The 57671-nt window shown below is 35.5% G+C and carries 56 protein-coding genes and 2 pseudogenes (1 of these 58 running past the window's edge); 44 read left to right on the forward strand and 14 right to left on the reverse strand.

The annotated features are described in order from the left end of the window. The 3 genes in view from JOD29_RS04210 to rbsB are tightly spaced (at most 12 nt apart) and all read left to right on the forward strand, a layout consistent with a single transcriptional unit that may run on beyond the window. A protein-coding gene (locus JOD29_RS04210; RefSeq protein WP_124763078.1) for a sugar ABC transporter ATP-binding protein crosses the window boundary here: on the forward strand, nt 1–169 show its 3' end. 1328 nt of this gene lie to the left of the window's left edge; 169 of the gene's 1497 nt are visible here — the last part of the coding sequence; the start codon falls outside the window, past its left edge; the stop codon is at nt 167–169. Further along, on the forward strand, nt 156–1097 hold the full coding sequence (gene rbsC, locus JOD29_RS04215; RefSeq protein ID WP_124763076.1) for a ribose ABC transporter permease: 942 nt from the start codon (nt 156–158) through the stop codon (nt 1095–1097). The genes JOD29_RS04210 and rbsC overlap by 14 nt, the downstream gene beginning before the upstream one ends. Nucleotides 1098–1109: 12 nt before the next feature. Next, nucleotides 1110–2027, forward strand: a complete 918-nt coding sequence (rbsB, locus tag JOD29_RS04220) for a ribose ABC transporter substrate-binding protein RbsB (RefSeq protein ID WP_124763074.1) — start codon at nt 1110–1112, stop codon at nt 2025–2027. 99 nt (nt 2028–2126) lie between these two features. Here the strand turns inward: rbsB and JOD29_RS04225 are convergent, their stop codons facing one another. Then, nucleotides 2127–2573: a DoxX family protein gene (locus JOD29_RS04225; RefSeq protein ID WP_420844542.1), complete on the reverse strand. Its 447-nt coding sequence runs from the start codon at nt 2571–2573 to the stop codon at nt 2127–2129. Nucleotides 2574–2668: 95 nt separating this feature from the next. On the opposite strand from JOD29_RS04225, the gene JOD29_RS04230 reads away from it, so the two are divergent. The 7 genes from JOD29_RS04230 to JOD29_RS04260 all read left to right on the forward strand — a co-directional run bounded on the left by JOD29_RS04230 (nt 2669) and on the right by JOD29_RS04260 (nt 11088). After that, nucleotides 2669–3298 carry an HD domain-containing protein gene (locus JOD29_RS04230; protein WP_239585557.1) on the forward strand — a complete coding sequence of 210 codons (630 nt, stop codon included), beginning with the start codon at nt 2669–2671 and terminating at the stop codon, nt 3296–3298. A gap of 66 nt (nt 3299–3364) precedes the next feature. Then, on the forward strand, nt 3365–4318 hold the full coding sequence (locus JOD29_RS04235; RefSeq protein ID WP_124763070.1) for an aldo/keto reductase: 954 nt from the start codon (nt 3365–3367) through the stop codon (nt 4316–4318). 400 nt (nt 4319–4718) lie between these two features. Continuing rightward, the gene (locus tag JOD29_RS04240) at nt 4719–5702 is read left to right on the forward strand and encodes a ring-cleaving dioxygenase (protein WP_124763068.1); all 984 of its coding nucleotides are present in this window, start codon (nt 4719–4721) and stop codon (nt 5700–5702) included. Nucleotides 5703–6419: 717 nt separating this feature from the next. After that, nucleotides 6420–7031: a flavin reductase family protein gene (locus JOD29_RS04245; protein ID WP_124763066.1), complete on the forward strand. Its 612-nt coding sequence runs from the start codon at nt 6420–6422 to the stop codon at nt 7029–7031. A gap of 187 nt (nt 7032–7218) precedes the next feature. After that, on the forward strand, nt 7219–7788 hold the full coding sequence (locus JOD29_RS04250; RefSeq protein ID WP_158610517.1) for an SRPBCC family protein: 570 nt from the start codon (nt 7219–7221) through the stop codon (nt 7786–7788). Between the two features lie 282 nt (nt 7789–8070). Further along, nucleotides 8071–9960: an ABC-F family ATP-binding cassette domain-containing protein gene (locus JOD29_RS04255; RefSeq protein ID WP_124763062.1), complete on the forward strand. Its 1890-nt coding sequence runs from the start codon at nt 8071–8073 to the stop codon at nt 9958–9960. Between the two features lie 12 nt (nt 9961–9972). Beyond that, nucleotides 9973–11088, forward strand: coding sequence for a conserved virulence factor C family protein (locus JOD29_RS04260; protein WP_124763060.1), 1116 nt, complete (start codon nt 9973–9975; stop codon nt 11086–11088). A 442-nt stretch (nt 11089–11530) separates the two neighbouring features. On the opposite strand, the gene JOD29_RS04265 is transcribed toward JOD29_RS04260, so the two are convergent. After that, nucleotides 11531–12427 (reverse strand): DMT family transporter, encoded by an 897-nt coding sequence (locus tag JOD29_RS04265; RefSeq protein ID WP_124763058.1) that lies wholly within the window; start codon nt 12425–12427, stop codon nt 11531–11533. Nucleotides 12428–12646: 219 nt separating this feature from the next. After that, nucleotides 12647–13048 (reverse strand): glucosamine 6-phosphate synthetase, encoded by a 402-nt coding sequence (locus JOD29_RS04270; RefSeq protein ID WP_124763056.1) that lies wholly within the window; start codon nt 13046–13048, stop codon nt 12647–12649. A gap of 233 nt (nt 13049–13281) precedes the next feature. On the opposite strand from JOD29_RS04270, the gene JOD29_RS04275 reads away from it, so the two are divergent. Next, on the forward strand, nt 13282–15354 hold the full coding sequence (locus tag JOD29_RS04275) for a DNA topoisomerase (RefSeq protein ID WP_124763054.1): 2073 nt from the start codon (nt 13282–13284) through the stop codon (nt 15352–15354). A gap of 103 nt (nt 15355–15457) precedes the next feature. Further along, nucleotides 15458–15925 carry a hypothetical protein gene (locus JOD29_RS04280; protein WP_124763052.1) on the forward strand — a complete coding sequence of 156 codons (468 nt, stop codon included), beginning with the start codon at nt 15458–15460 and terminating at the stop codon, nt 15923–15925. A gap of 468 nt (nt 15926–16393) precedes the next feature. Here the strand turns inward: JOD29_RS04280 and JOD29_RS04285 are convergent, their stop codons facing one another. Continuing rightward, complete coding sequence (locus JOD29_RS04285) at nt 16394–16717, reverse strand: hypothetical protein (protein ID WP_338088281.1); 324 nt, start codon at nt 16715–16717, stop codon at nt 16394–16396. A 216-nt stretch (nt 16718–16933) separates the two neighbouring features. Between JOD29_RS04285 and JOD29_RS04290 the strand changes: the two genes are divergently transcribed. The 11 genes from JOD29_RS04290 to pdxA all read left to right on the forward strand — a co-directional run bounded on the left by JOD29_RS04290 (nt 16934) and on the right by pdxA (nt 28550). Further along, nucleotides 16934–17626 (forward strand): hypothetical protein, encoded by a 693-nt coding sequence (locus JOD29_RS04290; protein ID WP_124763048.1) that lies wholly within the window; start codon nt 16934–16936, stop codon nt 17624–17626. A 156-nt stretch (nt 17627–17782) separates the two neighbouring features. Beyond that, complete coding sequence (locus tag JOD29_RS04295; RefSeq protein WP_124763046.1) at nt 17783–18079, forward strand: hypothetical protein; 297 nt, start codon at nt 17783–17785, stop codon at nt 18077–18079. Between the two features lie 36 nt (nt 18080–18115). Further along, complete coding sequence (locus tag JOD29_RS04300; RefSeq protein WP_239585559.1) at nt 18116–18451, forward strand: hypothetical protein; 336 nt, start codon at nt 18116–18118, stop codon at nt 18449–18451. Further along, nucleotides 18444–22262: a multicopper oxidase domain-containing protein gene (locus tag JOD29_RS04305; RefSeq protein ID WP_124763044.1), complete on the forward strand. Its 3819-nt coding sequence runs from the start codon at nt 18444–18446 to the stop codon at nt 22260–22262. Before JOD29_RS04300 ends, JOD29_RS04305 begins: the two co-directional genes overlap by 8 nt. Beyond that, nucleotides 22228–23100 carry an LSm family protein gene (locus tag JOD29_RS04310; RefSeq protein WP_205101631.1) on the forward strand — a complete coding sequence of 291 codons (873 nt, stop codon included), beginning with the start codon at nt 22228–22230 and terminating at the stop codon, nt 23098–23100. Before JOD29_RS04305 ends, JOD29_RS04310 begins: the two co-directional genes overlap by 35 nt. A gap of 369 nt (nt 23101–23469) precedes the next feature. Next, entirely contained in the window at nt 23470–24834 is a 1365-nt protein-coding gene (locus tag JOD29_RS04315; RefSeq protein WP_124763040.1) for an aspartate kinase, read from the forward strand. Between the two features lie 211 nt (nt 24835–25045). Beyond that, nucleotides 25046–25570 carry a tubby C-terminal domain-like protein gene (locus tag JOD29_RS04320; protein WP_124763038.1) on the forward strand — a complete coding sequence of 175 codons (525 nt, stop codon included), beginning with the start codon at nt 25046–25048 and terminating at the stop codon, nt 25568–25570. Between the two features lie 14 nt (nt 25571–25584). Further along, nucleotides 25585–25818 carry a thymidylate synthase gene (locus JOD29_RS04325; protein ID WP_124763036.1) on the forward strand — a complete coding sequence of 78 codons (234 nt, stop codon included), beginning with the start codon at nt 25585–25587 and terminating at the stop codon, nt 25816–25818. A gap of 76 nt (nt 25819–25894) precedes the next feature. Further along, nucleotides 25895–26122, forward strand: coding sequence for a hypothetical protein (locus JOD29_RS04330; RefSeq protein WP_124763034.1), 228 nt, complete (start codon nt 25895–25897; stop codon nt 26120–26122). Between the two features lie 135 nt (nt 26123–26257). Beyond that, the gene (locus tag JOD29_RS04335; protein WP_124763032.1) at nt 26258–27559 is read left to right on the forward strand and encodes a four-carbon acid sugar kinase family protein; all 1302 of its coding nucleotides are present in this window, start codon (nt 26258–26260) and stop codon (nt 27557–27559) included. Next, nucleotides 27552–28550, forward strand: a complete 999-nt coding sequence (gene pdxA / locus JOD29_RS04340) for a 4-hydroxythreonine-4-phosphate dehydrogenase PdxA (RefSeq protein WP_124763030.1) — start codon at nt 27552–27554, stop codon at nt 28548–28550. The genes JOD29_RS04335 and pdxA overlap by 8 nt, the downstream gene beginning before the upstream one ends. 195 nt (nt 28551–28745) lie before the next feature. Here pdxA and JOD29_RS04345 read toward each other — a convergent pair whose 3' ends face one another. From JOD29_RS04345 to JOD29_RS04355, 3 genes are read right to left on the reverse strand one after another with little or no spacing between them, the layout of a single operon-like run. Continuing rightward, entirely contained in the window at nt 28746–30023 is a 1278-nt protein-coding gene (locus JOD29_RS04345; RefSeq protein ID WP_124763028.1) for a TRAP transporter large permease, read from the reverse strand. Next, nucleotides 30020–30502: a TRAP transporter small permease gene (locus tag JOD29_RS04350; protein ID WP_124763026.1), complete on the reverse strand. Its 483-nt coding sequence runs from the start codon at nt 30500–30502 to the stop codon at nt 30020–30022. The genes JOD29_RS04345 and JOD29_RS04350 overlap by 4 nt, the downstream gene beginning before the upstream one ends. Before the next feature lie 37 nt (nt 30503–30539). Beyond that, nucleotides 30540–31571, reverse strand: a complete 1032-nt coding sequence (locus tag JOD29_RS04355) for a TRAP transporter substrate-binding protein (RefSeq protein WP_124763024.1) — start codon at nt 31569–31571, stop codon at nt 30540–30542. A 463-nt stretch (nt 31572–32034) separates the two neighbouring features. On the opposite strand from JOD29_RS04355, the gene JOD29_RS04360 reads away from it, so the two are divergent. The 7 genes from JOD29_RS04360 to JOD29_RS04390 all read left to right on the forward strand — a co-directional run bounded on the left by JOD29_RS04360 (nt 32035) and on the right by JOD29_RS04390 (nt 37669). After that, a complete protein-coding gene (locus JOD29_RS04360) occupies nt 32035–32814 on the forward strand; it encodes a DeoR/GlpR family DNA-binding transcription regulator (RefSeq protein WP_124763022.1) in 780 nt (259 codons plus the stop codon). 152 nt (nt 32815–32966) lie between these two features. Beyond that, a complete protein-coding gene (locus JOD29_RS04365; RefSeq protein WP_124763020.1) occupies nt 32967–33968 on the forward strand; it encodes a dihydroxyacetone kinase subunit DhaK in 1002 nt (333 codons plus the stop codon). Continuing rightward, nucleotides 33968–34660, forward strand: coding sequence for a dihydroxyacetone kinase subunit DhaL (dhaL, locus tag JOD29_RS04370; protein ID WP_124763018.1), 693 nt, complete (start codon nt 33968–33970; stop codon nt 34658–34660). Before JOD29_RS04365 ends, dhaL begins: the two co-directional genes overlap by 1 nt. After that, nucleotides 34653–35447, forward strand: coding sequence for a triose-phosphate isomerase (locus JOD29_RS04375; protein ID WP_124763016.1), 795 nt, complete (start codon nt 34653–34655; stop codon nt 35445–35447). The genes dhaL and JOD29_RS04375 overlap by 8 nt, the downstream gene beginning before the upstream one ends. Continuing rightward, complete coding sequence (locus JOD29_RS04380) at nt 35444–36244, forward strand: sugar phosphate isomerase/epimerase family protein (protein WP_124763014.1); 801 nt, start codon at nt 35444–35446, stop codon at nt 36242–36244. The genes JOD29_RS04375 and JOD29_RS04380 overlap by 4 nt, the downstream gene beginning before the upstream one ends. 18 nt (nt 36245–36262) lie before the next feature. After that, a complete protein-coding gene (locus JOD29_RS04385; RefSeq protein ID WP_124763012.1) occupies nt 36263–37108 on the forward strand; it encodes a phosphogluconate dehydrogenase C-terminal domain-containing protein in 846 nt (281 codons plus the stop codon). 102 nt (nt 37109–37210) lie between these two features. Beyond that, on the forward strand, nt 37211–37669 hold the full coding sequence (locus JOD29_RS04390; RefSeq protein WP_124763010.1) for an RpiB/LacA/LacB family sugar-phosphate isomerase: 459 nt from the start codon (nt 37211–37213) through the stop codon (nt 37667–37669). A 139-nt stretch (nt 37670–37808) separates the two neighbouring features. Here JOD29_RS04390 and JOD29_RS04395 read toward each other — a convergent pair whose 3' ends face one another. The 3 genes from JOD29_RS04395 to JOD29_RS04405 form a co-directional block, all read right to left on the reverse strand. After that, nucleotides 37809–38330: an ECF transporter S component gene (locus JOD29_RS04395; RefSeq protein WP_124763008.1), complete on the reverse strand. Its 522-nt coding sequence runs from the start codon at nt 38328–38330 to the stop codon at nt 37809–37811. A gap of 64 nt (nt 38331–38394) precedes the next feature. Then, nucleotides 38395–39006, reverse strand: a complete 612-nt coding sequence (locus tag JOD29_RS04400) for a uridine kinase family protein (RefSeq protein ID WP_158610516.1) — start codon at nt 39004–39006, stop codon at nt 38395–38397. A gap of 49 nt (nt 39007–39055) precedes the next feature. Continuing rightward, nucleotides 39056–39694 carry a GntR family transcriptional regulator gene (locus tag JOD29_RS04405; RefSeq protein WP_124763004.1) on the reverse strand — a complete coding sequence of 213 codons (639 nt, stop codon included), beginning with the start codon at nt 39692–39694 and terminating at the stop codon, nt 39056–39058. A gap of 203 nt (nt 39695–39897) precedes the next feature. Between JOD29_RS04405 and JOD29_RS04410 the strand changes: the two genes are divergently transcribed. The 8 genes from JOD29_RS04410 (at nt 39898) to JOD29_RS04445 (ending at nt 49395) form a co-directional block, all read left to right on the forward strand. Then, a complete protein-coding gene (locus tag JOD29_RS04410) occupies nt 39898–41343 on the forward strand; it encodes an aldehyde dehydrogenase family protein (protein ID WP_124763002.1) in 1446 nt (481 codons plus the stop codon). 35 nt (nt 41344–41378) lie between these two features. Continuing rightward, nucleotides 41379–42143 (forward strand): SDR family NAD(P)-dependent oxidoreductase, encoded by a 765-nt coding sequence (locus JOD29_RS04415; protein WP_124763000.1) that lies wholly within the window; start codon nt 41379–41381, stop codon nt 42141–42143. Nucleotides 42144–42285: 142 nt separating this feature from the next. After that, the gene (locus JOD29_RS04420) at nt 42286–43344 is read left to right on the forward strand and encodes a tartrate dehydrogenase (RefSeq protein ID WP_124762998.1); all 1059 of its coding nucleotides are present in this window, start codon (nt 42286–42288) and stop codon (nt 43342–43344) included. Continuing rightward, nucleotides 43341–44606, forward strand: a complete 1266-nt coding sequence (locus JOD29_RS04425; RefSeq protein WP_124762996.1) for a nickel pincer cofactor-dependent isomerase, group 22 — start codon at nt 43341–43343, stop codon at nt 44604–44606. Before JOD29_RS04420 ends, JOD29_RS04425 begins: the two co-directional genes overlap by 4 nt. Before the next feature lie 24 nt (nt 44607–44630). After that, nucleotides 44631–46067: an aldehyde dehydrogenase family protein gene (locus JOD29_RS04430; RefSeq protein WP_124762994.1), complete on the forward strand. Its 1437-nt coding sequence runs from the start codon at nt 44631–44633 to the stop codon at nt 46065–46067. A 16-nt stretch (nt 46068–46083) separates the two neighbouring features. Next, nucleotides 46084–47292 carry a hydroxyacid-oxoacid transhydrogenase gene (locus JOD29_RS04435; RefSeq protein ID WP_124762992.1) on the forward strand — a complete coding sequence of 403 codons (1209 nt, stop codon included), beginning with the start codon at nt 46084–46086 and terminating at the stop codon, nt 47290–47292. 100 nt (nt 47293–47392) lie between these two features. After that, nucleotides 47393–48379 carry a 2-hydroxyacid dehydrogenase gene (locus JOD29_RS04440; protein ID WP_124762990.1) on the forward strand — a complete coding sequence of 329 codons (987 nt, stop codon included), beginning with the start codon at nt 47393–47395 and terminating at the stop codon, nt 48377–48379. A gap of 206 nt (nt 48380–48585) precedes the next feature. Further along, nucleotides 48586–49395, forward strand: a complete 810-nt coding sequence (locus JOD29_RS04445; RefSeq protein ID WP_124762988.1) for an N-acetylmuramoyl-L-alanine amidase family protein — start codon at nt 48586–48588, stop codon at nt 49393–49395. 212 nt (nt 49396–49607) lie between these two features. Here the strand turns inward: JOD29_RS04445 and JOD29_RS04450 are convergent, their stop codons facing one another. From JOD29_RS04450 to JOD29_RS04460, 3 genes are all read right to left on the reverse strand, one after another. Beyond that, nucleotides 49608–50213 (reverse strand): cupin domain-containing protein, encoded by a 606-nt coding sequence (locus JOD29_RS04450; protein WP_124762986.1) that lies wholly within the window; start codon nt 50211–50213, stop codon nt 49608–49610. A gap of 133 nt (nt 50214–50346) precedes the next feature. Next, nucleotides 50347–50610 (reverse strand): spore coat protein, encoded by a 264-nt coding sequence (locus JOD29_RS04455; RefSeq protein ID WP_124762984.1) that lies wholly within the window; start codon nt 50608–50610, stop codon nt 50347–50349. An 11-nt stretch (nt 50611–50621) separates the two neighbouring features. Next, nucleotides 50622–50810 (reverse strand): hypothetical protein, encoded by a 189-nt coding sequence (locus tag JOD29_RS04460; protein WP_124762982.1) that lies wholly within the window; start codon nt 50808–50810, stop codon nt 50622–50624. 187 nt (nt 50811–50997) lie between these two features. Between JOD29_RS04460 and JOD29_RS04465 the strand changes: the two genes are divergently transcribed. Together JOD29_RS04465 and JOD29_RS04470 are read left to right on the forward strand one after the other, a co-directional pair. Then, on the forward strand, nt 50998–51429 hold the full coding sequence (locus tag JOD29_RS04465; RefSeq protein ID WP_124762980.1) for a BrxA/BrxB family bacilliredoxin: 432 nt from the start codon (nt 50998–51000) through the stop codon (nt 51427–51429). After that, a complete protein-coding gene (locus JOD29_RS04470) occupies nt 51417–52202 on the forward strand; it encodes a class I SAM-dependent methyltransferase (protein WP_124762978.1) in 786 nt (261 codons plus the stop codon). Before JOD29_RS04465 ends, JOD29_RS04470 begins: the two co-directional genes overlap by 13 nt. Before the next feature lie 215 nt (nt 52203–52417). Here JOD29_RS04470 and JOD29_RS04475 read toward each other — a convergent pair whose 3' ends face one another. After that, complete coding sequence (locus JOD29_RS04475; protein ID WP_124762976.1) at nt 52418–53245, reverse strand: EcsC family protein; 828 nt, start codon at nt 53243–53245, stop codon at nt 52418–52420. A gap of 785 nt (nt 53246–54030) precedes the next feature. Here JOD29_RS04475 and JOD29_RS04480 point away from each other — a divergent pair. The 4 genes and pseudogenes from JOD29_RS04480 to thyA form a co-directional block, all read left to right on the forward strand. After that, nucleotides 54031–54624, forward strand: a complete 594-nt coding sequence (locus tag JOD29_RS04480) for a YpjP family protein (protein WP_124762974.1) — start codon at nt 54031–54033, stop codon at nt 54622–54624. A gap of 330 nt (nt 54625–54954) precedes the next feature. Beyond that, nucleotides 54955–56163: a GGDEF domain-containing protein gene (locus JOD29_RS04485; RefSeq protein ID WP_124762972.1), complete on the forward strand. Its 1209-nt coding sequence runs from the start codon at nt 54955–54957 to the stop codon at nt 56161–56163. A gap of 70 nt (nt 56164–56233) precedes the next feature. Further along, nucleotides 56234–56899: pseudogene (locus JOD29_RS04490) on the forward strand (thymidylate synthase); the annotation flags it as partial. A 386-nt stretch (nt 56900–57285) separates the two neighbouring features. After that, nucleotides 57286–57582 (forward strand): annotated as a pseudogene (thyA, locus tag JOD29_RS04495) (thymidylate synthase); the annotation flags it as partial. Between the last annotated feature and the right edge of the window lie 89 nt (nt 57583–57671).

Consider the following 57671-nt stretch of genomic DNA (forward strand, 5'->3'; position numbering starts at 1 on the left):
TGTCGCGATTCTTATGATCTCTTCGGAACTACCTGAAGTAATTGGAGTAGCAGATCGTGTCATTGTCATGCAAGAAGGAAAGCTAACAGGTGAAGTCATGAAAGAAGAAATGACACAAGAAATCATTATGCACTATGCAACAGGAGGGGAAAAAGTTGGTCAATTATAAAAATAAAGAGTTGTTAACGAAACTTGGACCACTTTTCGGTTTATTACTACTAATTATTATCGTTTCAATCTTAAATCCTAATTTCTTATCGATTGCTAATATATTTAACGTTCTAAGACAAGTTTCAATTAGTGCAATTATTGCACTTGGAATGACGTTTGTTATTTTAACAGGTGGAATTGATTTATCAGTCGGGTCAACGCTTGCACTTACTGGGGCTGTTGCAGCAAGCTTACTTGCAGGTGGTACTGACCCATTTGTAGCTATGGGAATAGCACTAGTACTTGGTTTATTTTTAGGAGCAGTTAATGGAGTAATCATTACAAAAGGGAAAGTTGCACCCTTCATTGCAACTCTTGCAACTATGACAATTTATCGTGGATTAACTTTAGTTTTTACAGATGGTAAACCAATTTCTAATTTAGGTGATCACTACACATTCCAATTATTTGGTAAAGGATACTTCTTAGGCTTCCCAGTACCAGTTGTAACAATGGTTATTTCATTTTTTGTTTTATACTTTATTTTACAAAAAACAACATTCGGTCGTCGTGTGTATGCAGTAGGTGGGAACGAAGAAGCAGCAAAATTATCGGGTATCAATGCTGATCGTGTGAAAATTGCAGTATATGCAATTACTGGTTTCTTAGCAGCATTATCAGCTTTAATTCTTACATCTCGTTTAAATTCGGCACAACCAACAGCAGGGGAATCTTATGAATTAGATGCCATCGCTGCCGTAGTTTTAGGTGGTACAAGCTTAAATGGTGGTAAAGGGTGGATTTTCGGTACATTAATCGGTGCACTGATTATCGGTGTTTTGAATAACGGTATGAATTTAATCGGAGTATCTTCTTTCTGGCAACAGGTTGTGAAAGGGATAGTTATTTTACTTGCGGTTTTATTAGACCGTAAAAAAACTGCATAAGGAGTGCAAAACATGAAAAAGTTAACGATGTTGATTGTTGCAACGATTTTCACAGTAATTTTGTCTGCTTGTTCAATGGAGTCACCTTTTTTACAAAATGAAGAAGGGTCAACAGGCAAAGATACATTAAAAATTGGATTCTCTATTTCTACTTTAAATAACCCATTCTTTGTTACGTTAAGTGAAGGTGCTAAAGCAAATGCAACTGAATTAGGTTCTGAAATTGTCATTGTCGATGCTCAAGATGATGCATCTAAACAAGCATCAGACGTCGAAGATTTAATCCAACAAGGTGTAGATTTAATCTTAATTAATCCAGTGGACTCTGCTGCAGTTGGTTCAGCGGTACAATCAGCAAACTCAGCAGGTATTCCTGTCATTACAGTTGACCGCTCTGCAGATCATGGGGAAGTTGTTTCTCATATTGCTTCTGATAATGTTGCTGGTGGTGCATTAGCTGGGGATTATTTACTTGAATTAGCAGGTGAGGGGGCGAAAGTTGCCATGCTAGAAGGGGTTGCAGGTTCTTCTGCAGCGCGTGACCGTGGAGACGGATTCCTTTCTGCTGTTGAAGGTAAAGTTGACCTTGTTTCAAGTTTAACAGCAAACTTTGACCGAGGTGAAGGGTTAACAGTAATGGAAAATATGTTACAAGCTAATCCTGAAATTAAAGCAGTATTTGCACAAAATGATGAAATGGCTTTAGGTGCTTTAGAAGCAATTAAAGCGTCTGGAAAAGACATCATCGTTATTGGATTTGACGCAACTGATGATGCACTTGCGAAAATTAAAGAAGGAAAAATGGCTGCATCTGTTGCACAAAAACCAGAAGAAATTGGTAAAGCGGCCATTGAAACAGCTGTTAATTACTTAAACGGAGAAACGGTACAAGAATTCGTACCGGTTGACCTTGAATTAGTAAAGCAATAATGTGAATAAATTTAGTGAACTGCACCTCCTTTGTTAGACACAATTAACGATGGTGGTGCAGTTTTTTTCGATTTTTGGTTGCTTGTACCACTATTGATGTTATGAATATTTCTTTTTCTTTTTACTTTGTCCAAGGAAGTTGTCCAATGCCATCATTTTGCTTCCTCCAAATAATAAATAGAGGGACATAGCTAATAAGGCTAAATTAAATTCATAGCCATTGATAAATCCAAGTTCAAACCGTACTTTCACAATGGCACCAATCATAATAATTGCTAATAGTGCTGCAATAAAACGCGTTGAAAATCCAATAATTAGGAAGAAGCCACCAATTAATTCTACTCCAGCGACACCGAAAGCTACATATTCAGCATAAGGAATTCCATAGTCCTCAAACCTGCCGATGGTTTCCTGAATACCTTCCTTAAATTTATCGAAGCCATGAATAGTAAAAATTGCCCCTAATATCATTCGGATAAAAAGTGTGCCGAAATCATTTTGTTTCAGTGTAGATCCCCCTTCGAATTTCTTTTTAATACATATTATTTCTGCTAGTCCACAGATAACACTATAATTGATAAGAGGGCATAAAATTATTACAAATTTTGTAATAGAAAAAATGAAACTAAAAGATAGGATGATTGAAAGTGATAGAAAATGTTAAAGAAGCTGTGAAAAATATATATAATCAGTTTGATGCTAGTCATGATTTTCAACATATTGAACGAGTATTACAGAATGCCGAAACAATTCTAGCAACAGAACAATTAGCTGATGCTGAGTTAGTGCGACTTGCTGTATTATTACATGACGTTAGCGATAAAAAATATACGGATAGTAAAGATACCGAGAACCAATTAATTAATACGCTTCCAATAGACGATGAAAAGAAAGAACATATTCGTGAAATTATAGCAAGTGTCTCATTTAATGGCGGGAATGAACTTCCAGCTAAAACAATCGAAGCAAAAATCGTTCGTGATGCAGATCGTTTAGATGCAATTGGAGCAGTTGGTATTGCACGTACATTTGCTTTTGGGGGAGCAAAGGGAAGAAAGCTTTATGATGACGAAGAAGAGGCGCGTACTGCCATGTCAGAGGAAGAGTACCGAACAAAATCAACGGCTTCTGTCACACATTTCTATGAGAAGCTATTATTGTTAAAAGACTTAATGGTAACTGAAAAAGGGAAACAAATGGCTGAAGAGAGACACCAATTTATGTTAAGCTTTTTAAAGCAGTTAAAAAATGAAAGGGAAGGAAGAGCCTGATATACAGGTCTTTTAGGATTATTCTTAATTTGGAATAGAGATAAAAATTATGAAGGTGGATGAAAAATGAGATATGTTCAATTAAAAAATGACAAGATCCCGCCAATTGCATTAGGAACCTGGTCGTGGGGAAACGGAGTAAATGGTGGAGACGCTGTTTTTGGTAATAACCTTACAGATATGGAACTTAAGCCAGTTTTTGATGCGGCTATAAGTACCGGATTAAATCTATGGGACACTGCAGCGGTTTATGGAATGGGTGCTTCTGAAACGATATTAGGGAATTTTATAAAAAATCAAAACAATGTATTAATCTCTACAAAATTTACACCCGGTCGTCATGATGATATGGAAAAAACTCTTACCGAGAGCTTAAATCGATTGGGTGTTGAGCACACAGACATTTATTGGATTCATAATCCGAAAGATGTACAAAAATGGACAACTGAAATTGTCCCACTTATGAAAAGTGGTAGAGTAAAACATGTGGGTGTCTCCAATCATAACTTAGAAGAGATAAAGTTAGCTACTTCTATCCTAGAAAGTGAAGGTTTACAACTGTCAGCCGTACAAAACCACTACAGTTTAATTTATCGAGAATCTGAAGAAGCTGGGATTATTGATTGGTGCAATCAAAATAATGTTTTATTCTTTTCTTATATGGTATTAGAGCAAGGTGCTTTAACAGGAAAATATAATGCTAAAAATCCTTTTAAAGAAGGGACAAGAAGAGGCGACGCATTTCATTCGGAAGTTCTTCTTAAGTTAACTCCACTAATAGGGACGATGGAAAAGATAGGTAAAGAATATGAGGTTGATCCTGCACAAATTGCAATTGCTTGGGCCATCGCCAAAGGAACAGTTCCAATTATTGGAGTAACGAAGTCAAAACATATCGAAGAAGCGATTGCAGCTATAGATATTGAATTAACTGATCAGGAAATGAAGGAATTAGAGACGGCCGCAAAGGAAACCGGTGTTGGAATAAGAGGGGCTTGGGAAAAAAGTATGAAAATTTAAAGAAAAAGGCATGCGATCCAGGAAATGAAACTAGAGAGGGTTTCATAGTTTCGCGTGGTTAGCTTTTCTTTCAGGAATGTCGTTCATAAGCTTGATGAACGGCATTTCACTAAACTATGCAAATAAAGTCAGTTTACTTGTATTGAAACTGGTATGTTGTAGGCTTTCTATGTAAATACTAATAAGGTGTTCCAGTTTAGGGGAAAAGTATTGACTGTGAGATTTAGACATGTTATTATTATCTCGAATTAAAGATAACTTAATTCTAAAGAAATTTAGTATAAGTCATGAAGTATAAAAATAACGTATTTAACTAAAATGAAGATAGCTCTTAACTATCTATTTTTTTAAATAATATATCTCGAATTCGAAATATAAAGAGAAAATGGAGGAAAACAATATGAATCACTTAAAAGGGATCCACCACGTAACAGCCATTACAAGTAGTGCAGAAAAAAATTATGAGTTTTTCACATATGTATTAGGTATGCGTTTAGTTAAAAAAACAGTAAACCAAGACGATATTCAAACTTATCATTTATTCTTCGCAGACGATAAAGGATCAGCTGGAACAGATATGACATTCTTTGATTTCCCAGGTATTCCAAAAGGAACTCATGGAACAAACGAAATATACAAAACAGCATTCCGTGTGCCTACAGATGCAGCATTAGAATATTGGGTGAAACGTTTTGACAAATATGAAGTAAAACATACAGGTATTAAAGAAGTTTTTGGTAAGAAGACAATTTCATTTGTTGATTTTGATGACCAACAATATATGTTAGTTTCTGATGAATTTAATGAAGGCGTTGCTTCAGGTACGCCATGGCAAAATGGTCCTGTACCTTTAGAATTTGCTATTACAGGATTAGGTCCAATTCATATCCGCATCGCACAATTTGATTATTTTAAAGAAGTGTTAGAAAAAGTAATGCTAATGCGAGAAATTGCAAAAGAAGATTCACTGCACTTATTCGAAGTAGGTGAGGGTGGTAATGGAGCGCAAGTGATTGTAGAACATAATACCGTTTTACCAAATGGGCGCCAAGGCTTTGGTACAGTACATCATGCAGCATTCCGTGTAGAAGATACAAAAGTGTTATATGAATGGATTGAGCGTATGCAAAGTTTTGGTTTTGGTACGTCAGGTTATGTAGATCGCTTCTTCTTCGAATCACTATATGCACGTGTTGCACCTGGTATTTTATTCGAATGGGCTACTGATGGCCCTGGATTTATGGGTGACGAACCATATGAAACAGTGGGTGAAATTTTATCCTTACCTCCTTTCTTAGAGCCTAAACGCGAACAAATCGAAAAACTAGTACGACCAATTGATACAGTGAGAAGTACACTGACAATTGAGAAAGAGTACTTATAAAAATCATAAATGGACTCCATTCATATTGTTGAATAGAGTCCATTTTTATAGAGATTTATTTAACTCACTTATAGATATTTAACATAGCAAATAATTTCGATTGTGGTACAAGTTAAACATTTAATGAAGAAAATAGTATCGATTTGTGTTAGCAACTGAAAGAGCACTTTAATACCAATTGAAGAACTAGGAATGGGTGCTTTTATTGGTGAAATAACAGAATAAATTTCCACTAACTTCTGGAAAATTGCCACTTTTCATTGATTTCAGTTATATAAGGGGAAAAAATTCTGCTATTTATTAATTAATAAATAAATGTGATTATTAAAATAAGGGAAGATTGTTCCGTTAATGTATGTTGCGGGTGCTTTTATAGGCGAAATAAGGGAAGAAATTTCCGCTAACTTCATAAAAAGTGATAAATTTCATTGATATCGGTAACATAAGGGAAAAAACTTCCTTTATTCTGAAGGAAATATCCGGATTTTTGAATTTAAGGGAAGATTGTTCCGTTAATGATCGTTGACGCTACATTTAAAGTGATGTAATGGAATAATTCTCCTTTATATTTAAGGGAAGATTGTTATCTTTTCGGAAAATAATAGTTTATATAAAAAATTTAGTGGCAATTTTATCTTGTTTTTAGTCTTTAAAAATACTAAAGTTCTTAAGAGAAGGAAAATTTATGTAGAAGAATAGATTAAAGAGGTGAAATAAATGCTTTCAATCAATCCAAAAGACAATTCAGAAAGAGAAAATTATAAACTATTAATTGGAACGATTATTCCAAGACCAATAGCTTTCGTCACAACAAAATCAGATAATGGTATAGTCAACGCTGCACCATTTAGTTTTTTTAATATCGTTTCGTCTAACCCACCGATGTTATCTGTTTCGGTACAAAGAAAAGGTGGTCAACTTAAAGACACGGCAAGAAATATATATGAGAATCATGAGTTCGTGGTTCATATTGTAGATACTGAAAATGTAGAAAAAATTAATGAAACTGCCGCATCACTACCACCAACTGAGAGTGAATTAGAATTAGCTAAACTAACTCAAGTGGAAAGTGAAATGGTTAGCGTGCCAGGAGTTAAAGAGGCAAAAGTCCGTTTTGAATGTAAATTAGTACATGCGACTTCCCTTGGAGGCCAGGAAGATCAGCCAGGTTGTGATTTGTTTGTTGGAGAAATTGTTCAATACCATATTGACGAAAAGATTTATGATGGTAAGTATATAAGTCCAACAGAGTTAGATGCTATCAGTCGTTTAGCTGGAAACGATTATGCAAAAATCGGTGAAATTTTTACTATGCAACGACCAAAATAACTATTTAATAATAAGTGAAATTTCAAGGTGTCTCAATAAGTGAGACACCTTTTGTTGTTTTACCGAATTTAACTATTTAATGGTGAATCATATTTTAAAATTTTAAAGTAATTGGATTGATTTTAAGCAAATGTACACTATAAGGAGAAGGTGAAGTTTTTATAATAACTAATAAGGAATGGTTATCATGGGAAAATCCCAAAATGCAATGTTGATTATATTACGAACATTTGATGAACCGCCAGAAAAATTATTTGAAGCTTGGATTAATCCAGATATTATGAAAAAATGGTTTTTTACATCAGAATTAACGAATATATATACGAGTAGCGAGCCTAAAGTTGGTGGTGCTTTTGAAATACTCGATTTTCACGATGAAGAAGACTATTACGTATTAGGTAAGTATAAAGAAATCGACCCACCAAAAAAATTACGATTTACCTTTAAAATGCCTCATATTAATGAAGCAGAGGATGTTATTGAAATACAAATAAAGCCATATGAATCAGGTTGTAAAATGACTTTTATACAGGAAATCAAGATCCCTACAGAGGTAGGATTGACAGAGGAAGAAATCGAAACGAAACTAAAAGAGTATCATGATCAAACCGAAGAAGGTTGGGGTTATATTTTTGATAAATTAAGCAAAGTACTTAAAACAATGAGAGAAGTAAGTTTTTATGAAAAAATGTTAGGACAAGCTGATTTAAGTAATGATTATTTTAACAGGGATTCTAATCATGAAAGGAACTTTTAGCGTAACAAATCGAAAATATATCAGTCTTCCATAAATTTGGAGGGCTTTTTATTTTGCAATATTCGCCATAACTACGATACTATAATTCCTATTTATTTCTAAAAGTTAAAAGTAGTATCTCTGTATTTTGTTCATAGGAGTCAATGAATTCTGTTTAATGCTTTATTTTACATATTCCTTTATAATAAGATTTATATATAACGTTGATATTATTGATGCTGTAAATTTTTAAGCGTTAATTTACACGTAAAACAATAGTTAACTGAAAGAGAAGGATAATATATGAGTCATTTAATCGTATCAAATTTAACGAAAACTGTGGGAGATAAAACTCTCTTTAAAAATATCGAATTTACTATATATGAAGGTGAACGTGCTGGGTTAATCGGCATTAATGGTACAGGGAAATCTACTTTATTATCGATTTTAGCAGGTATACAAGAAGCTGATTCAATCGAATTGGATCACCCAAATAAATATCGTGTGGCTTACTTACCACAAGAGCCACAATTTAATGAAGGAGAAACTGTATTACAAGCAGTATTCTCTGGTAATTCTCCAATTTTACAATTGAACCGAGAATACGAAGAAACTGTTACGCAGCTATCAAAAAATCCTGAATCAGAAGAATTACAAAATAAATTATTTAGACTACAACAACAAATGGACAATGAGAAGGCTTGGGATGTCAACGCACTAGCAAAACAATCACTTACAAAACTGGGGATTGATATGTATGATGCGATTGTTTCAAGCCTATCAGGTGGACAACAAAAAAGGGTGGCTCTTGCAAAAGTACTAATTGAACCTGCAGATCTTTATTTGTTAGATGAACCTACGAACCATTTAGATGTTCAATCAACTGAGTGGTTACAAGAGATGGTCACACGTTTAAAAGGTGCAGTTATTTTCATCACCCATGACCGTTATTTTTTAGATGAAATATCCACACATATTTATGAACTTGCTAATCAAACCCTGTATCGTCATACAGGTAATTATGCAGACTATTTGGAAGCACGTGCTATTCGCGAGGAAATGCGTGCTGCAACACAAGATAAATTACGAAATCGTTATCGTTCAGAATTGAAATGGATTCGTCGAGGAGCAAAAGCCCGCACAACGAAACAAAAGGCTAGAATTCAACGTTTCGAGCAATTAGATGATCAAATTGATCGTAACACCGATGATGCGAATTTAGAATTATCTTTGGCAACGACAAGACTAGGAAAAAAAGTTATTGAAGGTGAACATCTATCAAAAACTTTTGCTGACCGTGTAATCCTTGAAGATTTTAACTTTTTACTACAACAAGGAGATCGTATTGGTATTATTGGGGCCAATGGTTATGGCAAATCAACCTTGTTAAATATCATTGCTGGAGAAATACAGCCTGATGAGGGTGAAGTAATTGTAGGTTCAACGGTTAAACTGGCACATTTCAAACAAGTGTTGCCAAAAATGAATGAGAACGAACGAATGATTGAGTATATTCGAGAAGCATCAAATGATATTACGGATGCGGAGGGTGTACGATATTCTGCTGCTCAAATGCTAGAAAGATTTTTATTCCCATTACATACCCATGGAACTCCCATTGGAAAGTTATCAGGTGGAGAAAGAAAACGTCTGCATTTATTACGATTATTAATGGAACAGCCAAATGTTCTTTTACTAGATGAGCCTACAAATGATTTAGATATTGAAACACTTGGTGTACTAGAGGACTTTATTGAACACTTCCCAGGTGTCGTCATGACCATATCCCATGACCGTTTCTTCCTAGACCGAATCGCAAAAAAACTTTGGATTTTAGATGGACAAGGAAATGTAAATGAAAGTTTAGATATCTATAGTGACTATTTAGAAAAGCAAGCACTTGCCCAAAAAATAGAAGCAAAAGAGGAAAAAGTTGAAAAACAACCAAAGCTTCAAAAAACAAAAAACGAAAAGAAAAGGCTAACGTTTAAAGAACAAAAAGAATGGGAAACAATTGGTGACCAAATTGCTAAAGTGGAAGAGGACATTATGACTACAGAGGAGGAAATTTCCACTGCTGGTTCTGACTTTACAAAACTTCAGCAATTAACAGTCAAACTAGATGAGTTAAATACGGAGTATGAACGTTTAATTGAAAGATGGTCTTACTTAGAAGAAATTGTAAAAGGATAGGAGGAACTGATCATGAAAATTGTTACAATCGAACCAACTCCAAGCCCAAACTCAATGAAAGTTGTGATTGATGAGGAATTACCTTTTGGTAAAAGTTTTAATTATACAAAAGACAATCTAGATGAAGCACCGGAAGAAATTAAAGCCATTTTACATATTGAAGGAGTAAAAGGGGTTTATCATGTTGCAGACTTTTTAGCAATTGAACGAAATGCAAAATTCAGTTGGGAAAATATTTTATCAAATGTACGTACTGCATTAGGCGAAAAAGGCGATGTTATTGGCAAAGAAGAGCAACAAGTAGTGGACCATTATGGTGAAGTCTTTGTTCACGTCCAAATGTTTAGAGGGATCCCACTGCAAGTTAAAGTATTTGATTCATCTTCTGAACACCGTATTTCAACAGGAGAGCGTTTCGTGCAAGCCTTCCAATCTGTAGAAGTTAATAAATTTGATGACAACTATATTTTAGAACGTAAATGGGTTGACTTCGGTGTGCGTTACGGAGATAAGGAGGAAATTGCCCAAAATATTTTACAAGAAATTGATGCAACTTATCCGGAAGAACGCATTGCTAAAATCGTCGAAGCGGCCAATACAAAAAAATCTGTTACGGTCGAGCGCAAAAAAATTGCAGTAGAAGAGTTCGATGTAGAAGATTGGCATACGAGATTCCAATTACTTGATCAAATACCGGACCCTGAACTCGATGATCTTCCACTTTTAGAGAAAGCGTTAGAAGATGAGCAAATGTCTATTCGACGTCTTGCAGTCGTCTATTTAGGGATGATTGAAGATGAAAAAGTGGTCCCACTACTTTCCCGTGCATTAAAAGATAAAAGTGCCGCCGTGCGTCGTACTGCAGGGGATTGCATGAGTGACTTAGGCTTGGCAGAATTTGAGCATGCAATGATTGAAGCATTGAAGGATAAAAACAAACTTGTTCGTTGGCGCGCGGCTATGTACCTATATGAAACAGGAACTGAAAACGCATTACCTGCACTTCATGAAGCAGAAGAAGACAAAGAATTCGAAGTGAAACTACAAGTCAAAATGGCAATCGCTCGTATCGAACAAGGCGAAGAAGCAAAAGGATCCGTTTGGAAACAAATGACCGAGCACAGATAATGAGAAAAGTGAAATCGAGGAAATCGATTTCACTTTTTTTCTTTTCTTGATGTGATACAAAATTCATCAGAGTCAACTCTTCAAAAGTGTGATGAAGGGGAAAAGAGGTGATAAAAATAAGAAACCCTCTTCAAGCCATCACTATATAACGGAAGAAACTTCGCTTAATTTAGAAAATCCCTTTATTTTCTGCAGTATAAAGGAACATCTTTCCCTTATGTGAATAAAATCCTTAAATTTTCCCTTATTTAGAGCAATTAAGAGAAAAATCTTCCCTTATTCGTGCCATCTAAGCCCTCACTAAGTACATTAGGGGAATATTTTTCCGTTATCTACGTCTTTCATTTTGGCAATGAAGAGAGAAAAGGTGCTACAAAACTGAAAAAGTCCACTACATTATTGGTAGTAATTTAAACTAGTATATAGTGATGCTGCGTATGATCTATTGAACAACTTCACTCTCATTCGAAACAGCATCTTTTTTGGTAGGCATGAAAACTGTGTAAAGTATGCCTCCAAATATAAGTATGATGCCTAGTGACTGTAGCAGCGTCGGTCTAAAATCTAAAATGATCGTATCTAGCAAAATAGCGACAACTGGATCCATGAATACTAATACGGATACAACGATTGTAGGTAAGTGTCTGATACTATCAAAAAATAAATAATAGACAAAACCAGTATGAATGATTCCCGTACCTAAAATAAACAACCAATTTGTTGTCGTTAATCCTTGGAAAACCGAAAAATCACAAATGGGTAGGAGCATTATAATTCCTACAAACGTTTGTAAAAAAGTCGTGGCATAAGGTGACAAACTACTAAGTGTTTTGCTTAAGAACATTGTGGATGCATAACAAATAGCTGAAAGTAATGCCCAAATAAAGCCTGAGTTGAAAAATTGTTCGATTGAAGTAAAATTGTCAATTCCTACTATGAAAATACTGCCAATAAAACAGATGACCGTAGCCAAAATACCGCGTAAAGTCATTCGTTCTTTTAAGAGGATTGCTCCTAAAATTAATACAAAGATGGGCGCTAAATTATATATTGAAATAGCAACTGAAATTGACATTTCTTCAAATGCCTTGAATAAAAATACCCAATTCATTACGAGGAAAATCCCACAAAATAGTGTTTGAATTACTTCTTTTCGATTCCATGCTTCATGTTTATGTCCACCTGTAAAAAACCACATCGCACTTAAAAATACTGTTGCAAAAATACAACGGACAAAAACAAGTTCGACGGCTGGGATTCCTGTATGTATGGTGAAAAAACCAATGGAACCAAATATGGCCATTGAGATGGTTAATTTCATCATGGCGGATACATTCATATACAATCCTACTTTCTGATTAATATTCTTATAGTATAAAGCAATAAAGTTCAAACATGGTAAAATAGTTTGTAAATGAACTACAAATGACTATGAAATTTAAAAGGATGAAGAGAGTATATGAAATGAACTTCATGGGGGCACCTCATACAAAAAAGAAAAGTACCATTCAATCCAATGTTGAATGGCACTCTCAGATTAAATTAAAATAAGGTGTGTTTAATTTTTTGCAACAGTTTGTAAAAATTCATCTCGTTGGTCTGCCTCTTGTTGAACCCCGTTTAAAAGAAGTACACCCGTGTCATAATTGCTTTGATCTTTTTCTACAACAAATTGCAAATTAATCTCGTTTTTTTCTCCGTTCACAGGGCATGTCCCTTTATATTCTACGACATGTTGATTTTTTTGGGTTTGAAAGTATACCCATTTGCCTTCTTCACAATAATTTGTGAAAGCCTCATCTAATGTCACAGAATCTGAATTATTCATCTTCGTTTCTTTTATATATGAAATATATTCATTATCTGTTATTTCTTCTTGCGGCCCGTAAAAGTACCAAAAGATGCCGATAATTATTAGTGGAACAATCCATAAAATCGTCCTTTTCGAAACATTTTGCATACACCTAATCTCCCTTTGAAACTTTTATTTTATTATATCATCAGGTAACGATGTTTTTCTAGAATAAGATAGTTATTTTCTATTTAATAACGAATATTCAAAAGATGATAGAAAATTGGAAATATGAAAGGTGGAAGTTACTAGTTCAAAACGGCCAATAATGTATTTTTGGCTTTTTTACAAAACGTCATTTTCAAATTATACTTAAGGCAGATGTAAAAGGAGGGTTTGCGATGAAGAGAGCGTTATTGATCGCTGAAAAACCATCTCTCATGCGTGATATTCAAAAAGTTTATAAAAAAACTACTTTACCTTATGAAATTGATTTTTCTTCATTCGTAGGTCACGTTGTTGAATTAAAAGAACCACATGAATATAAACCGGAATGGAAGAAGTGGAATCTCGATGTATTACCGATGATTCCTGAGAGATATGAATTTCGAGTGAAGAAAAGTGCCTATAAAGTCTATAAGGATATAGAGCAAACTTTAAAATCAAATCATTATGATTTCATCATTAATGCCTGTGATGCTGGGATGGAAGGGGAAAATATCTTTTATTCCTTTTACAAACGTGTGGGATGTAAGCTTCCAGTAAAGAGGTTTTGGACTTCTCAAACGACTGATACAGCAATTCAGAAGGCGCTACAACAATTGATTGATGAAAATGATGCGATGATTCGTAATTTGCGCAATGCCGCGATGTATCGTTCGGTTTTTGATTGGTTGATTGGCCTGAATTTAACACGAGTGGCAACGGTAAAAGGTGGACGGATCATTAAAGTGGGACGAGTGATGACTCCTACTTTAGCTATTGTTGTTAAAAGAGAATTAGAGATTCGTAATTTTAAACCCGAACCCTATTTTCAAATAGAAATAGACTTAGATTCGTTTAAGGCAATGTGGTTTGATCCCAAAACAAATGACAACAAAATAAAGAATAAAGAGCTTGCAGAAGCAATTAAATCGCAGTTGATGGGTATAGCAAGAGTAGTAGATGTGAAAACAGAGAGGAAGTCGATGTATGCTCCATCCCTCCATTCATTATTAGAGCTACAAAAGGAAGCCAATAAATTTTTCGGCTTAACCTCTGCCCAAACATTAAAAATTGCCCAAGGTCTTTATGAGAAAAAATTAATTACTTATCCGCGTACAGAATCGAAACATTTACCGGCTGCATTTGCAAAAACGATAGAAGACAATATTCGAACACTCGCAAATCTAAATGAATATCAAGAAGTTGTGAAAAACATCTTATCTAATAAAAAACAAATAGAATATGTTCGTCATTCAAAACGATACGTAGACGATAAAAAATTAACTGATCATCATGCTATTACCGTTACGGATGTTGCGATAGGAAAGAAAAAGCTCACAGCAGATGAATTAAAAATTTATCATTTAATTGCGAGAAGATTACTTTCAATTTTCTTACCACCTTATCTAATTGATAAAACAGCTGTAGTTTTACAATCTGGTGAGCATTTCTTTAAGGCGAATGGAATTTCTATAATCGATAAGGGTTACACGGTTCTTTATGAGAGCTTTAACAAGAAAAATGAGCGCCCATTACCAATGCTTCAAATAAATATGGAACTACCGATTCGCCAGGCAGAGGTTTTATCCAAAATGACGGAGCCTCCTCAACGATACACAGATAGTACACTACTTGATGCAATGTTTCACGCAGGTAGATTTGTTGAAGATAAAGAACTGCAAAGGATATTAAAAGATGCAGAGGGAATTGGGACTTCTGCAACACGTGCCGAAATTATTGAGAAACTTATCTCCATTGGCATGATTGGAAGACAAGGAAAATCATTTATTGCGACCCAGTTTGGCATTGATGTAATTGAAAGTCTTGGAAATCATGACGTCGTATCTCCTGTCCTTACAGCTATATGGAGTAAAAAACTAAAAGATATCGTTGATGGTCATTTAAGTTCTCGTCAATTTTATGGAGAGATGCTGCAGTTTGTTCAGGAAACAACCGCTCGTTTGAAATCTATAGAGATGGAAGTAGCAGAAAAACAAACGGTAGTAGTTGGAAAGTGCATTAAATGTGGGTCCTCAGTTGAAGAAGGATTTAAAGGCTATGCTTGTTCAAATAAAGCATGTAAATTTTTCATAAGTAAAACCTTGATGAAAGCGAAAATTACGTCTACAGATGCTAAAAAATTATTAACAGGAAAAGAGACGAGAGAGATTCGGTTTACATGGAAAAGTGGAAAAAAAGGAAAAGCGAAACTGAAACTGAATGGTGAAAAACTCGAATTTGTATTTTCGCAATCTAAGGAACAAAAGTAGAAACAGACATATTCATTCTTCATTTCTTTATGCATTTGCCTCTTCGGTCACTAAGAAACTTGCATATATTGGAATAATCTCTTAAGAGGGGAGGTAATGGTAGATGAAAGGAAGAACTGATTCTATGCGCCAGCATAAATGTCACTGTAAAAGCCATGATTTCAAGGATGATTGTCATTGTAATTGCAATGATTTTAAGGATGATTGCCTCTGTAAGCATCATGACGATGAAGAATATCGCCATTGTCATAAATGTAGAAAATGTCATCAAAAAAATAGTAGTAAACATTGTAGTTCATGCCAAACTTCCTTCTGTGATGATTGTCATGATTTCTTTGATATTACTCTCGCAGGTTTACGTGATACCTTCAACTTCAAATTGTTAAATAATCACAAATGCCGCATACAGGTTGAGTTAATAGCAGGGCGTCCAATAAAAGGGCAAACGTGCAATGTGGGAATTGATTTCATCGATATTAAAAGAGATGATGGAAAAATTGTAACGATTTTAAAAGATAAAGTGAGTCATATTATATGGGCTAATAAAAGATGTCCACGATGCCGTAACTAAGAAATATTAAGGGCTATTTCTTCAATTCAGTTCAAAAATTTTGAATAGGATAATCATAAAAATGAAATGGGATTATTTCTATTTGAAAACCATAACATTTTTAGAAAAATATATAGCAGTTGGACTTTCCTAAGCGTAGCGAAAACGATATAGAAATAATAATAGAAGGTACTACCCTTGAGGGTGGCAAATGAACAGTAATATATCATACTGTTTCGTCAGTTTAATGCCACCCCTGTTCAAGGGTCATTTATTATTTTGTGAGGACAAAAGATCAACCCCCAGTATATGACAAGAAAAAAAGCACCACCTTTCAGATGAATTTCCCTCATTCAAATTTTTTGTTATCCTGTTGCTTTGTTTGAATTTGATATAAATCGAGAATACGAGGGGATGAAAACGAGGTATTGTATTGGGAAACTTTATTTATTTTATAGAAAGTATAGCTAACATTTGAAATCAATTTCTTTAGGATCGTACAGAAAAACAAATTAATGCAAACATTACATATACAAGAAAAGTACAAAACATAATCATACCAAACCCCGACATAACGCCAATCATTGGCCCCATAATCCCAGCCATTAACCCACTAGATATGCCGGATAGCAATGTTTGATAATCAACTAACGCACCAAAAATTGCCCCAATAATAATAGCAAGTATTGTAGTGATAACTGTTATGAATGTATAGGAAGCAGGAAAGGTATTTCCAAGTAACGCTCCAACGGCGATTCCCATTACACCACTACTCGTCATTGCAATATTCATACCTAAATGATAGCTAATCACGAAACGCAATTTTAATAAAAACGTGTATGAGATAAAACATACCAAAAAATAACTCACCAAAATAATAAGTAAAAGTGTACTCAATTTTTCACCTCGTCACATTGTATGTATGACTTGTATAGGTAGATTACTCTTATTTTGTTTCGGGAGTAGATACTCTCCGGACTGTGTGGTTGGCAAATTTGTTCTTCATTTATTAAGAAGGGATGTTTTAAAATGTTTGAAAACCAACATCCAGAACTAAAAAAAGAAGAAGGATACACATCACCTGCAAGTTCTTTACCATTACATGAATTAAAAATGTTACAAGGATATATACATGAACAAAATTTACAAAATCTTGGCACCCTTATCCCTAATTATAAAAAAGTTTTTATCTTAATTAAGTTTTTTAAATCTAAAAAGAATCAATTAGTTGAGATCTATTCAAGAAATCATGATGAAGTCATTCATACGCTTGGTAAAGTAGAGACAGTTGGAAGAGATTTTGTTATGTTAAAGACACTTTTCACGCGAATTTGGATTCCTTATGCTGCCATTCACTCTGCAACTTCGCCATTTGGAGTACCTAATATCCCTAGCACTCATCAACATATTGTAATTGACCAAGAACTTCGAAGGAAATTATTAACTAATTTTGGTGAAACGGTTTCCAAGAAACATCAGTTACGCCAACAATTTTATGAAGAATTACTAGAGACAAACTTAAAAACTTGGAAAGGGACTAATTTTTCGATCTATTCAGGAAAAATATACAGCGGAAAAGTTAAGGATATTTCAACGGGTAAAATCCACTCAACAGAAAAACAAGAGCGAGAGATTTTACTACCAAAAGTAAATTATTTAAAACAAGCAAGGATTGTTTCTTTTGTTCAACAAATGATGAATAAACTATTTAAACGAAATTAACTAACCTTAAAATCGCTCTCACACAAAGGGAGCGATTTTTTATTTCTATTAATTTTGTAAGACATAAAGTATACATTGTTTGTCTGTGCTATAGTTTAAATCGTTTACTGAATTTTCCATAAAATAAAGTGATTCTATATATAAGGAGGGGAAATCATGAAAGAAAAGGAGATTGACATTCTTCCGGAAAACGAATTGTTTTATGAATTGTTAGATCAAGAGATACTTCTAGTAATGAATAGTAAACAATTAAGTATTTTGGGCCAAACTTTTCGGCCGATTTTTACTGGGAAAGTTGTAGAAGTAACGAATGGGTTTATCACACTAAATCCTGTAATAATAAAAATGCATAATGCACCATTCTATAAGTTTCCTACACCACTTAGTTTCCCGATGGAGCACATTTCCCTATTTACGCCATTTGACCCTAACAGAAGAATACCACTAATCTAATGTGTTGTTAAATACTGTAAAAAGGAGATGACACAATTGCGAGACAACATTGATGATTTAAATACTATCGAAAATCAACTTGGCAGCGGTGCAATCAATATTAATGATATCCGCCAAGCTGTTGTATCAAGAGAATTTGAAAAGCATCGAGGAGACAAAGCGCTTTTATTAATATTCCAATTTCCATTTTTAATCATTGGAGAAATTTTGGATGTAGTTAGTGATTATTTACTCATTAAAGCCGAAGTTACAAATGTAACTGAACTGGATGATGAAGAATTTCGCGTTCATATTGATGATATTGAAGTATTTTATATAGAGAAAAAGGGAAAACCTCGCATTCCTGACATTAGGAATGGTCGTCATGCTTAGGAAATATCACGTTGTTGCCATACCGATTCGAATTGTAGTAAATCGATTTGGTGATCATGACCCGGACGGTATGATGTATGTCTTAAAGGAAAATGAAAGCTACGTAAAAAAGCAAGTAGAACTCAATCCATATACACCTGTAGACTTAGTTGAGCCTTTAGTGATAAGAGCAAATGTTGGCGATGAAGTGGAAATCTTATTTGAAAATAAATTGCCATTTCATACAGGGATGCACATACAAGACGCAGACTATGATGTGTTAACTTCTGACGGGGCTTTTGTAGGGTTAAATCCAAATACAACGGTTGCACCAGGAGAGTCTATTATTTACAAATGGCAGGTTTTCAACGAGGGGGTTCATTTCTTTTCTGATTTAGGGAACCCCTTATCTAGTGAATTAGGTTCAAATGTTCATGGATTATTCGGTGCCCTTTTTGTAGAACCACGTGGCTCCTGGTGGACAGATCCTGTAACGGGCAAACCAATTAATAGTGGAAACTTTGCTGATGTTCATAATCCAATCCTTCCTTCATTTCGTGAATACGGTTGGTTTTTCCATGATGAGATGGAAGTAGATGATTTAACAGGACAAAAGCCAATTAGTCCTCATACCCTACAACCAGAAGCCACACATGCGATTAACTATCGTGCAGAACCAATGCGTAATCGAATGCGCTTAATACAAGAAGGGGTTGTATGTCCGGATTGTGAAGGCGAAGAAGTACACCATGATTCATGGGTATTTGGGGATCCAGATACACCAATATTAAGGGCATATATAGGGGATCCAATTAAAATCCGCCTCGTTCATGGTGGGGCCCAAGAAACACATGTATTCCACTACCATGTACATCAATGGCTGTTTGAACCAACGGATATTGACTCCGAAATACTCGATGCTCAAGCCATATCACCTCAAAACCACTATACTGTTTCACCATTATATGGTGCAGGAAGTCTACAAGGTGCAATAGGTGACGCAATTATTCACTGTCATCTATATCCGCATTTTGGAGAAGGAATGTGGGGGATGCAACGTAATTTTGATGTGTTACAGGACGGTAGTATGTGTTATCCGAATGGAGTTCAAATTAAAGCACTTCAACCTTTACCAGGAAGACCATTGCCACCAAAACCAACAGCTGAAAGACCTGGTTTTCCAAACTTCATTCCAGGTGTTCCAGGGTTTAAAGCACCTCGTCCACCATTAGGAATCGAGGGTGGCAGAGAAGCGACACAAATCGAAAAAAATCATTTCGATAAAAGAGCAATACCAGGTGCGGTGTTTGTAAATCCAGCTCCTCCAGGTGCACCAGAAAGAGAGTTCCATGTAGTTTCAATTCAAAAAAAGATTGTATACAACAAAGAAGGTTGGCATGATCCCGAAGGACGATTTTATTTATTAAAAGAGGATTTAGATGATGTCCTATCAGGCAAAAAAGAGCCTGAACCTTTTGTTATTCGAGCGAATGCTGGGGAACTTATTCGCTTTAAGTATACTAATCTATTACCTGAAACAATTGGTGGAAATGCCTTCCAATTAGTGAACCGTACGTATGAATCTGGTATGCATGTTCACTTCGTAAAATTTGACCCGTTAGTCTCAGATGGAGCTAATGTTGGTTGGAACTATGACTCAGGCATACTTCAGGGTGAAACAATAGAGTATGCTTGGTATGCAGATGTAGAGTTAAAAGCAACATTCTGGCATGATCACTTGTTCCCAAATGAACACCAACAACATGGTGTATTTTCTAGCATCAATATTCAACCACGAGGATCAAAATACTTAGATTCTCGTACAGGTAAAGAACTTAAGGCTGGTACACAAGCAACGATCATCAACCCATTGATACCAGATTTCCGTGAGATCAATTTATTTGTTCAGGACTTTGCATTATTGTTTGATAAAGATGGATGTCCGTTAAATCCACCAGCATATCCAAATTCACCGGATGATCCGGGTGTTATGGGTATTAACTTTAAAAATGAACCGCTCCAATTCCGATTAAAAGAACCAGATTGTGACCCGGCCTATGTCTTTAGTTCCTGGGTACATGGAGACCCAGTGACCCCAATGCTATTAACCTACAATGGGGATCCAGTCCGTGTTCGATTACTTCAAGGTGCACAAGAAGAATCTCATAGTTTTAATCTTCATCGTCAACGTTGGCACAGGGAACGGCCAGACTTAGATTCTGAACTTGACCAACAGCAACATATTGGTATTTCTGAAAGCTTTACATTTGAATTCAGTATGGAAGGTAAAGGCGATTTCGATATGCTCTATCACTTCGGTTCAATCGATGATATCTGGTTGGGGAACTGGGGAATCTTTCGTTCGTTTGAAAAGCGTATTCCTCATTTAATACCTTTACCTGACCGCGAAGCACCTCCTTGGAGAAAGGAGCCACTACCTTGTCCTACTGGTGAAAGACCACCGATGGCACACCCAGGTAAAATTAAGTACCCAAAAAAAGCCAAAGTACGTAAATATGACGTTGTTGCGCTAAGTACACGAATTGATTATAACGATGAAGGAGATCACGATCCATTTGGAATTGTCTTTGCTTTGAAAAAGGATGAAGACGATATCTTAAGTGGGAAGCTAAATCCAGAACCACTAATCATAAGAGCCAATGTTGGTGAATATGTAGAAGTTACTGTAACCAATAAAATTACGGGACCATTCCATCATGATGGATGCCATGGATATCCTGAAGTGCCCGTGGAAGCATTCTTCCCTACTTCTAGACGAATCTCACTACATGCACAGCTTGTTCAATATGATGTTCGTCATTCAGATGGTGCAACAGTAGGGTTCAACGATGATCAAACTATTGGACCTGGAGAAAGCTACACTTATTATTGGTATATTGATCAAGAATTTGGAGCAGTCAACCTAGTTGACATGGCGGATATACGTAACCATCGCCATCATGGTGCATTTGGTATGTTGATAGCTGAACCAAGAGGATCTGATTACTTAGATCCAAAAACCCGTGATCAAGTGAAGGCGGGAAGCCAAGTGATTATCTCAAATCCATTACTTCCGGAGTATAGAGAGTTCGCTCTTTTAATGCATGATGGTGCAAGGCTCCTTGATAAAAACGGAAAATTAATCATTGATCCTGAGCCATTGTTACAAGTCGAGCCAGACGAGGAAGAAACGGATCCAGAAGATCAAGGCTCCAGAGGCTTTAATTATCGAAATGAACGATTTAGTCATCGAGTGGAAACATTAGAGGATGTCTTTAAAGTCTTTAGTTCAAAAGTTCATGAAGATCCAAGTACACCACTATTTTTATCATATCCAGGTGATCCGGTTACAATGCGTTTAGCGGCCCCAGCAGACCGAGCAAGAGCTCATACATTTTTGATTCACGGTCATACATTCCGTAGAAGTGAAGATGACATGAACTCTTCTATTGTATCTGTAAGAGGTCAAAATGTCCCTGGTTCAAATGATGACTTCAGTTTATTTTATGGTGCAGGTGGCTTATTCAATAGACCAGGCGACTATATGTACCGTTCAGGAAATATCCGATGGGATCTTGAGTTAGGGTTGTGGGGGATCATGCGTGTACTTCGTAAAAGAACTAAAGATTTGGCACCTTTAAAAGAATATTCTGAGAGATATAAAGAAAAGAAATATAGAACGAATCGCTTTTCATCAGCCAAGTCTTTCATTCGTTCGATTTCAGATGAGCAATCTACGAGTCATGAGCATACTACAGTAACAGCAAATGGAGAAAACTCATTAAAAATGAGTAGGGATGAAGGTGTTAAAGATGGCGGGTCCTTGCCATAGATGTCAAAAATATAAATGCCAATGTAAAAAGAAACGTGAGAAATCTAAAAAAACTGAATTAAAAGTAAAAGATTTATTTGGCTCACCATTTGATTGTGAGGAGCAAATTCGAACACGTCGTTTTGCTTCTCCAAATAGTGCATTATCTCCACAGGAATTAGATGAACTACAGGAATGTATTGAAAAGGCTAATGACATACTACGATCATTGGTAGCAGAAAACGACCCAACGAATAAAAGACAACTACAATTACATTTTCTAAAGCTTCGCGGGGCAAGTGTTGAAGTAAAGATCCTTTGTACTCGGATGGAGCAAGAGGAAGAAGAAGAGAATGAGATGGACGATTTGTTTGCTGAGAACGAGGATGAAGATTTAGATTTGATTATCCCCCCTCATAAAAAAATAATTAAGGTATGTGGTAAAGTTGCAACAGCTGGACGTGATTTTATCCAATTTAACGGCGTAGGTTCAGCTTACTTGGTGCTGTATAATCAGCTTCTATCCGTTGCAAGTGATAAAACATCAAAAAGCAAACAGCCACAACGAGATTTCATTGATGCAAATCAGGAAACTAGAAGAAAACTAGCGTTTAATTTTGGCGAATTTGTAGCTAATAATCCAGATGCGAAAAATATATTTTTCGGAATCCCACTTTCGCTACAACTTAATCAATTTATAGGGAAAGAAGTATGTGTGGAAACAACAGATGATGGATCTTCAGAAGGCCTACTTGTTAGAGTAGATGAAGAGTTGATTGAAATCGAAAAAAAGTGCGGAGACAAAATTGAAATAGACTTTGACAAAATGTGCTTCATACTAATAAGAAATTTAAAATAAGTATTATATACACAATTTGGTACGTCATATGTACCGATATTGTAGTATAATAACATCGTTGAATAATATGAGAGAGAATTAACTTTCTTTTCTCTAATTGAAACGTTAATGTCGTGTATGTCATTGGGATGATGTGCACGGCTTTATTTTGATGGATTTAGAACTATTATTTACTAACTGTTTATTGTTACATTGCAATAAAAAACTTCATATAATATATTGATGAAGTTAGAAAATTATCACATTTGAACAAAATTATAAGTAAATTTTGAATATAGTATTGACTGAAGTTTGTAAAATCTGTACACTGTGAACAATCAATTGTTTTTTCCGGAAACACACATATAGAATAGTAAGGGATTTGATGAAATGATCGTATGTAAATTTGGTGGGACATCTGTTGCGAATGCAGAGCAAATTAAAAAAGTGGCGAATATTATTAAGTCTAATCCACAACGTCGAATTGTTGCTGTTTCAGCACCAGGTAAACGTTTTGGCGATGATATCAAAGTGACAGACCTTTTAATTGATTTAGCAGACGCTGTTCTCAAAAATGGTAATGTCCATGAGAAATTAAATAATGTTGTAAATCGTTACAGAGAAATTACAGATGAACTTGGGTTAGATTATACGATTTGTGAAGTCATTGCAGCGGATTTAAGCGAACGTGTTTCAAGTGACAAATCGAAAGTTGAACTCTTTATTGATAATATTAAAGCAAGTGGTGAAGACAATAACGCCAAATTAATTGCAGCTTATTTTAATTCAATCGGTTTAAAAGCAAAATATATTAGTCCGAAAGATTTATTAGTTGTAAATGATCTTCCAGAACGTACATATGCTTTACCTGAAGCATATGAAAACTTAAAATTCTTAGCAGACACAAAAGAAATTATTGTTTTCCCTGGGTTCTTCGGTTATACAAAAGAGGGTATTTTGCGTACATTTGACCGTGGTGGCTCTGATATTACAGGGTCTATTTTAGCGGCAGCTGTAAAAGCTGATTTATATGAAAACTTTACAGATGTAGATAGCGTCTTTTCTGCAAACCCGAAAGTAATTAACCAACCAGTAGAAATTCGTGAAATCACGTACCGTGAAATGCGCGAGCTTTCTTACGCTGGCTTCTCTGTTTTCCATGATGAAGCATTAATGCCCGTATTTAAATTAGGTATTCCTGTTAACATTAAAAACACAAATAATCCAACGGCACCTGGTACACGTATAGTACCAACTCGTACAACAACTCCAGGTCGTCCTGTGACAGGTATTTCTGCAGACAATGGTTTTTCAATATTATATGTACAAAAATATTTAATGAATAGAGAAATCGGTTTTGGAAGAAAATTACTTCAAATTATTGAAGAAGAGTATATCTCATTTGAACATACGCCATCTGGAGTAGACGATATTTCTGTCATTATCCGTTCTAATCAATTAACTCCAGAATCAGAAGAGCGTATTGTTAAAAGAGTAAAAGAAGAATTACACGCTGATGATGTTCATTTCAATCATGGTTTCTCAATGATTTCAATTGTTGGGGAAGGTATGCGTAATAACACAGGTTTAGCTGCACGTGCATGCGCGGCTATTTCAAATACAGGTGCGAATATTGAAATGATTAATCAAGGTTCTTCAGAAGTAAGTTTAGTATTCGGCGTTTTACAAAAATATGAGAATCAAATTTTACGTGCGTTATATGATGAATTCTTTGCAACTGTAACAACTTGCTAATATAAAATGCGTATACGATCGGCTATCTAGAAATGTAAATTTCTAGATAGCTTTTTTTTTCTAAAGATTGTCCATTGCTTAATAATTGATTTATCTTCATATAGATAATACGAGACATAATAAATCGGAATCACGAGAAGTATAATTTTTGGCAGTAATCAAAACGTCATATATAATAAATAAAAGGGAGTTTGTTTCTAAGGAGCTTTGAATGAAAACATATACTTACACACATCCACAATCAATAGAGTATACAGGAGATATTCGTATATTTGATGAAAGCAATCAAGTAGTAGCAATTGCTAGAAGAACTTATGATCACATAATCAAAAAAAAGTTGGACCGATTTTTAGATTTTCGATATTTTTTAAAATATGAGGTCAATAATTCTGAAGGGAAAAAGGCTTTCTTAGTGAAAAAAAAGATTCGAAGGGGCCGACTTTGGTTTGAAGGTCTAGATGTAATCTCCAATAAAAAATATATGATTACTTATGAAAACTGGAGAATCGGAATACCCGAACTATACATAACAGATGGACAAATTAAATTGCAACTTAATAAAGAATTTGAAGAGTGGTCAGAATTCCTATATGAAGACCAAGTAATTGCAAGATGGAAAGCTTCTTTCGTAGAGGAACAATTTGACATTATACTGCAAATTGATGAAAAAAGCCCTATTCAATCTGTTGAATTCTTTGTTGGAATTTCACAGGCTACACTATTTGTCGGCGCATAAAAAGGAGAGTTTTAATGAACGTTGTATTTGTGTTAACTTCAACAGGAGATGAAGTACTAGAAATGGTATCAAATGATGTAGCAGGATTACTTGCAGCGGTAAAAGGAGAGAATGTCACATTCCCTTTTGGAACCTTTCAATATGATTTCCACACATTAGATCACTATTTGGAAGGTGAAATATATCGTCAAGAGCTAACGATCTACTTAAAAGAAGAAAAACCAAATGTTGTAACATTTGTAGAATAACAAATTTTATCTACTGTCTCATGGCCTAGCATTATCAAATTTATTGATTAGATTTAAACAGGAATGAGGTTTTCACTTGATTCAATTAGTTATTATTGGTGCATTCTTTTATATTATTTTCTCTTTACTAGTAAAACTACCTATATTTAAACAATATGCTCCAGTTTTAACAATTGTTAATCGAGTAATCATCATTGTTTGTCTAATCATCATCGTGATAAAATCCGGTTTTATTCGATTAATCGTAACATTCATTAGTATTGTGCTTATCAACATTTCTGAGTTAATAGGAACGATATTTTAGAAAGACGTCTTTTTATAGGCGTCTTTTTTTTATTACATGAAATATATGAGATGACTTCTAAGCATAAGATGAAAGGAATGAAATTATCATTTTTTGCTCGTAATAGACTTAATATAGCCAAGTAGGTGATTTGAATTGAAGATAGGGTATATTGCAGATGATTTAACAGGGTCGAATGCAACAGCAGTATTGTTAAAGAAATTAGGCTTAGAAACAGCAACCGTTATGACTGGTGCCGCAATTCCAAATCGCAATCAACTAAATGCAATTGGAATGGATTTAGATTGCCGCTATTTGCCTAATAAACGAGTAGAGGAAAGAGTTAAAGCTGCGATTACAGAATTATACAATTGGGGAATTGAACTAGTAGCCAATCGAATTGACAGTACGTTAAGAGGAAGAATAGGACTTATTACGGACCTTCTATTAAACTCATTAGGAGAAAATAGTGTTGCTGTGTTAACACCGGCTTTTCCAGATTCCGGTCGAGTTGTTGTTGGAGGTTATTTATTAGTACATGGTCAATTGCTTGAAAATACTGCAATAAAAAATGATCCAATGAATCCAATTACAGAATCCTTTGTCCCAACTATTATTCAAGAACAGTCAAGTCATTCAATTTCACATATTGGAATTCAAGATGTCAATAAAGGGGAAGCCCATTTAGTGAAGGTTATGGAAAAGCAAATACTAGATGGACATCGAATTTTAGTATTAGATGCAATAACTAATCAGGATATAAGGGTCATTGCTTCCTCTATGAAACAGCTTAAGGTTCCAGTTTTTCCAGTAGATCCTGGTCCCCTAACTTATGAGTATGTTCGATCGATGCTTTCAAATTCATCTAAGAAACTAAGATATTTATTATCAATTGGGAGTGTTTCAGACTTAACGAAAAAACAATTATCCTATTTAGTAGAAAAAGAAAAAGCCGCTTATATATACTTAAATCCCATGAATCTACTAACTTCTTCAATGAGACATTCAGAAATTGAAACTGCTATATCAAAAGTTACCAACAACAATGAAGATAATTTTTTTATTATTACCACATGTCATCCGGACAAAGAAAACATCTCATTGCAAAAAATTGCGATCCAGCAAAATGAATCGGAGGACATACTAGCAAAATCATTAACTAGTGCAATCGCTGAGGTTACCACAAGGTGTATCTTAGAAAATAAGCAAAATATAGGTGGTGTGATCTCCTGTGGCGGAGATGTAACCGCATCTTTATGTGAATTTTCTGGGGCACAGGCTATTCAATTAAATGATGAAATAGAAAGTTTAATTGCTTATGGGGAATTATTAGACGGTGCTCTAAAATATTTGCCGATTATTACAAAGGGTGGATTAATCGGGGATGAAACAACTCTTCATAGGTGTCTTAACTATTTACAAACTAAAATGAATAAGGGTGTGTTCATAAATGAGTAAAGTAAATAATATAGTTGCGATTCCAATGGGAGATGCAGCAGGAATCGGTCCAGAAATTACGGTTAAATCTTTAGCGAATGAGGAAATTTATGAGGTTTGTCAACCACTGGTGATTGGCAGTGCAAAAGTTTTACAAAAAGCCATTGAAGTGACGAATTTCCCGTTAAAACTTAACTTAGTCAGTTCGCCAACCGATGGAAATTATACATTTGGAACAATTGATCTCTTAGACTTAGACAATATTAATATAGAGCAATTGCAGCCAGGAGTAGTCCAAGCACAATGTGGACAAGCAGCGTTTGAATATGTAAAAAAATCCATTGAACTTGCGATGGCAAAAGAAGTTAAGTCTATTGCAACAACACCGATGAATAAAGAATCCTTGAAAGCAGCAGGAGTAAAATACATTGGGCACACTGAGATGTTAGAAGATTTAGCAGGCTCCCGTGATCCTTTAACAATGTTTCAAGTAAATAGTTTGCGTATTTTCTTTTTAACTCGTCATGTGTCATTAAAACAAGCAATAAGTCAAATGACAAAAGAGCGTGTATTTGATTATGTAATCCGTTGTCATGAGGCGTTAAAGAGATTAGGGATTGAATCACCAAAACTTGCAGTTGCAGGGTTAAATCCGCACAGTGGGGAAGGGGGACTCTTCGGTATGGAAGAAGTAGAGGAAATTCGCCCAGGAATTGAAATAGCAATCGAAGAAGGCTATAACGTTGCAGGGCCAGTTCCAGCAGATTCAGTTTTCTTCCAAGCTCTGAATGGGAAATATGATGCGGTTCTTTCTTTATATCATGACCAAGGTCACATTGCAGCAAAAATGACCGACTTTCACCGCACCATTTCAATTACCAATGGCTTACCATTTTTAAGAACCTCTGTTGATCACGGTACTGCATTCGATATTGCATGGAAAAACATTGCATCCAGCGTTTCAATGGAAGAATGTATAAAACTAGCAGCTGAATATGGAAGTAAGTTTTAGGGACAAGGGGACAGGCACCTTGTCCCATTCTCTTTGCTTATTAGTTTCATCGATTGTGATGAGGAATTATTTTTGTGGTAATTCTAACTCAAGTAATACTTAACTGAAAATTAAAGAGGATAGCAAGCATACTATCCTCTAAAAAACTCTTTTTATGATTGAATTTTAATTTATAGTGGGACAAGGAACCTGTCCCTATCGTCCCAGTAAATTCGGTAACCACATCGAAATGAATGGTACATAACTAAATAGTAATAGCAGAGTTATTAGTACTACATAGAAAGGTATTAAGGCTTTCGTAATATCGGTTAGTTTTATGCCTGCAATTTGACAACTGATAAATAAGTTTACTCCAAGTGGTGGGGTACACATACCTAAAGCAAGGTTGATGATCATAATGATCCCAAAGTGTACCGGATCGATTCCCATTGCTACCGCAACTGGTGTTAATAACGGTGCTAAGATGATGACGGATGCACTTGTTTCCATAAACATTCCGACAAATATTAATAAAATGTTTACTAAAAGTAAGAAGATGATTGGATTATCTGTTACTGTTCCAAAGAAGTTTGCAACCATTTGTGGAATTCCTTCACGGCTAAGGACTAGTCCAAAAATACCTGCATTTGCAATAATAAATAATACGATAGCTGAAGTTACACCTGAACTTACAAATATGTTGAATATCTTATCTAACTTTATTTCTCGGTAAACAAAGGCTCCAATAATAAAAGCGTATAGTACGGCAACGACAGCTGCTTCAGTTGGTGTAAACACACCACCATATATCCCACCTAAAATAATGATTGGCATTAAAAGTGCTAAAATCGCATCTTTAAATGCTTTCCATGTTTCTGCAGGAGTTGCTTTCTTTTCCTTAGCATACCCGCGTTTTTTGGCAATTACGTAAACTAAAATAATTAATGATAGTCCAATGACAATCCCTGGTGTGATCCCCGCCATGAACAGATCGCCAATAGAAGTATTCGTAGACACACCATATAGAATCATTGGAACAGAAGGTGGAATTATAATCCCCAGTTCACCCGAAATGGATGTAACGGCACCTGCAAAGTTTTTGTGGTATCCTCTGCTGATCATAGAAGGGATTAAAATAGAACCAACAGCCGCAACGGTCGCAGCACTAGATCCGGAAATTGCAGCAAAAAACATAGATGCAATAACTGTTACGATGGCTAAACCACCAGTATGATGACCTGTTAATGTATTAGCAAAGTTAATTAACCTTTTAGAAATCCCGCCTGTTTCCATAAGTTTACCAGCTAAGATAAAGAATGGAATGGCCATTAATGAAAATGAGTCAATTGAAGTAAAGATACGTTGTGCAACTACTAATAAAGAAACATCTCCACCATACATAAGAGCGATAACGGATGCCAAGCCAAGAGTAACAGCGACAGGTACTCCGATAATAAAGAGTATCCCGAGTGATCCCATTAATACTCCACTCATTCTTCAGCCCCCCCTTTAAAGACAACGATTAGGGCAGCGATGGCATTTAAAATGAGTAGGAGAGCACCTAAAGGTATAGAAAAGTATGGTATGGACATTGAAATTTGTAATGCTGGGGACTTCTGAATACTAACTTTTGAAACTAAATCAATACCATATTTTAAAAGAATCGCAAAAAATACAATACATATAACTAAAACAATCATCTTTAATACCCTTTGTACTGTTTTAGGAAGTAAATCAGGAATTGCTTCAACTGAGATTAATTCATTGTGTCGTATCGCAAGGGCTGCTCCAAAAAATACTGCATAAATTCCAAGATAACGAGTGGCTTCTTCTGACCAAGGCAACGGTATATTTAAAACAAATCGCGAAAATACTTGTAGGATCATAATGATGGTCATAACAATTAGTGAAAATGTAAGTAGTATTTTGACTAACTTATTTATGCCATCAATACTTTTTAAAATGGTATTCATAGCAATCCCCCTATTTTAAAGGCTAAAGATGAGCGGCTTATTTAGCCGCTGCTTTAATTTTGTCGTATAACTCCGCGTAATCACCTTTGTATTTATCAATCACTGGTTGTGCAGCATCTTGGAATGGTTTGATGTCAACTTCATTAACTTGCATTCCTTTTGATTTTAATTCTTCAATTTGAGCTGCAGTATTTGTATCAATAAACTCATATTCAGCTTGTTGTGCTGCTTTTGCTGCATCTGTTAAAACTTGCTGCTGCTCCGGTGAGAAAGACTCAAATAATTCATTGTTGAAAATAAATACAGCAGGTGAATATACGTGACCAGTCAAAGAAACATAATCTTGAACTTCTTCAAATTTTGATGAATAGATAATTGGAATTGGGTTTTCTTGCCCGTCAATTACGCCTTGTTGTAAAGAAGTGAATACTTCACTCCATGCCATTGGAGTCGGTGCTGCCCCAAATGCAGCGAACACTTCTTGGTGAATTGGAACTTCCATTGTACGGATTTTAATACCTTTTAAGTCTTCAGGTTTTTCAATTGGGTGCTTACTATTTGTAATATTACGGAAGCCGTTTTCACCCCAACCTAAATTTTTAATTCCTACTGAAAGTAATTTTTCGTTTAATTCGTCCCCAATTTCACCATTAAATACTGACCTAGCGTGTTCAGAGTTTTCGAATAAGAACGGGAAATCTAGTACGTTAAATTCAGGTACAAAGTTACTAATAACACCAGATGAAATAAATGCACCGTCTAAAGTTCCCATTTGAACAGACTCTACATTGTCACGTTCATTTCCTAATTCACTGTTGTAGTGAACTGAAACTTCGATTGCTCCATTTGAGTTTTTCTCTACTTCTTCCTCAAATGTTGTTAAATATTCCCCATAATGCGAATCTTCCGTTTGAGTAGTATTAATGGTAATTTCTTTTGCTTCAACACTTGTTTCTCCTGAATCTGAATTAGTAGGTGCTGTGGCAGTCTCTTTTTCTCCACCACCACATGCTGCTAACCCAACTGCTAATACTGGAATTGAAAGTAGTGATAAGTACTTCTTTTTCATAAAAAATCCCCCTTGGTATAAATTAATTTTTAATAATGTAAGATAACGCTTTCATTTTTAAATGAAAGAACAGATATAAATCTCCCCAAATCACCAATAATACTACGAAAATCAAAATCTATGAAATGTAAATGGACTCACCTCACATCGACTTTTCTACCATTTTTTATATTCTGAGAAAAGATGCCAATGAAATTATTTTAATTTTCATTTTCTTGCATATGATAGAAATTAATAAAGAAAATTCAATTTTTACTACGATATGTAATGAAGTGAAAAAATATATTTAATTTATTACTAATTTTTCATTTTATTTTACAAATGTTGTAGTTTAGTAAAACACACTTGATTATCACTAAAAGAACGGTGACTAGGATTTGACCGTTCAAGGAATTCAAAAAAATTAAACGTGAACACTCGAAAGGCACAAGGAATTGATTACTAGATGGGGTGAGGGATTTTAATGGCCAAAATGTTTGCTGAGGAGCGCAGAAAACGAATTTTAGAGTTACTACAAGAAAGAAAACGCGTAACGATTCAACAATTAGCAGAAGCAATTCGAGTTTCTGATGCTACATTAAGAAACGATTTAACAACACTTGAAAAACAAAAGCTATTAAAAAGAACCCATGGTGGTGCTATTTTAGGAGACGATTTTGAAAACGATTACAATTTTTCAGTTCGAGAGTTAAAAAACAAAAATGAAAAAACACTCATCGCACAAAAAGCATTACAACTCATCTCTGACAATCAATGCATTATGTTAGATGCGAGTTCAACTGCAATGGAATTAGCAAAACAACTAGTAAATGTAAAAAAACGATTAACAATCGTAACAAATGGTATGAATACAGCATTTGAGCTAAATGGGAATCCTGATTTTACGATCATTTTAATTGGTGGAATTATTCAAAAATCATCCATGGCATTAGAAGGGAGTTTGGGTGTAAACCTCTTAGATAAAATCAACATTGATACGTTCTTTGTTTCTGCAAATGGCTTCACTACCTTACAAGGACTTCAAGACTTTAGTGTTTATGAAGTCGAGTTAAAGAAACAAATGATTAAACAATCATCAAAAGTGGTGGCATTACTTGATCACAGTAAATTTAATAAAACCTCCATTGCCACATTTGCTTCAATACAAGATATTGATTTCATCATAACTAATAAGCCAGTAGACACAGCACAAATGAATGAGATGCTCAACTTTAACAAGGGTTTAAGTATCATTTATCCTTAGACATTGTTCAAAATGCACCCCTTAGCATTTGAAAATAAGTAATAAAAAACAATAAAAAACAATAGGATAAAGTAAAAATTCATAATCATTTAATCTCAAAATTGATTTTTTAAGTTAATAGAAGAAATCACAGAAACAGGTGGGGGATAAAAATGAAAAAAGTAATTAACAATCCAGAAAATGTCGTGAATGAAATGGTTGAAGGTTTTATCGCGGCTTTTGGAAACGATTACAAAAAAGTTCACCATACAAATGGTGTCGTAATAAAGAATAAGCCTAATCGAGTAGCTGTTGTCACTGGCGGTGGAAGTGGGCATGAACCGTTATTCATTGGAATGGTAGGAGAAGGATTAGCAGACGGTGCAGCGATTGGCAATGTTTTTGCGGCACCAACCCCAAATACAGTTTTAGAAGTAACGAAAGAATTAGATAGTGGGCAAGGTGTGTTATATGTATATGGAAATTATTCAGGGGATGTCCTGAATTTCGATATGGCTGCTGAATTAGCAGAGCTTGAGGATATTACAACAAAAACGGTATTAGTCAACGATGATGTGGCATCGGCTACAAAAGAACATGCTTTTGACCGTCGAGGGATTGCAGGGGATATTTTTGCAATCAAAATCGCAGGTGCTGCGGCTAATGATAATTTAACACTAGAAGAAGTCGCAAGAATTACACAAAAAGCGGCTAATCATACACGTTCTATCGGTGTTGCTTTATCTCCAAGTTCCATTCCAAGTACAGGTAAATATACATTTGAAATTGCCGACGATGAGATTGAATTAGGTATGGGGATTCACGGGGAGCCCGGAGTAAAAAGGACAAAGCTACAGACAGCAGATGAATTAACGGCAAACATGTTAGATTACATTTTTGATGATATAGAATTACAAGAAAATGATGAAGTCTGTGTGTTAGTTAATGGGTTAGGTTCAACTACTTTAATGGAACTCTTCATTGTGAACCGAAAAGTAGTAGAAATATTAAATGAGAAAGGCATTTCAATTTACGATACAGATGTTAATAGTTACTGTACAACGCTTGAGATGGCGGGGGTTTCTATTACTTTAATGAAATTAGATGATGAACTGAAAAATTATTATGATAAACCGGCTTATTCACCATATTATTTCAAGAAAGGAAGAGGTTGATGATGGTAGCAGAGACGGATGGGGTTCAAACTTATTTATCTACGAAACAAGTAAAAGATTTATACATTTATGTCGGCCAAAAAGTCATCGAAGCAAAACCAACCTTAACCGAAATCGATAGTGCTATTGGAGATGGTGATCACGGAATTGGCATGGAAGTTGGATTTAATAAAGCTATTCAACAACTTAATGAAATCGAAGTAGAAGATATTAATACCATTTATAAAGAAATCGGGAAAGCCATGATTAGCAATATGGGTGGCGCATCGGGCGTATTATTTGGCACGTTTTTTGTTGCGAGTGTAAAAAATAAGCCTGTCATTGATAGGCTCACTTTAGCAACTTTTGCTCACCTAGTTCAAAGTGGTCTAGAAGGGGTACAAGCTCGAGGGAAAGCAAAAGTAGGCGATAAAACAATGATTGACGCATTAGCGCCTGCCGTTGATGCACTAAATACAGCGGTAGAACAGAATAAAGACTTGGTGGAAGCTTTGCAAGTGGCGTGCGAGCAAGCGGAACTAGGCTTAGAACAAACAAAACAACTAGTCGCAAAATTTGGTCGTGCAAAATCTTTAGGAGAGCGAGCAATTGGCCATCAAGATGCAGGGGCAACTACAATTTCGATCATGTTTAAATCGATTTTTGACTATGTAAGCAATTTAAAAACGAATGGTGAACTTTTGTATGAATAAAGTAATCATCGGAACAAATTGGAAAATGCATAAATCAATCGCGGAGGCAAAAACCTACACTGCTGAGTTAAACGAATTTTTTGAAGGATTTTCCGATGATATTGAACTATTTATCATACCTCCTTTTACAGCATTAGCACCTGTCAAAGAAATATTAGACACCTCATCTATCTTAGTAGGTGCGCAAAATATGCACTGGGAAGATGAAGGGGCCTATACTGGAGAGATTTCTCCGGTCCATTTAGAGGAACTTGGAATTGATTTAATTGAGCTAGGACATTCAGAACGACGCCAATATTATAACGAAAATGATGGTGACCTTAATAAAAAAGTTAAAGCGGCACTGAATCATAATTTAAGACCATTAATTTGTATAGGTGAATTAATGGAACATAAGAGAAATGGGATAACAGAGGAAATTTTATCGATTCAGCTAAAAACGATATTGAAACAAATTGAGTTTGAATCGGCAAAAGACATCATCATTGCCTATGAACCGAGATGGGCGATTGGTGTTTCGGGTGTTTCGCCGGAACCCTTTTATGTTCAACGAATTCATCAATTCATTCGAGAGCAGTTAATTCAGCTCTATCCCTCCATTGGATATGAAATTCCGATTTTGTATGGGGGTAGCGTGAACACTGAGAATGCGATTCCTTTGTTGAATCTTGATCATGTAAATGGCCTGTTTATCGGACGTGCCGCTTGGAATATAGATTCTTTTAAAGAGATTTTATTTGATGTAAGAGAATTGATTAGGGAATGGAAATGCGAGGATGAGCGATGAAACTAGGCTTAAGTACGTATGCATTTTTTTGGCATATGGCGAGTGTTAACACAAATAGACTATCAGTTGAACAGGTTCTTGAAGAAACAAAAAAATACGGAATTGATCTGCTTCAAATTTGTGATGTAGAAGAACTTGAAATTGCAACAGATGCTGAACTTAAGGGGATTGCAAAGAAAGCGGAGCAACTTGGAATCGAACTAGAGATAGGAACGAGAGGAATTCATCATATTAAATTAGAACGATTTTTAGAGATTTGCGAGAAGTTAAATAGTAAAACTTTGCGAACGATGCTAAATGGTGCTAACTTTGCACCGAGTTTCGAAGAAGCAGTACAAATATTGAAGCAATTCAAGCCGGCACTAGAAGAAAAAGGAATTACTTTAGCAATTGAAACGTATGAACAACGAAAAACAGAAGAAATTGTAAACATTGTGAAAGAAGTTGCCAGTCCAAATATAGGAATTTGCTTAGATCCTGCGAATTGTATAGCCAATTTAGAATCACCTGAACAGGTAATTAGTCTTGCAGCTCCATATGTGAAAAATCTTCATTTAAAAGACTTTACTTTTGAACGAAAGACGGGTTGGGTTGGCTTTTCATTAATCGGAACTCCCTTCGGAGAGGGAAAATTAGATGCAACTTATATGCTAGGTGAATTGCAACAACATCAAGTGAACGTCAATGCCATACTGGAATTTTGGTTGCCTTTTACTAATTCAATTGAGGAAACTGTGCAACTTGAAAAGCAATGGATTGCGAAAAGCATCTCTTATATTGAAGAGAACTTATTTTAAAAAGTTGGAGGAAACTTTATGAGTACATTAGAAAATAGCACAGTTTCCATTCTTGGCGCTGGCGGTAAAATGGGAACACGTATTACAAATAATTTAATTCATGCTCCATTACAACTACTGTTATGTGAAAAATCAGAAGAACGAGTGGCAACGATGATAGAACGAAATTTAATAGTTGTGCCTATGGAAGAGGCGGTTCCTCAAAGTGATTTTGTTATTTTAGCAGTGCCTGATATTTATATTAAGCAAATTTCAACGGAAGTAGCACCTTTAATGAAAGATGGCGCGGTGTTAATTACGTTAGATCCTGCGGCTGCATATGCAGAGCAATTAGTTGTGAATAACCATTCCACGTCGATTGTTGCACACCCGTGTCACCCATCGATTTTCCTGGAAAAATATACAAGGGAAGAATACGACGATGCATTTGGGGGAGTTGCTGCGAAACAAGATGTTGTAGTTGCACTTCACCAAGGAGATGAAACTAAAATAACGCTTGCATTGGAATTAATAAAATCTATGTACGCTCCTGTAGAAACTTGCCATGTCATTACAGTAGAACAAATGGCGATTTTAGAGCCGACTTTAGTTGAAACAATTACTTGTATGATTGGAACAGTGTTAAACGAAAGTTTAGACGAAGTGGTCAACATGGGAATTCCAGAAGAAGCGGCACGTGCCATGCTTTATGGGCATATCCAAATTGCCTTAGCGGTGGCATTACGTGGGACAAACCCATTTTCAGATGCATGCTTAATAGCGATTGAGCAGGGGAAAGAAGCTATTATTCAACCGGATTGGAAAAAAGTCTTTGAGAAAGAACACTTAGATTCTACAATCCGAAAAATGCTGAAATTATGCTGAAATGGGACACAGGGACAGGTTCACTGTCCCGTAAACATTAATATGAGTTGGGACAAGGGACCTGTCCCTTTGTCCCCAAATTAAGTTAATGGGGGAGAAAATTTGAGAATTGGTATTGGTTGTGATCATAATGCAGTTGAGTTGAAGAATGAAATAAAAACGTTTATTAAATCACTCGGACATGATGTAACTGAATACGGAGAAATAGGTGCATCATGTGGAGAAGTCGATTATCCAGGTGTAGCCTTTGAAGTTGGGGAAGCAGTTCAAACTGGTGAAGTGGAGCGTGGCATTTTATTATGTGGAACAGGCCTAGGTATGGCCATTGCAGCAGGCAAAGTTCCTGGAATCCGGGCAGTCACTTGCCACGACACCTATTCAGCAGAACGTGCCCAAAAAAGTAATAACGCACAGATCATTACTCTTGGCGCTAAAGTAATTGGAGTAGAACTTGCAAAACAAGTCGTAGAAAAATATTTAGAGTCCAGTTTCCCAGGAGGCAACTCAGCACGAAAAGTACAGCAAATTATTGACAAAGAAAAAGAATATTTGGGACAGTAGGGACATCGGGGACAGGTACCTCGTCCCAGTTGAAATAAAGTTACAGTTAAGTATCTTCCGAAGAGTATTCTGTGGGAGGTACTTTCTTATGTGAAAAAAAGACATGAACAAGGGGAACAGTTTTTCTGTTCCCCAGAACCTAAATTGCAATAGAATTTTTCAATGGTTTAACAATGAAAGGAATCAAGATCAATTGAATGATGATTCCAGGTAAGGCAACAATTAATGCGCCTGAAATAAAGGCCTCAAAACCAAAGGGCATGGACCCCATATTATATAAAACTGTGCTAGCTAGTCCATAAATGATTCGACCTAAGATCATTGAAGTAATTAATGAAATGAATATTTTTCCGTTTGTATATTGATAGGCAAGTCCAATTACTAACCCATAAGTTGCTAACTCAAGCATCATAGATAATCCAATTGGAAAGAGTGGAGGCATGCCTGTTAGTAAAAAAGTTATGAATGGAAGTATGAGTCCTGAGATTGCTCCAAACCGTGCCCCACAAACGATTCCACAGATTAAAACGGGTATGTGCATAGGCAATAGCACAGAGCCTGCATTAGGTATTGGAATCAACTTAATGACTTGTGGCAACAGTAAACCGATTGCGATACAAAGTCCCGTGAAAACTAGCTTCTTTGTTGAAGATTTGGTCATTTCTAATTCCTCCACTGATTTTAGTATTTGGGACAAAGACTTGGGTTCATCGTCCCATTAATTATTAAGATTTGGGACAAGGGACCTGTCCCCCTGTCCCAATGAATAGTTGGCATTTACTTTTGATTTGATAGTAGTCAAAATAACGATTTTCTAACGGGAGCCATTGAGTTATAAACTGTTGTACTTTTTGTTCATTTCGTTTTGCTATTCGTTCAAGTTGTACATCTGGGTCTACCGATAGAAAAATAGAATGAGTGTAATAGGGGTACAAAATGGGATGCATACTATATACGCCTTCTACAATATTTAATTTTTTAGGCTGTATTTTATTCACTTCTCCTAATGTTTGCGTTTGGCAATTAAAAGGTTGATAGTAAACAACTTCATGATCGTGCAACGGCTTTAAAACAGAATGTAAAAAACGATCATAATCCACATTTCCTCCCGGTTCTTGTAATCTTTCTTTTGTTTTCATTGACATAGGTAGAAAAAAATCATCCATATGAAATACATTGCAGTCAAAGTGCTCCTTGATGAATTCAGCGAGTGTACTTTTTCCACTTGCAGCATTCCCGTCAATCGCCACTATCGTATGTTTACTTTTTTCTGCACAATCTTCAAGTAATTTAAAGATAGGATTGTAGCTTGTGAAATGTTCTAAAGTTTGTCCCATTACAACCATCCCTTTATCCTAATATTCAGATAATAAATCGCGCTATATTTCATTTCATCACCAATGTTTTCTTCCCAAATTCTAAGTGGTCAGTTAATAACTTTGCCGCGTCCGACCCTTTATTTTGCAATAAATACTCATATATTTTTACATGATCTTCGTAAAAATACTGCAAGTTTCCAGAGTTCTTTTTAAATTCTTCGATTGCGAGGAGCATCAGTTGGTTTTGGATTTGTGTGAAAACTTTCGTAATTTCTTCATTCCCATAATAATTCAAGATTAATAGATGGAAATCTGTGTCAATCTTAGAAAACTCGTTTTCATCGTATTTGAGTAATGCCTCATGTTGAATTTTTAAATTCTTTTCAAGGCTTTCTTTCAATTGGTCTGTAATCGTGAGGTGGTTATAGTGCAATGCTACATGTGATTCTAATGCAATGCGGAGATCATATATATCTACTAATTTTTGAATTGATATGTTTGTCACAATAGGTCCTTTATTTGGTGTGTTGACAATAAAACCATCTGCTTCTAATTTTTCAAGCGCTGACCGGATGGGGGTACGACTCATTCCAAGTAAGTCCGTTAATTCCCGCTCAGTTAATGAGGTACCAGGTTTAATTTCCCCTTGCATAATTAATTGTTTCATTTTTAAATATGCTTGCTCCTTCAAGGTCAATTTCTTCATTTTCACTCTCTTTTCCCTATGAAATTGAATTTCGATGTCTGTTTGAAAGCTTCTAAACTATTTTTTTATTAATAGTATATAGAAAAATACAGATTGTATACCTCATGTATCACTTTTTGTATTCCTTTAGTACTTTTTCAAAAACTCCATAAATATACTAGGTAGCGGATAATTGTTATTAGGGTTTACATGGGAGGAAAACAATGATTCAAGAAACAAAAATTGTTGAGCTAGGTCATGTGATTAGCGGTAAGCGAATTTATAAAGGTAAAATCATTCCGGTTTTTAACAAATATACGAAAGAACTAATTGCTAATGTATATAGCGCTGATGAACAAACAGTGAAAGCAGCCATAGATAACTCAGTTGAAACTTTTAAAAACAAAAAGCTTAGCGCAAAAGATCGTTATGACATCTTATCGAAAGCTGCTCAAATCGTAAGTTGTGAAAAAAATGAGTTAGCCCTATCGATTACAAAAGAAGTAGGGAAATCGCTAAAAGATTCTTTAACAGAAATTGATCGGGCTATTGATACCTTTACGATTGCAGCAGAAGAATCAAAAAGAATCTTTGGTGAAGGAATTCCATTACCTAATAAATTTACTGATGAAAAGAAAATGGCATACACGGTTCGAGTTCCTGTAGGGGTAATTGCAGCGATCACACCTTTTAATCTGCCATTTACGTTAGCAGTTCACAAGATTGCACCAGCAATTGCTGCTGGGAATGTGGTTATTTTAAAACCTGCAGAAGCAGCACCTATTACCGTCATGCGATTAGTTGAAATTCTTGAAGAAGCTGGACTTCCAAAAGGGTTTATTAATGTAATTAATGGCTATGGACATGAAGCTGGAGAGTATTTATTAAAAGATGAACGCATCAATATGTATACGTTTACAGGAAGTGTTGGTGTTGGGAATCATATAAAAAATTCAGTGGGTATACGAAAAGTCACATTAGAGCTTGGAAGTAATGCACCAAATATCATTCATAAAGATGCTTACAACTTAGAGCAAGTAGCGAAACTTTGCGCCACTAGAGGGCTGGCTACTGCGAATGGGCAGGCGTGTATTTCAGTTCAACGATTATATGTGCATAGTGAAATATTTAATGAGTTTAAAGATTTTTTAGTTGATGCTGCAAGTACCCTTGTTGTAGGAAATCCAGAAGATCCAAATACCGATATTGGACCCCTTATTTCGGAACGACAAGCAGAGCGAGTTGAAAACTGGGTTAAAGAAGCGGTAGAAGATGGAGCAAAAGTTCTAATAGGTGGAGAACGTGATGGAGCGATTTTTAAACCAACGATCTTGACCAATTTAAAACCTTCTATGAAAGTCATGTGCGAAGAAATCTTCGGACCGGTCATTAGTTTAGTAGAGTATGACGATATTGATGAAGTCATTAAAGAAGCAAACGACTCAAAATTTGGTCTTCAAGCGGGATTATTTACTTCTGACTTAAATCTAGTGATGCGCGCTTCAATGGAGCTTGAATATGGCGGCGTCATTGTCAATGATGTGTCAACATACCGCTCTGACTGGCAGCCTTACGGGGGAATTAAAGATAGTGGTTTAGGGAAAGAAGGTCCAATCTATGCGATCCGTGAAATGACAGATGAGAAAGCAATCATTATTAACTATCAATAAATACTTTAAAAAATTGATAACAAGGGAGATAAGAAATGACAAAATTCCAAGGGAAAGTTGCAATTATTACAGGAGCGGGTTCTGGAATGGGCCGTGCAACAGCAATTGAATTTGCAAAAGGTGGCGCAACAGTTATTATTGCAGATTTAAATGAAAACAATGCCAAACAAACGCAAAAACTTCTCGAAGAATATAACGTCCCTACGAAAATCTTTGTTGGCGATATTTCAAAGACAGAAAAGGTCCAAGAAATAGTGAACGGAACGGTAGAAGAGTTCAAAACAATCGATATTGTTGCAAATATTGCAGGAATGCCGATGACGTTCACACCAATTGAAGAAGTAGAAGAAGAATTTTGGGATCAACAAATGGCTGTGAATGTGAAAGCTTCCTATTTATTGTCTAAATATGCACTACCATATTTAAAAAATAACCAATCAAAAGGTAGTATCGTGAACGTAGCATCTGTAGCGACAGTAAGACCACGTCCAGGGTTAACTGCGTATTGTGCATCAAAAGGAGCAATTGTTGCACTCACTCGCTCTCTAGCACTTGAAGTAGCAAATACAGGTGTACGTGTAAACGTCATCAACCCAGGTCCAGCAGAAACACCAATGCTAGAAAAATTTTACGGAAATATGGATCCGGTAGAAGGACGTAAATTGTATGAAGATTCTGTGCCAATCGGACGATTATGTTATCCAGAAGATATTGCGAAAATGATTGCTTACTTAAGCTCTGACGATGCCTCATTTATTACGGGCTCAGTCGTTAATGTTGATGGTGGTCGCGGATTGTAATGAAAAGAGAGGGCTTACTTGCGTTGGGGAATTGAAACAGGAGGCTTACCCACGCACGTATTGGGGAATAAGTCGCACGAAAAGAGAGCACGCGCACGTAACGAGAGAAGTCACATAATAAAGTGAAAAAAGGAGAGAACCAATGAACAAAATTAACTTGGCTGTATTACCTGGAGACGGAATTGGAAAAGAAGTCATGCCGGAAAGTTTACGTGTATTAGATCTTTTAGCAGAAATCCATGGAGGTCTAAAAATTGAGCGTACAATTTATCCTTGGAACTGTGACTATTATGAAGAGCACGGAAAAATGATGCCAGATAATGGTTACGAACAATTACGAAACCACGACGCCATCTTTTTAGGCGCAATGGGTGACCCGTCACGAGTTCCAGATCATATTGCATTATGGGGTACAGTGATCAACCTTCGTCGTGAATTTGAGCAAGTTATTAATTTACGTCCAGTGAAGAGCTTAAAAGGCGTTCAGTCTCCTTTACGAAGCGACAAAGAATTTGATTTTGTAGTTGTCCGTGAAAATAGCGAAGGGGAATATAGTCAAGTTGGTGGATTAATTCATCAAGAAGCAGATGAAATAGCTATTCAAACGAATGTGTTCACAAGAAAAGGAACAGAACGTGCCATCAATTTTGCATTTGAATTGGCAAAAACTCGAAACAAAAAGTTAACTAGTGCGACAAAATCAAATGGTTTATATCATAGTATGCCGTTTTGGAATCGTGTGTTTGAAGAAGAAGCAAAAAAATATGAAGACATTCAAACAGAACTAATCCATATTGATGCTTTAAGTGCTTTCTTAGTCACAAAACCTCAAAGTTTTGATGTCATCGTAGCAAGTAACTTGTTCGGTGATATCCTAACAGACCTCGGTGCTGCAATTATGGGAAGTATTGGGATCGCGCCTGCTGCAAATTTAAACATTAACGGAAAATATCCATCGATGTTTGAGCCAGTTCATGGTTCTGCACCTGATATTTATGGTAAAAACATTGCAAATCCAGTAGGTCAGCTTTGGACAGGAAAACTATTGTTAGAGCATTTCGGATACCAGGAGCTAGGTGAATTGTTACTGTCAACCATTGAAGAACTACTAGTAGATGGAGTTAAGACACCTGATTTAGGTGGTATCTATAGCACAACTAAATTTACTGATGCATTACTTGAAAGGCTTGCACAAAAATGATTGTACACCCATCCAATCCAATAACTGAATTTAAGAATTTACGAATGATCCAAATAAAAAATCACTTTGAAGATCGACGAATCGAGCATATCGAAGAGGTCATCCTCCAACAAATAGCTTCTCTAAATTTATCAACTAAAGAATTAAAAGATAAAGAGATAGCTATAACAGTCGGTAGTCGTGGTATTCATAATATCAAATTAATCATCCAAACAATCATCAATAAATTAAAAGAATATGGGGCTAAACCGTTTATTATACCAGCGATGGGTAGTCACGGTGGAGCAACAGCAGAGGGGCAATTAGAGGTGTTGGAAAGTCTCGGCTTTACAGAAGAAAGCTGTGGTGTTCCAATACGCTCTTCCATGGAAGTCGTCGAGCTCGGTACAACGAACGAAGGAGTACCAGTATTCATGGATAAAATTGCATATGAAAGCGAAGGCATTATCATAGTGAATCGGGTAAAGAAACATACAGACTTCACTTCGAATTATGAGAGTGGGTTATGTAAAATGTCTACTATTGGTCTTGGTAATCACAAAATGGCGCAAACGATGCACTCTTATGGTGTAAAGGGATTACGAGATCATATTAAACAATGTGCAAAAGTCGTATTTGATTCTGGAAAAATCCTGTTTGGCATGGCAATTGTAGAAGATTCCTATGACCATACTGCAATGATTGAAGCAATGCCCGCAAATGAAATATTAAAACGGGAACCGAAATTGCTAGAGCTTGCAAATGATCTATTACCAAAGCTACCAATCAATGAAATCGATATTTTAATTGTGGAACAAATTGGGAAAAATTTCAGTGGAACGGGTATGGATACAAATGTCATTGGGCGAATCAATATTGTCGGAGAAACGGATCCACCAAATCCCAATATCCGCTTTATTATCGTCGACGATTTATCTGAGGCTTCCCATGGCAATGCATTAGGCATAGGATTAGCAGATTTCACGACGGAAAAATTATATAAAAAAATCGATTTACAAAAAATGAATGAAAATACCATTACTACTACATTTCTAAAGAGGGCTTTTATTCCAATGGTATTAAAAGATGTACACGAAGCAATGAAAGTTTCTACGAATCTATTGAAAGTTTCTGATTTAAATAGTCTTAAAATCATTAAGATTAAGAATACACTTAATTTGGAGGATCTTTGGGTATCGCCAAAAGTACTTGAAGAGATGGCAGGTAAAGCGTCATTTGAAGTCATTTCCGAAGCTTCTTATAAAGAGTGCTTCAATGAATAGATTTTTTAGAAAGGATTTGATGATTTGATAAAAACAACAAGCAAATTAATAGGTAACTTAATTAATGGTGAATGGATTCATTCCAACGAAACATTCGAAGTGCTAAATAAATGCACACAAGAAGTGATAGCAACAGTTGCACATGCAGACGAATCTACAGTAAAAGAAGCGGTAAAAGCTGCACGTGAAGCATTTGAGACAAATCCATTAACTGTTCTGAAACGCTACGAAATTCTTATGAACGCTGCTTCAATCATTGAAAAGCGAAAAGAAGAAATAAGTTTAGCGATTTGTCGTGAAGTAGGAAAACCAATAAAAGAAGCACGACAAGAAGTTGAACGCGGAATTCAAACGTTTATTGCGTCAGCTGAAGAAGGGAAACGCATCGTAGGAGAAGGGATGCCAATTGAAAGTCAGCCAGGTAACGACGGCAAAATGTCTTTTAGTATCCGAGTACCTAAAGGAGTCGTTTGTGCCATTACACCATTCAATTTCCCATTTAACCTAACTGCTCATAAAATTGCGCCTGCGATTGCGGCAGGAAATACAGTTGTACTTAAGCCAGCACAAGCTACACCTATTTCCGCAGCGCTTATTGGAGAGGTTTTGATGGAGGCGGGACTTCCTGCAGGTTACTTAAATATTGTAAACGGAAAAGGTAGCAAGCTTGGGGATCTGTTAGTAAAAAACCCTTCCATTGATTTCTACACGTTTACAGGAAGTCCAGAAGTAGGGAGGTTTTTAAAAAATAATACAGGAATCAGACATGTCGTGTTAGAACTAGGTAGCAATTCACCTAACATTATTCATAGTGACGTAAAAGATTTAGAGGAAGCAATGAATTTATGTATCCGACGTGGTTTTTCAAATGCTGGGCAGGCATGTATTTCTGTACAGCGCCTCTACGTACAACAAGATTTATATGAGCGAGCTCTTGAAATCTCAAAGAATATCGTGTCCACCATTAATATCGGAAACCCCGAGGTGGAAGAGACAGATATCGGTCCAATGATCAATGAACAAGAAGCCGTTCGTACGGAAAAGTGGGTCCATGAAGCTGTTTTTGAAGGCGCAACTATTGTAGCAGGCGGACGTCGAAATGGTGCTTTCTTTGAACCAACAGTACTTGCAAATGTTACATCAAATATGAAAGTAATGTGTGAAGAAGTATTTGCACCAGTTATCTCAATAATTCCTTATGAAACAATTGAAGAGGCAATCGCGTTTGCCAATGATTCAAAATATGGATTACAAGCTGGAATTTTCACTGAAAATCTTCGTGTTGCGATGGAAGCAGCGAAAAAGCTTCAATTTGGTGGAGTTAATATCAATGAAGTTTCAACCTATAGAGTAGATATTCTACCTTATGGTGGTGTTAAAGACAGTGGACTTGGTAAAGAGGGACCTAAATATGTAATCGAAGAAATGACGGATTTAAAATTAATTAATATACATGTCTAAAAAATGGGGTAATCAAATGACGAGAAAAACGTGGGAATTTTTCGGTTCACATCAAATTGTTTTTGGTAGTGGTGCTGTAGGACAGTTGCCAGAGATTTTAAATAAATATCAGTATCAAAAAGTATTAGTCATCACGGACCGTGGCATTGCGGGCACACCAATTTTACAGAAAGTTATCAGTACATTAAATAATGGAGAATTTGATGTAAAAGTATTCGATCGAGCGATGCCAGAACCAACATTAACAGCCATTCTAGATGCTTACCAGCAATTAAAAGAGGTTGACGATCTAGATGTTATCATTGGTTTAGGTGGCGGAAGTTCAATCGATTTTGCTAAAATCATCTCTCTTTTAATTAAATACGGTGGTTCACCAAGAGATTATTACAACGGTAAGACGGCTGTACCAGGAGATGTGATTCCACTTATTGCGATCCCTACAACTGCTGGTACTGGTTCAGAGGTAACAACAGTAGCTGTCATAAATGATGAAGAATTAAAATTAAAAGTTGGACTTACGGATATCCATTTACGACCAAAAATTGCACTATTAGATTCTGAGCTTACGTTGGGATTACCTTCTTACGTAACCGCTTGCTCTGGGATTGATGCTTTAGCTCATGCTATTGAAGCATACACAGCAAAGCCATTTTATGCATTTAATTCTGATGAAAAAGCCGTATTCCAAGGAGCCATTCCAATTGCAGATCAATTAGCATTAAATGCAATTGAAGTGATTGCCGAGAACTTAGAGTTAGCCGTACATCAAGGCTTAAACATTCAAGCACGTGAAAAAATGCTATTAGGTAGTTTACTAGCAGGGATGTCTTTCTCAAACTCTGGAACTGCATTAGCCCATGCCCTTGCCTATCCAATTGGAGGAAGAACAAAATCTCCACACGGTGAAATTATCGGACTTCTATTACCTTATGTCGTAAAATACAATGCGCGAATGGACTTACAAAAAACATCTAAATTATATGACATTTTAGTCGGTGGAGAAAAAGAGTTAACAATCGATGAAAAAATTGAAGCTCTTTATGAACGATTATTAGCATTAGTTGATCATATTGGAATTCCGACAAAACTAGCGATGATCGGAATTAAAGAACATCAAATTGTAGAAATCATTGAAGAAACAATGCAAATCGATCGTTTAGCTAGAAATAATCCACGCGCTTTAACAAAACAAGGTCTATGCCAATTATTAACAGATGCATTATAATGAAATAAAAGTCATATGAAATGCCTACTGAAGGGGTTATAAGTATAAGCCTCCATAAAAGTAGGCTTTCTTTTTTAAGATTCAAGGGGGAAGTGAGCAAATGAAAATCTTAATTACACGTACAATTAAATCGGCTCTATTAGATAACATACCTAAAGAGTTTGAAGTGGTGATGTGGAAAGAAGAAGACAGTCCGATGCCACGCGCGGAATTATTAAGAGAAATTGAAGATGCGGATGCTGTATTTACCAATGTTTCAGATCAAATTGATTTTGAAGTTTTTGAACGCGCAAAAAATTTAAAAGTCGTTGGTACGATGGCAGTTGGCTTTGATAACATCAATGTTCAAGAAGCAACTAAGCGAGGTATTCTAGTAGGACATACTCCAGATGTCTTATCTGAAGCCGTAGCGGAACTTGCACTAGCTTTAATGTTCGCAACAGCTAGAAGAGTTGTTGAAGGGATGAACTATATCCATCAAAATCAGTGGGAAAGCTGGGGGCCTTATTTATTTGCAGGCCAGAAAATATCTGGAAAGAAATTGGGGATTATCGGAATGGGCCGAATTGGTAAAATTCTTGCTAAAATGGCTCGTGGTATCAATATGGAAGTGCTCTATTCTAACCGAAGACGCGATGAGCAAACTGAAGCAGAGTTAAATGTTGATTATCGGGATTTAGAAAGTCTTTTAAAAGAATCTGACTATGTTGTTATGTTAGCGCCTGCAACACCTGAAACATACCACATGCTAGGCTATGAACAATTTGCCTTAATGAAACCAACTAGCATTTTCGTAAATGTTTCCAGAGGTTCCACAGTAAATGAAGACGATCTCTATAAGATTTTAAGTGAAAAGAAAATCTTTGCTGCTGGCTTGGATGTATTTGAAGTAGAACCAATCAAAAACAATCATCCACTTCTAACTTTAGATAATGTCATTGCTGTTCCTCATATAGGAAGTGCTACTGTAGATACGAGAGATAAAATGGTTGAAATTACCCTGAATAATATACTTCGTGGATTAAAAGGAGAACGATTACTACATACGGTTAATAAAGAAGTGTATGAATTAAGTACTCGAAAATAACTCCAAACAATAAATAATTGGACATGAGCCATTGGTTTAAAACGGCTTATGTCCTTTTATTTTACTTGTTGATAACTTCATCCCTGAAATACTCAGTATAATTTTATCTCTAGTAATTTAATAGTTGTGATAAAGAAATATTATAAATGCCGACACAAAAACAAGCATTTCAGCATTAAAATAGTAAAACAAAAGGATGATGCGAAATGATAAAGGTTGCTTATGGTGCAGGTCATGGAGGATTCGGTGTCACCCCAGGCAAACGTTCACCGGATGGAGAATATGAATGGGATTTTAATACGAAAGTCGCAACAGCATTCGCAAACGAACTCGCATTGTTTAAAGGGGTTATGACGAAACGATTTGATGATCCGTCCGGTAAAACAGACGTACCATTAGTTCAACGTACGGACGGAGCAAATAGGTGGGGAGCAAATTATTATATTTCCTTTCATCATAACGCGTTTCAAAGCAGATGGGGCTCTCATTCAGGTGTGGAAACGTGGATGTATACGGATGCTCAAGAGGGCAGTGTGGCACTAGCAAATGCAATTCATCCTGCAGTTGTAGAAGGGTATGGATTAACTGATCGTGGGATCAAACGAGGAAATTTGCATATTGTTCGAGAGACAACGATGCCGGCAATTTTAATTGAGGGCGGATTTATGGATAGTACAATTGATATTCTAAAACTTCGTAATGACAGTGTACTTAATAATGTGGGGAAACTGATCGCCCGTGCATTTGCTAATTATGTTGGATTAAAACAAGCCGTCACCACCAAAGAGGAGGTGGAAGACGAATTGGAATTTTACTCACCAACCTTAAAAGAAGTCTATGAATATCGCTCTATTTCTCCAGTTACTGAGGAATTTCTTGTCAAACAGGCTATAAAAGTATTAGGGTATAATGAAAAGTACTGGCTTGAAAGATTGCAAAAAGGAGAAGTAAAAGAAGGAGATAAAGCAGCCATTGCCTATGAATTGGCACTATATTATGGGAAAAAAAACTTATAGTAAGAGATCACTCCTTTTTTCTTTACAAATAATTTACAATTATTTTCTTGAACTTTAATAGAAATAGATTAAAATAAAGATGTATAAATCATAGATGAGTTTGTTCCGTCATACAAACTCAAAAAAGACCGCACATCACAACTCTGTGAGTGGGGTCTTTTTCATTAAGTAAACGGTCATGTTAACTTTAAAAATTCACATTTTCTTGTTAATTAATAATAATAGTGTTGCCAATGATAGTTGGGATTAACATAGCTCACTTGGTGACCTTCAGCCATCTGGGCATCCGCTTTAGTGGGATGAACAGTACCAAACGGATGATTAGGCGGCGCATAAATGGAATACAGTTTAAGTGGAGTATTTCCTGTATTTGTTAAGTTATGCCAAGTTCCAGCCGGTATAAAGATGGCAGAATCATCTTTAACTTCTCTTCTGAAATCTAATTGATCTTTAATCTTGCCCATTTGTGTCATTCCTTGACCTTGTTCAATACGCAAGAATTGATCGACATCGGGATGCATTTCTAAACCGATATCTTCACCAGGATTTAAACTCATTAACGTCAGTTGTAAGTGTGTTCCTGTCCATAAAGCGGTACGATACGTATTATTTTGCTTTGATGCCTCATTAATATTAATGACATAAGGGTTAGGTCCAGCATCTTTTACATTTCCTCTTTCACTGTTAATAGGAAGGTTTTGATCAAATTGATTTGGTTGAATTGCACCATTAGGATAAGCTAAGAAATTTGGATAATTGTAAAACCCATTACCATAATAAGGGTTTTGATAAGGATACCCATAAGAATTATAGTACAAAATCTTCGTTCCCTTCATCATTTTATAAATTATCATATGCAATGATTTTAGAAATGTCTTAAATATGTAGAACCAAAACTCCTATGTGAATGCACAAAATAAAAAGCCGAAAACAATGTTCGGCTTTTAGAACTTAATTATTTTGTTGCTCGGCCATTAATTCGGTTCTCAATTGCTGAACTACCTCTTCTGAAGCAGGAGCAGCTGGTTTATAATGTCCCTTTTGAAGTGCATAACTATATAATGTGCGTTGACGAGACTCATCCTGATTTCTCATTTGAATCAATGTCTGTCTTAGTTCTGAATTATTTGTTTGTGCAATGATATGAGCATAACCTGTTAAGCTTGCATTTAATCCTGCAAGATAATCATTGACCATTTCTTTATCTTGAAACATACCCATCCTCCTTAATTTAAAAATGACATCAAATCTTGTTGGGATTGTTTTGCTGCTTGTGCATCTCTTTCAAGAATGGCTTTTAACTCAGGGTCTGTACAACTTTGCGCATAGGCTTCCAATTTTTTTGCTACATTACCATGTCCACCGATTAAACTTCGTAAATGTTCGACTTCTAATTCTGTTAAATTATAATTCATTAATAACCCTCCTTTACATTAATAAATTCGCCCTTAAATAAAAAATATATACACTATTTATATTGATATATTAGAACAGGTCGTTTTAAATTAATGGAATAAATAATGAGAAAATCAAGTTACTGTTAAACTTAAAAAAGTATTGCTATAATTGGATTTGTGATTATATATGAAAGAGGTTGAAAATATGAACGCTTATGATGAGTATATGAGAGGTATTGTACAACCAATGCGTCAAGAATTAGTAGATGCAGGGTTTACGGAGTTAACAACAGCAGATGAAGTAAATGAATTTATGGCAACAACAAAAGGAGTTTCAGTAGTGGTCATCAATTCTGTGTGCGGCTGTGCAGCAGGATTAGCTCGTCCAGCAGTGCGTGAAGCAATTAGCGAAGTAAAACCAGATCATTTAGTGACTGTTTTTGCAGGACAAGACAGAGAAGCTACAGAAACAATGCGCGGATACTTTGAAGAAGTTCCACCAAGCTCACCTTCGATTGCCATTTTAAGAGATGGACAATTAGAATACTTTATCCCACGTAGCCAAATTGAAGGTTTCCCAATGGAACAAATTCGCGACCACCTAGAGGGCGTTTTAAAACAAGCATGCGGACAATAGTTACAACTGCAGGTAGGCCTGATGATTTATCAATCACCCTAGCACAGAAAGCTTGCGATGAACTAGGCATATCTTTTGAGCCTAGAAAAAAACGTTCAGTTTCCAAAATTAGTGAAACATTAGACGCAAATGTGATCATGGCAGGCAAAAATCGATACGAATATTATCCGAAAGGTGCAACTGCGCCTTTCTTTTTTCATCCCAATTCGGCGGCATTTCGACTCAAACGTATTGATCGAGGTGAAGGAGATCCATTTCTTCATGCAACTGAACTAGTACGAGGTGATTCAATCCTAGATTGTACATTAGGAATGGGATCTGATGCAATTGTAGCTGCTTTTGCAGTCGGTACAGAAGGGGAAGTTGTGGGACTCGAAGTAAATCATAACGTCGCATTTATCGTAAAACACGGTATGAAAAACTATGATACAAGTGAATTACCATTAACGGAATGTATGCGTCAAATTAAAGTGGTGCAACGTGAGGCGCTTGACTATTTAAAGGAACTACCTGACTCTTCTTTTGATGTTGTTTATATGGACCCAATGTTCGAAGAAATTATCGTGGAATCGAATAATTTTGAAGCCCTAAGAGATGCTGGTAGTCATCAACAATTAACTGCGAAATGGGTACAAGAGGCTTTGAGAGTTGCTAGAAAAAGAGTAGTAGTCAAAGCTCATTTTCGTTCTAGGATATTTGAAGAATACGGTTTTACTAGAGATGTTCGATTAACAGCAAAGTTTCATTATGGAGTTATAGAAAAGAATGGTTAAAGAGTTCCCTTTATAAGAAATAGTAAATGCAGTGCAAATGGGTAAGAAATCTTAAAAAGACTTCTTATCCATTTTTTATTGTATTATCGATGGTTTATGGGACTAATTTTTAATTAAACGGAGAAATTTCCTTTATGTTAAATGTAATCGTATTTTTCAGACAATAAAGGAAGTTTTTCCGCTGATCTTAATCAAATCTTAGTTTTTTTCTAATTTTATTCGCTAACCGTATTTCCGTTCTTTTCTAGTTCATGTAATTTATCATAAAGTCGTCTTTTTCGATAAAGCATAATACCCGCTTCAGAAACATCTTCAATCATGCCTTTATTCGCAAAGGCACCGAAAATAATCCCTGCAATTGGCACCATTTGAAATAACTTTTTCCATCCAAATTGGTCTCGATACGTGAAGAATACTTCTTGCCAACCCTTAAGTTGAGAAATCATACTTTGCGAAGAATTTTGTTCCTCGTGCATCATTGCCAGTTCATTCAGAATGGCTTCCTTCCCAACGATGTCAGCAGAAGCAAATTGTAAACATTTAACGATAAACACACGCTCTTTTTGATCATTTGGATGATAACCATGGATTATCGCTATTTCTTGCAATGTTTTAAGAGCTGTTCCCAAAATCATTGGAATGTCAACAACCAATGTAAATAGACCACCGACACCTGTAGAGGCACCCTGAACTGTTGCAAACTTCACACGGTTTTTTCGAAGTTTCTCACTAATTGAAATCATTTCTTCGATTGGTAATTTTCCAATCTCTTCAATAGAATTGATTTCATCAAAAGAAGAAAAAGTTTGTATTTTTTTGATTGTCGTCTTTTCACTGACTAAATATTTCCCACCGGTTTGTATATAACTTCCTAATTCATTTACTAAAACACCTAGTTTATTTTGAATAAACGCTGGTGTTACTTTATCAAGAATTTTAAAAGGGATGCGTCCTAGTTTTTCCCAAAAAAACAACCCTTTCTGATCTTTTTCCCACGCTTCAATATCCTTAATATACCGATACAACTGTTCTCTAGTTTCCAATAATTATTCATTCTCCTTTTAAAGTAAAGGTCTATATATAAATTTATCTATTACTAATACGCTTTACTTTAGCGAAAAGTTTCATTCATAAATTATAAAGTTACCATAATGGAATTGGGAATACAGATATGTTAAGGAAGGTAAAAGGAAATAGGGGTTAACATTTTAGTAAATATGTGTTATAATAAAAGAATGCTATTTTAGGTAGCAGATGAATGATTTGGCGTTTTGCTAGATTTTTTAGGATACTTATTCACACTGGAGTAGCTTTGGGGCTGCAAGGACGCAAAAGAAGGTAGGGTTTGCGTTGCTTAAGTTAGAAGGTCCTAGTGGAATATTACCGCGGTTCAAAGAAGTGGTTTACTTCTTAATGATAATTTCCCCGGATGATCGGGTCGATACTAATTTGACTTTCGTTTAGACGAGAAGACAATCACTTCAGGCTAGATATTTAATGTTATAGCTTGAAATTTATTTATATGTTACCTATAAAGTTAGCTAAAGGGGTGGCCGTAATTACGGTCACCCCTTGTCCAATTTAGAGGCAGAAACTAAATTAGCTTCTAGCAGTAAAGCATAATGAAGTTAAATATATTAACCATAATAAAAGACCAATACCAATTGAAATTGAAGCCATCATGCATACCTCCTTTATAAAAAACAAACGACATAATTCCATTAATATTGTACAATGAATTAAAAAAAGATGAAACCTTTTAATTGGTAATTCGTATATATTATAAAGCATCTTGACTAAATTGTCGTTTAATGGAAGGTGATTAACTTTGAAGAAGTGGTTTCAAAAATTATTAGTCATAACAGTAGCCCTTTTAACCTTTGGTATAATTACTCCAAATCATGAAATTTGGGACTTATTAGATAATGGACAACCTTCCGACAGAACTAGTTCGGGATATAATGAAATATCAAATATTGAGCAGCATGAGGTTGACTCCCATGTAGAACAGCAATCCGTAGAAGAATCTGTCGACAATTTATTATTTGCAGCAAAAGAACAATCATACATAAAATTTGGTTCACGTATTTCACCTGTCATTGGAGAAGAATTTGAATCTCGTATTTATCCAAAAATGGAAGAAGCAATTACAATGACTTTGTCTAACTTAGATCATCAATCAATTCGTACCTTAATCGTAACTGAGAATCCAAGTGGAGAATACTCAGAGAAAATCTTCCATATAAAAGATGGGGACAAAAGGCAAGACTTAATTCGCTTTCATGTAAGAACTGAAAATCGACCACAAGAAGGTTATTATTATAATTTTCACTACCATACAAAAGAAGATCAATTTCTTGCGCATCATCATATAGGCGATATTTATTGGTCAAAGAATACGCCACCAAAATGGTTATCTTAAACACTCGTTCAAAAACGAGTGTTTTTTCTATTTTAAAGCTAACAGTTTTAATACGATTTACCACTTATACCTCATAATGTCGTTCAAAAAATAAAAAAATTCAAGATTGATGAGTTACAATTAGATGATAAATAGTCTATAACTCCTATTTATTATCCTGATATTGTTTGAGTCTTTAATCATAATTCAATTGTAATAAAACCCCACAATTCACATGAATATTTTACCAAACCATGATAATATAGTTATAGATTTCAATTAGTATTAATATTAATTAATAGAATAGATAAATTTTTGACTCGGTTTTATTAGAAAGTGGGATGAAAAGCTATGATTGAAGAGCGAGATTGTAAAAGATTAGAAATAGCTAAACATAATTTGCAAAAAATAGCATTAATCTGCAAAGTTTCTACTATTGTTATTGTGATTATGTATATTTTTAATGAAATACTTTCAACCTTCCCACCTTTGAACGCAAATGAACCATTTACTTTTTATTTTGATTTTAATTTTCTAATTATTCTTTTTAATTTAGCTGTTATGTATATACTTAAGATTTTAAGATTTAAAGTTACTAAATCAAATATTGGAAAAATAGAAAAGTTTATAAATGGTTATGTAACTATACTCATTTTGATTGGTGCGTTTGTATCGCTTCTAGATCGAGAATTATATAATCAATTAATGATTTATACTTTATTAGTATTAACTTGTAGTTCTTTTTTACTTTTGCATTTAAAACAGTTAGTTGTATCTTTAATTATTTCGATAACAGTTTTAATTATTGGATTATTTATTTTAGGAGGGTATAATCCTGAATTTAAACATCAAGTAATCTATTTATTGACGTTATTACCAATTTCATATTATATCTCTAAATCTCACTTTTATTCATATAATCGATCATTGCAACTGCAAACAAACTTACTAAGAGAAGCTGAAATAACGAGGGAGTTAACGAAAAAATTAAGAGAAGCAAATCGACAGTTGGAATTACAGGCTTCCCTTGATCCACTTACGAAATTGTTTAATCGACGCGCTTTTAATGATTATCTTAAGGAAATAAAGAACAAAGTAACCGAAGAACCAATTCATCTGTCAGCTATCATGATTGATGTAGATTGTTTTAAATTATATAACGATACATATGGACATCTTGAGGGGGACATTGTATTAGAGCGGTTAGGAAAAGTACTTTCTAATATTGCAGATGAGTATGGTTGCTTTGCTTCAAGATGGGGTGGAGAAGAATTTGTAATATTGATGGTAAATCAAACAAAAGAAGTAGCTGATTCATTATGTCAAACAGTGATTAAAGAAGTCAGAAATTTGGCAATAAATCATCGAGTCTCTCATGTAGACTCATTCATTACAGTAAGTATAGGTGCTTATTCTGAAAAAATTATGAATGAAAGTCAAATACTTCATTGTATTAATCAAGCAGATTTAGCACTTTATCATGTTAAAGAAAATGGCAGAAAGAACTATATCCATTTAAATAATGATTTTTATTTTGAAGGGGCTTATCGAAAAGGGTAAGCTCTTTTTTATATGATATGTAGAAGCCAGATTAGATTGGTGATACTATAGAACAGTAAGGAGTGAGTACATGCAACAACATGCAGATGAAACGTATTTAAATCTATTACAGCATATTTTAAATTATGGTGTGAAAAAGGAAGATCGTACTGGTACAGGGACAATTAGTGTGTTTGGATATCAAATGCGTTTTGATTTATCGAAAGGCTTTCCATTACTAACAACAAAAAGAATTCCATTTAAATTAGTTGCAAGTGAACTTTTATGGTTTATTAAAGGTGACACGAATATCCGTTACTTATTACAAAATAATAACCACATTTGGGATGAGTGGGCATTCGGAAAATGGGTAAAATCCGATGAATATAATGGACCAGATATGACTGACTTTGGACTACGTGCAGCCAGTGATGAAGCTTTCGCAAATGTGTTACAAGAACAAATGAACCTTTTTACAGAGAAAATATTAACAGATGAAGAATTTGCGAAAAACTATGGTGATTTAGGTCCTGTTTATGGAAAACAGTGGCGTTCTTGGCCAACCGAAAAAGGGGAAACAATTGATCAATTGAAAAAAGTGATTGAGCAAATTAAGAAGAACCCAGATTCCCGTCGACTTATTGTATCTGCTTGGAACCCTGCTGAAGTTGATGATATGGCATTACCACCATGTCACTCATTATTCCAATTTTTCGTAGCAGACGGAAAACTATCTTGTCAATTATATCAGCGTTCGGCGTGAGCGCCTTCATGTAGTAATACATGTCGAATAACTCTTCTAAACGGGGAACCCTCTATGAGGTAATCCCGTGCTAAATTTGTGTTTCTATATATTAACAGAAGCATCCAGAAAATTAGGTGTAGTACCAGCAACAATCTACATCAAATTAAATCAACAAATCCAAAATACAAAGGATACCGTTATCTGATTCACAATAAATGCCGAACGACTATCGAAAGCATAGCTAGGTGAGAAACCCTAGTAAAGAAGCGAGTAGAGTACACTTAACAGGTGGAAAAGGAGAGGACCCTAATAGGTGAAGCTAAGGGTCATGATATAGTCTGATCCCCATAGTAATATGGGTCGAAACTTATTGTAAGGTTTCGTATAAAACAATAATGTCAGCTGACGTATTTTTAGGTGTGCCCTTCAACATCGCATCCTACGCCTTATTAACCCACCTCATTGCACATGAATGTGGTTTAGAGGTAGGAGAATTTGTTCATAGTTTTGGTGACACTCATATTTACTTAAATCATGTAGATCAAGTAAATGAACAACTTTCACGTGAACCGAAAGAATTACCAATTTTAAAAATTAATCCAGATAAGAAGTCAATTTTCGATGTTGAATTAGAGGATTTATCTATTGAAGGATACGATCCACATCCAACAATTAAAGCACCGATTGCGGTATAATAAGTTTTCTAGTGAATATCTCGAATTTCGAGATATTCACTTTTTTTACTTACCCCTTATATAGTGATTAGGAGATAAAAAAGAGACAT

It is taken from the genome of Lysinibacillus composti, assembly GCF_016908465.1.
GTDB lineage: Bacteria > Bacillota > Bacilli > Bacillales_A > Planococcaceae > Ureibacillus > Ureibacillus composti_A.

What these genes read in the sequence shown, in the direction of transcription:
- rbsB (WP_124763074.1), top strand. Translation starts at nt 1,110, where the DNA reads ATGAAAAAGTTAACGATGTTGATTGTTGCAACGATTTTCACAGTAATT.
- JOD29_RS04235 (WP_124763070.1), top strand. Translation starts at nt 3,365, where the DNA reads ATGAGATATGTTCAATTAAAAAATGACAAGATCCCGCCAATTGCATTA.
- JOD29_RS04240 (WP_124763068.1), top strand. Translation starts at nt 4,719, where the DNA reads ATGAATCACTTAAAAGGGATCCACCACGTAACAGCCATTACAAGTAGT.
- JOD29_RS04245 (WP_124763066.1), top strand. Translation starts at nt 6,420, where the DNA reads ATGCTTTCAATCAATCCAAAAGACAATTCAGAAAGAGAAAATTATAAA.
- JOD29_RS04250 (WP_158610517.1), top strand. Translation starts at nt 7,219, where the DNA reads ATGGGAAAATCCCAAAATGCAATGTTGATTATATTACGAACATTTGAT.
- JOD29_RS04255 (WP_124763062.1), top strand. Translation starts at nt 8,071, where the DNA reads ATGAGTCATTTAATCGTATCAAATTTAACGAAAACTGTGGGAGATAAA.
- JOD29_RS04260 (WP_124763060.1), top strand. Translation starts at nt 9,973, where the DNA reads ATGAAAATTGTTACAATCGAACCAACTCCAAGCCCAAACTCAATGAAA.
- JOD29_RS04265 (WP_124763058.1), bottom strand. Translation starts at nt 12,427, where the DNA reads ATGAATGTATCCGCCATGATGAAATTAACCATCTCAATGGCCATATTT.
- JOD29_RS04270 (WP_124763056.1), bottom strand. Translation starts at nt 13,048, where the DNA reads ATGCAAAATGTTTCGAAAAGGACGATTTTATGGATTGTTCCACTAATA.
- JOD29_RS04275 (WP_124763054.1), top strand. Translation starts at nt 13,282, where the DNA reads ATGAAGAGAGCGTTATTGATCGCTGAAAAACCATCTCTCATGCGTGAT.
- JOD29_RS04280 (WP_124763052.1), top strand. Translation starts at nt 15,458, where the DNA reads ATGAAAGGAAGAACTGATTCTATGCGCCAGCATAAATGTCACTGTAAA.
- JOD29_RS04290 (WP_124763048.1), top strand. Translation starts at nt 16,934, where the DNA reads ATGTTTGAAAACCAACATCCAGAACTAAAAAAAGAAGAAGGATACACA.
- JOD29_RS04295 (WP_124763046.1), top strand. Translation starts at nt 17,783, where the DNA reads ATGAAAGAAAAGGAGATTGACATTCTTCCGGAAAACGAATTGTTTTAT.
- JOD29_RS04305 (WP_124763044.1), top strand. Translation starts at nt 18,444, where the DNA reads ATGCTTAGGAAATATCACGTTGTTGCCATACCGATTCGAATTGTAGTA.
- JOD29_RS04310 (WP_205101631.1), top strand. Translation starts at nt 22,228, where the DNA reads ATGAAGGTGTTAAAGATGGCGGGTCCTTGCCATAGATGTCAAAAATAT.
- JOD29_RS04315 (WP_124763040.1), top strand. Translation starts at nt 23,470, where the DNA reads ATGATCGTATGTAAATTTGGTGGGACATCTGTTGCGAATGCAGAGCAA.
- JOD29_RS04320 (WP_124763038.1), top strand. Translation starts at nt 25,046, where the DNA reads ATGAAAACATATACTTACACACATCCACAATCAATAGAGTATACAGGA.
- JOD29_RS04325 (WP_124763036.1), top strand. Translation starts at nt 25,585, where the DNA reads ATGAACGTTGTATTTGTGTTAACTTCAACAGGAGATGAAGTACTAGAA.
- pdxA (WP_124763030.1), top strand. Translation starts at nt 27,552, where the DNA reads ATGAGTAAAGTAAATAATATAGTTGCGATTCCAATGGGAGATGCAGCA.
- JOD29_RS04345 (WP_124763028.1), bottom strand. Translation starts at nt 30,023, where the DNA reads ATGAGTGGAGTATTAATGGGATCACTCGGGATACTCTTTATTATCGGA.
- JOD29_RS04350 (WP_124763026.1), bottom strand. Translation starts at nt 30,502, where the DNA reads ATGAATACCATTTTAAAAAGTATTGATGGCATAAATAAGTTAGTCAAA.
- JOD29_RS04355 (WP_124763024.1), bottom strand. Translation starts at nt 31,571, where the DNA reads ATGAAAAAGAAGTACTTATCACTACTTTCAATTCCAGTATTAGCAGTT.
- JOD29_RS04360 (WP_124763022.1), top strand. Translation starts at nt 32,035, where the DNA reads ATGGCCAAAATGTTTGCTGAGGAGCGCAGAAAACGAATTTTAGAGTTA.
- JOD29_RS04365 (WP_124763020.1), top strand. Translation starts at nt 32,967, where the DNA reads ATGAAAAAAGTAATTAACAATCCAGAAAATGTCGTGAATGAAATGGTT.
- dhaL (WP_124763018.1), top strand. Translation starts at nt 33,968, where the DNA reads ATGATGGTAGCAGAGACGGATGGGGTTCAAACTTATTTATCTACGAAA.
- JOD29_RS04375 (WP_124763016.1), top strand. Translation starts at nt 34,653, where the DNA reads ATGAATAAAGTAATCATCGGAACAAATTGGAAAATGCATAAATCAATC.
- JOD29_RS04380 (WP_124763014.1), top strand. Translation starts at nt 35,444, where the DNA reads ATGAAACTAGGCTTAAGTACGTATGCATTTTTTTGGCATATGGCGAGT.
- JOD29_RS04385 (WP_124763012.1), top strand. Translation starts at nt 36,263, where the DNA reads ATGAGTACATTAGAAAATAGCACAGTTTCCATTCTTGGCGCTGGCGGT.
- JOD29_RS04395 (WP_124763008.1), bottom strand. Translation starts at nt 38,330, where the DNA reads ATGACCAAATCTTCAACAAAGAAGCTAGTTTTCACGGGACTTTGTATC.
- JOD29_RS04400 (WP_158610516.1), bottom strand. Translation starts at nt 39,006, where the DNA reads ATGGGACAAACTTTAGAACATTTCACAAGCTACAATCCTATCTTTAAA.
- JOD29_RS04405 (WP_124763004.1), bottom strand. Translation starts at nt 39,694, where the DNA reads ATGAAGAAATTGACCTTGAAGGAGCAAGCATATTTAAAAATGAAACAA.
- JOD29_RS04410 (WP_124763002.1), top strand. Translation starts at nt 39,898, where the DNA reads ATGATTCAAGAAACAAAAATTGTTGAGCTAGGTCATGTGATTAGCGGT.
- JOD29_RS04415 (WP_124763000.1), top strand. Translation starts at nt 41,379, where the DNA reads ATGACAAAATTCCAAGGGAAAGTTGCAATTATTACAGGAGCGGGTTCT.
- JOD29_RS04420 (WP_124762998.1), top strand. Translation starts at nt 42,286, where the DNA reads ATGAACAAAATTAACTTGGCTGTATTACCTGGAGACGGAATTGGAAAA.
- JOD29_RS04425 (WP_124762996.1), top strand. Translation starts at nt 43,341, where the DNA reads ATGATTGTACACCCATCCAATCCAATAACTGAATTTAAGAATTTACGA.
- JOD29_RS04435 (WP_124762992.1), top strand. Translation starts at nt 46,084, where the DNA reads ATGACGAGAAAAACGTGGGAATTTTTCGGTTCACATCAAATTGTTTTT.
- JOD29_RS04440 (WP_124762990.1), top strand. Translation starts at nt 47,393, where the DNA reads ATGAAAATCTTAATTACACGTACAATTAAATCGGCTCTATTAGATAAC.
- JOD29_RS04445 (WP_124762988.1), top strand. Translation starts at nt 48,586, where the DNA reads ATGATAAAGGTTGCTTATGGTGCAGGTCATGGAGGATTCGGTGTCACC.
- JOD29_RS04455 (WP_124762984.1), bottom strand. Translation starts at nt 50,610, where the DNA reads ATGTTTCAAGATAAAGAAATGGTCAATGATTATCTTGCAGGATTAAAT.
- JOD29_RS04460 (WP_124762982.1), bottom strand. Translation starts at nt 50,810, where the DNA reads ATGAATTATAATTTAACAGAATTAGAAGTCGAACATTTACGAAGTTTA.
- JOD29_RS04465 (WP_124762980.1), top strand. Translation starts at nt 50,998, where the DNA reads ATGAACGCTTATGATGAGTATATGAGAGGTATTGTACAACCAATGCGT.
- JOD29_RS04470 (WP_124762978.1), top strand. Translation starts at nt 51,417, where the DNA reads ATGCGGACAATAGTTACAACTGCAGGTAGGCCTGATGATTTATCAATC.
- JOD29_RS04485 (WP_124762972.1), top strand. Translation starts at nt 54,955, where the DNA reads ATGATTGAAGAGCGAGATTGTAAAAGATTAGAAATAGCTAAACATAAT.